Origin of the sequence: Lachnobacterium bovis DSM 14045 (assembly GCF_900107245.1) — a bacterium.
Classification (GTDB): Bacteria; Bacillota; Clostridia; order Lachnospirales; family Lachnospiraceae; genus Roseburia; species Roseburia bovis.
This window is the reverse complement of the sequence record NZ_FNPG01000007.1, coordinates 1-57,671: the sequence shown is the minus strand read 5'-3', so window position 1 is coordinate 57,671 and position 57,671 is coordinate 1. Positions and strand designations below refer to the sequence as shown.

Annotated in this window: 48 protein-coding genes, 1 tRNA gene and 1 rRNA gene (1 of these 50 running past the window's edge); 11 read left to right on the top strand and 39 right to left on the bottom strand. The window is 31.1% G+C overall.

The window, feature by feature from the left end; all coding sequences use genetic code 11:
* The 7 genes from smc to BLV79_RS03115 form a co-directional block, all read right to left on the bottom strand.
* Nucleotides 1-3,079, bottom strand: the 5' portion of a protein-coding gene (smc, locus tag BLV79_RS03145; protein ID WP_074716116.1) for a chromosome segregation protein SMC. 482 nt of this gene lie to the left of the window's left edge; only the first 3,079 of its 3,561 coding nucleotides appear in the window; it begins with the start codon at nucleotides 3,077-3,079; its stop codon lies beyond the left edge, outside the window.
* Between the two features lie 3 nt (nucleotides 3,080-3,082).
* Nucleotides 3,083-3,775, bottom strand: coding sequence for a ribonuclease III (rnc, locus tag BLV79_RS03140; RefSeq protein WP_074716115.1), 693 nt, complete (start codon nucleotides 3,773-3,775; stop codon nucleotides 3,083-3,085).
* Between the two features lie 107 nt (nucleotides 3,776-3,882).
* Nucleotides 3,883-4,122 carry an acyl carrier protein gene (acpP, locus tag BLV79_RS03135; RefSeq protein WP_074716113.1) on the bottom strand — a complete coding sequence of 80 codons (240 nt, stop codon included), beginning with the start codon at nucleotides 4,120-4,122 and terminating at the stop codon, nucleotides 3,883-3,885.
* 24 nt (nucleotides 4,123-4,146) lie between these two features.
* On the bottom strand, nucleotides 4,147-5,184 hold the full coding sequence (gene plsX, locus BLV79_RS03130) for a phosphate acyltransferase PlsX (RefSeq protein WP_074716112.1): 1,038 nt from the start codon (nucleotides 5,182-5,184) through the stop codon (nucleotides 4,147-4,149).
* Between the two features lie 128 nt (nucleotides 5,185-5,312).
* A complete protein-coding gene (gene rpmF / locus BLV79_RS03125; protein WP_022748335.1) occupies nucleotides 5,313-5,495 on the bottom strand; it encodes a 50S ribosomal protein L32 in 183 nt (60 codons plus the stop codon).
* 4 nt (nucleotides 5,496-5,499) lie between these two features.
* Nucleotides 5,500-6,024, bottom strand: coding sequence for a YceD family protein (locus BLV79_RS03120; RefSeq protein ID WP_242871419.1), 525 nt, complete (start codon nucleotides 6,022-6,024; stop codon nucleotides 5,500-5,502).
* 58 nt (nucleotides 6,025-6,082) lie between these two features.
* On the bottom strand, nucleotides 6,083-7,276 hold the full coding sequence (locus BLV79_RS03115) for an acetate kinase (protein WP_074716110.1): 1,194 nt from the start codon (nucleotides 7,274-7,276) through the stop codon (nucleotides 6,083-6,085).
* A gap of 292 nt (nucleotides 7,277-7,568) precedes the next feature.
* Here BLV79_RS03115 and BLV79_RS03110 point away from each other — a divergent pair, with 292 nt between their 5' ends.
* Nucleotides 7,569-8,939, top strand: a complete 1,371-nt coding sequence (locus BLV79_RS03110) for a tRNA(Met) cytidine acetate ligase (RefSeq protein ID WP_074716108.1) — start codon at nucleotides 7,569-7,571, stop codon at nucleotides 8,937-8,939.
* Nucleotides 8,940-9,070: 131 nt separating this feature from the next.
* On the opposite strand, the gene BLV79_RS12995 is transcribed toward BLV79_RS03110, so the two are convergent.
* The 14 genes from BLV79_RS12995 to BLV79_RS03040 all read right to left on the bottom strand — a co-directional run bounded on the left by BLV79_RS12995 (nucleotide 9,071) and on the right by BLV79_RS03040 (nucleotide 26,469).
* Nucleotides 9,071-12,538, bottom strand: a complete 3,468-nt coding sequence (locus BLV79_RS12995) for a thiol reductant ABC exporter subunit CydD/CydC (protein WP_074716106.1) — start codon at nucleotides 12,536-12,538, stop codon at nucleotides 9,071-9,073.
* A gap of 5 nt (nucleotides 12,539-12,543) precedes the next feature.
* On the bottom strand, nucleotides 12,544-13,359 hold the full coding sequence (locus BLV79_RS03100) for a hypothetical protein (RefSeq protein WP_074716105.1): 816 nt from the start codon (nucleotides 13,357-13,359) through the stop codon (nucleotides 12,544-12,546).
* Between the two features lie 196 nt (nucleotides 13,360-13,555).
* A complete protein-coding gene (locus tag BLV79_RS03095; RefSeq protein ID WP_074716103.1) occupies nucleotides 13,556-14,299 on the bottom strand; it encodes a SipW-dependent-type signal peptide-containing protein in 744 nt (247 codons plus the stop codon).
* 112 nt (nucleotides 14,300-14,411) lie between these two features.
* Nucleotides 14,412-14,921, bottom strand: coding sequence for a signal peptidase I (locus BLV79_RS03090; protein WP_074716101.1), 510 nt, complete (start codon nucleotides 14,919-14,921; stop codon nucleotides 14,412-14,414).
* Nucleotides 14,922-14,966: 45 nt separating this feature from the next.
* The gene (locus BLV79_RS03085) at nucleotides 14,967-15,626 is read right to left on the bottom strand and encodes a BsaA family SipW-dependent biofilm matrix protein (RefSeq protein ID WP_074716099.1); all 660 of its coding nucleotides are present in this window, start codon (nucleotides 15,624-15,626) and stop codon (nucleotides 14,967-14,969) included.
* Nucleotides 15,627-15,702: 76 nt separating this feature from the next.
* Complete coding sequence (locus tag BLV79_RS03080; protein ID WP_074716097.1) at nucleotides 15,703-19,422, bottom strand: VWA domain-containing protein; 3,720 nt, start codon at nucleotides 19,420-19,422, stop codon at nucleotides 15,703-15,705.
* A gap of 139 nt (nucleotides 19,423-19,561) precedes the next feature.
* Nucleotides 19,562-20,776: an AfsR/SARP family transcriptional regulator gene (locus tag BLV79_RS03075; protein WP_074716095.1), complete on the bottom strand. Its 1,215-nt coding sequence runs from the start codon at nucleotides 20,774-20,776 to the stop codon at nucleotides 19,562-19,564.
* A 329-nt stretch (nucleotides 20,777-21,105) separates the two neighbouring features.
* The gene (locus BLV79_RS12410) at nucleotides 21,106-22,200 is read right to left on the bottom strand and encodes a MucBP domain-containing protein (RefSeq protein WP_083354414.1); all 1,095 of its coding nucleotides are present in this window, start codon (nucleotides 22,198-22,200) and stop codon (nucleotides 21,106-21,108) included.
* Between the two features lies 1 nt (nucleotide 22,201).
* Entirely contained in the window at nucleotides 22,202-22,996 is a 795-nt protein-coding gene (locus tag BLV79_RS03065; protein WP_074716094.1) for a hypothetical protein, read from the bottom strand.
* Between the two features lie 14 nt (nucleotides 22,997-23,010).
* Nucleotides 23,011-23,685 (bottom strand): hypothetical protein, encoded by a 675-nt coding sequence (locus BLV79_RS03060; RefSeq protein ID WP_074716093.1) that lies wholly within the window; start codon nucleotides 23,683-23,685, stop codon nucleotides 23,011-23,013.
* Between the two features lie 170 nt (nucleotides 23,686-23,855).
* Complete coding sequence (locus tag BLV79_RS03055; protein ID WP_074716091.1) at nucleotides 23,856-24,074, bottom strand: hypothetical protein; 219 nt, start codon at nucleotides 24,072-24,074, stop codon at nucleotides 23,856-23,858.
* 67 nt (nucleotides 24,075-24,141) lie between these two features.
* A complete protein-coding gene (locus tag BLV79_RS03050) occupies nucleotides 24,142-24,645 on the bottom strand; it encodes a GreA/GreB family elongation factor (protein ID WP_074716089.1) in 504 nt (167 codons plus the stop codon).
* A gap of 13 nt (nucleotides 24,646-24,658) precedes the next feature.
* On the bottom strand, nucleotides 24,659-25,303 hold the full coding sequence (locus BLV79_RS03045) for a 4'-phosphopantetheinyl transferase family protein (RefSeq protein WP_074716087.1): 645 nt from the start codon (nucleotides 25,301-25,303) through the stop codon (nucleotides 24,659-24,661).
* The gene (locus BLV79_RS03040) at nucleotides 25,297-26,469 is read right to left on the bottom strand and encodes an FprA family A-type flavoprotein (RefSeq protein ID WP_074716233.1); all 1,173 of its coding nucleotides are present in this window, start codon (nucleotides 26,467-26,469) and stop codon (nucleotides 25,297-25,299) included. Before BLV79_RS03040 ends, BLV79_RS03045 begins: the two co-directional genes overlap by 7 nt.
* 149 nt (nucleotides 26,470-26,618) lie before the next feature.
* On the opposite strand from BLV79_RS03040, the gene BLV79_RS12850 reads away from it, so the two are divergent.
* Nucleotides 26,619-26,771, top strand: a complete 153-nt coding sequence (locus BLV79_RS12850; protein ID WP_173335398.1) for a hypothetical protein — start codon at nucleotides 26,619-26,621, stop codon at nucleotides 26,769-26,771.
* A gap of 144 nt (nucleotides 26,772-26,915) precedes the next feature.
* On the opposite strand, the gene rnr is transcribed toward BLV79_RS12850, so the two are convergent.
* Entirely contained in the window at nucleotides 26,916-29,081 is a 2,166-nt protein-coding gene (rnr, locus tag BLV79_RS03035) for a ribonuclease R (RefSeq protein WP_074716085.1), read from the bottom strand.
* Nucleotides 29,082-29,279: 198 nt separating this feature from the next.
* Complete coding sequence (gene secG, locus BLV79_RS03030; protein WP_074716083.1) at nucleotides 29,280-29,522, bottom strand: preprotein translocase subunit SecG; 243 nt, start codon at nucleotides 29,520-29,522, stop codon at nucleotides 29,280-29,282.
* Nucleotides 29,523-29,645: 123 nt separating this feature from the next.
* On the opposite strand from secG, the gene BLV79_RS03025 reads away from it, so the two are divergent.
* The 7 genes from BLV79_RS03025 to BLV79_RS02995 all read left to right on the top strand — a co-directional run bounded on the left by BLV79_RS03025 (nucleotide 29,646) and on the right by BLV79_RS02995 (nucleotide 34,791).
* A complete protein-coding gene (locus BLV79_RS03025; protein WP_074716081.1) occupies nucleotides 29,646-30,656 on the top strand; it encodes a transglutaminase-like domain-containing protein in 1,011 nt (336 codons plus the stop codon).
* Nucleotides 30,657-30,666: 10 nt separating this feature from the next.
* Nucleotides 30,667-31,725 carry a type II secretion system F family protein gene (locus BLV79_RS03020; protein WP_074716079.1) on the top strand — a complete coding sequence of 353 codons (1,059 nt, stop codon included), beginning with the start codon at nucleotides 30,667-30,669 and terminating at the stop codon, nucleotides 31,723-31,725.
* A 76-nt stretch (nucleotides 31,726-31,801) separates the two neighbouring features.
* A complete protein-coding gene (locus tag BLV79_RS03015; RefSeq protein ID WP_074716077.1) occupies nucleotides 31,802-32,122 on the top strand; it encodes a hypothetical protein in 321 nt (106 codons plus the stop codon).
* Nucleotides 32,123-32,135: 13 nt separating this feature from the next.
* The gene (locus BLV79_RS03010) at nucleotides 32,136-32,657 is read left to right on the top strand and encodes a DUF4860 domain-containing protein (protein WP_074716075.1); all 522 of its coding nucleotides are present in this window, start codon (nucleotides 32,136-32,138) and stop codon (nucleotides 32,655-32,657) included.
* Between the two features lie 24 nt (nucleotides 32,658-32,681).
* Nucleotides 32,682-33,131 (top strand): hypothetical protein, encoded by a 450-nt coding sequence (locus BLV79_RS03005; protein ID WP_074716073.1) that lies wholly within the window; start codon nucleotides 32,682-32,684, stop codon nucleotides 33,129-33,131.
* Nucleotides 33,132-33,154: 23 nt separating this feature from the next.
* On the top strand, nucleotides 33,155-33,697 hold the full coding sequence (locus BLV79_RS03000) for a hypothetical protein (RefSeq protein WP_074716071.1): 543 nt from the start codon (nucleotides 33,155-33,157) through the stop codon (nucleotides 33,695-33,697).
* A gap of 23 nt (nucleotides 33,698-33,720) precedes the next feature.
* On the top strand, nucleotides 33,721-34,791 hold the full coding sequence (locus BLV79_RS02995) for a type IV pilus twitching motility protein PilT (RefSeq protein ID WP_074716070.1): 1,071 nt from the start codon (nucleotides 33,721-33,723) through the stop codon (nucleotides 34,789-34,791).
* A 292-nt stretch (nucleotides 34,792-35,083) separates the two neighbouring features.
* On the opposite strand, the gene purB is transcribed toward BLV79_RS02995, so the two are convergent.
* From purB to gap, 7 genes are all read right to left on the bottom strand, one after another.
* A complete protein-coding gene (gene purB / locus BLV79_RS02990) occupies nucleotides 35,084-36,535 on the bottom strand; it encodes an adenylosuccinate lyase (RefSeq protein ID WP_074716068.1) in 1,452 nt (483 codons plus the stop codon).
* Nucleotides 36,536-36,619: 84 nt separating this feature from the next.
* Nucleotides 36,620-38,110: an amidophosphoribosyltransferase gene (purF, locus tag BLV79_RS02985; protein WP_074716066.1), complete on the bottom strand. Its 1,491-nt coding sequence runs from the start codon at nucleotides 38,108-38,110 to the stop codon at nucleotides 36,620-36,622.
* Nucleotides 38,111-38,142: 32 nt separating this feature from the next.
* Nucleotides 38,143-39,024 (bottom strand): phosphoribosylaminoimidazolesuccinocarboxamide synthase, encoded by an 882-nt coding sequence (locus tag BLV79_RS02980; RefSeq protein WP_173335392.1) that lies wholly within the window; start codon nucleotides 39,022-39,024, stop codon nucleotides 38,143-38,145.
* 451 nt (nucleotides 39,025-39,475) lie between these two features.
* Nucleotides 39,476-41,023 carry a 2,3-bisphosphoglycerate-independent phosphoglycerate mutase gene (gene gpmI, locus BLV79_RS02975; RefSeq protein ID WP_074716064.1) on the bottom strand — a complete coding sequence of 516 codons (1,548 nt, stop codon included), beginning with the start codon at nucleotides 41,021-41,023 and terminating at the stop codon, nucleotides 39,476-39,478.
* Between the two features lie 318 nt (nucleotides 41,024-41,341).
* Complete coding sequence (gene tpiA / locus BLV79_RS02970; protein WP_074716062.1) at nucleotides 41,342-42,091, bottom strand: triose-phosphate isomerase; 750 nt, start codon at nucleotides 42,089-42,091, stop codon at nucleotides 41,342-41,344.
* 85 nt (nucleotides 42,092-42,176) lie between these two features.
* Entirely contained in the window at nucleotides 42,177-43,397 is a 1,221-nt protein-coding gene (locus BLV79_RS02965; protein WP_074716060.1) for a phosphoglycerate kinase, read from the bottom strand.
* 115 nt (nucleotides 43,398-43,512) lie between these two features.
* Nucleotides 43,513-44,532 carry a type I glyceraldehyde-3-phosphate dehydrogenase gene (gap, locus tag BLV79_RS02960; RefSeq protein WP_074716058.1) on the bottom strand — a complete coding sequence of 340 codons (1,020 nt, stop codon included), beginning with the start codon at nucleotides 44,530-44,532 and terminating at the stop codon, nucleotides 43,513-43,515.
* A gap of 412 nt (nucleotides 44,533-44,944) precedes the next feature.
* Between gap and BLV79_RS02955 the strand changes: the two genes are divergently transcribed.
* On the top strand, nucleotides 44,945-45,745 hold the full coding sequence (locus BLV79_RS02955) for a histidinol-phosphatase HisJ family protein (RefSeq protein ID WP_074716056.1): 801 nt from the start codon (nucleotides 44,945-44,947) through the stop codon (nucleotides 45,743-45,745).
* A gap of 306 nt (nucleotides 45,746-46,051) precedes the next feature.
* On the opposite strand, the gene BLV79_RS02950 is transcribed toward BLV79_RS02955, so the two are convergent.
* Nucleotides 46,052-49,855 (bottom strand): phosphoribosylformylglycinamidine synthase, encoded by a 3,804-nt coding sequence (locus BLV79_RS02950; RefSeq protein ID WP_074716054.1) that lies wholly within the window; start codon nucleotides 49,853-49,855, stop codon nucleotides 46,052-46,054.
* Nucleotides 49,856-50,054: 199 nt separating this feature from the next.
* Between BLV79_RS02950 and BLV79_RS02945 the strand changes: the two genes are divergently transcribed.
* Nucleotides 50,055-50,942, top strand: coding sequence for a LysR family transcriptional regulator (locus tag BLV79_RS02945; protein ID WP_074716052.1), 888 nt, complete (start codon nucleotides 50,055-50,057; stop codon nucleotides 50,940-50,942).
* Nucleotides 50,943-51,326: 384 nt separating this feature from the next.
* Here BLV79_RS02945 and BLV79_RS02940 read toward each other — a convergent pair whose 3' ends face one another.
* The 8 genes from BLV79_RS02940 to BLV79_RS02905 form a co-directional block, all read right to left on the bottom strand.
* Nucleotides 51,327-51,560, bottom strand: a complete 234-nt coding sequence (locus BLV79_RS02940; protein ID WP_074716050.1) for an HPr family phosphocarrier protein — start codon at nucleotides 51,558-51,560, stop codon at nucleotides 51,327-51,329.
* Nucleotides 51,561-51,985: 425 nt separating this feature from the next.
* Nucleotides 51,986-52,843, bottom strand: coding sequence for a MetQ/NlpA family ABC transporter substrate-binding protein (locus BLV79_RS02935; RefSeq protein WP_074716048.1), 858 nt, complete (start codon nucleotides 52,841-52,843; stop codon nucleotides 51,986-51,988).
* Between the two features lie 117 nt (nucleotides 52,844-52,960).
* On the bottom strand, nucleotides 52,961-53,629 hold the full coding sequence (locus tag BLV79_RS02930; RefSeq protein WP_074716046.1) for a methionine ABC transporter permease: 669 nt from the start codon (nucleotides 53,627-53,629) through the stop codon (nucleotides 52,961-52,963).
* A 2-nt stretch (nucleotides 53,630-53,631) separates the two neighbouring features.
* Complete coding sequence (locus tag BLV79_RS02925; RefSeq protein WP_074716044.1) at nucleotides 53,632-54,660, bottom strand: methionine ABC transporter ATP-binding protein; 1,029 nt, start codon at nucleotides 54,658-54,660, stop codon at nucleotides 53,632-53,634.
* Between the two features lie 344 nt (nucleotides 54,661-55,004).
* Nucleotides 55,005-55,910: a LysR family transcriptional regulator gene (locus tag BLV79_RS02920; protein WP_074716042.1), complete on the bottom strand. Its 906-nt coding sequence runs from the start codon at nucleotides 55,908-55,910 to the stop codon at nucleotides 55,005-55,007.
* A 101-nt stretch (nucleotides 55,911-56,011) separates the two neighbouring features.
* Nucleotides 56,012-57,220 carry a rhodanese-like domain-containing protein gene (locus BLV79_RS02915; RefSeq protein ID WP_074716040.1) on the bottom strand — a complete coding sequence of 403 codons (1,209 nt, stop codon included), beginning with the start codon at nucleotides 57,218-57,220 and terminating at the stop codon, nucleotides 56,012-56,014.
* 83 nt (nucleotides 57,221-57,303) lie between these two features.
* A tRNA-Trp gene (locus tag BLV79_RS02910) sits at nucleotides 57,304-57,374 on the bottom strand.
* Nucleotides 57,375-57,439: 65 nt separating this feature from the next.
* A 23S ribosomal RNA gene (locus BLV79_RS02905) occupies nucleotides 57,440-57,671 on the bottom strand; the annotation flags it as partial.

The window sequence follows — 57,671 nt, the reverse complement described above, 5'->3', positions numbered from 1 at the left end:
CCAAATCAGAAATAATTCCAACTAATGATTCTTCAGCCTTAATCAAATCATCATGCTGAGTCTTTAAAAACTCATATCTTGTGGACACTTCTTTATACTCTTCAATCGCATTTACATTGACATCACCTAGTTTTTTAATGTCGTCCTTTGTTTCCTGAATCATTTTTCGTAACTGATCTTCATTTGAAAATTCATCACTTTCTAATTCAAGTGCAGCATGAGGTGTTAACTCGTACTCATTCCACATGTAGTTAGTCTTTCTATCGTGTTCTTCTACTAGTTTTTCTTTTTTAGAATTTAGTCTAAATATTTCCTTATCTAAAAGAGAAAGCTTAGTTGTAACCTCTTCTTGTTTCTCGAAAAATCCTTTATGAATAACAGATAATTCTTCTTTCTTTTTTAAATCTCTCTCTAAAGTTTCCTGCCATTTAGTGTATGCATCTGATGAATTTGCAATTGTTTTCTTGATTTCTTCTATTGAATTTTTCTTTTCTTCAATTTCATCTTTTGCCAAACTAGCATTTTCAACTAATAGTGCTCTTTCTTTATTATGTTTAGATATTTCTTCATCTAAACGTTCAATATTCTCGTTAATATAATTAACTTCCTGAACTATATTTGCCTCTTTTAATTTTATTTCAGCTAACTTTTCTAATGCAGTATCTTCTTTTTTTAGATCTCCATCCATTTGCACTTTCAATTCTAGCGACAATTTTTCCAATCTTGTCGTTTCATTTTGTGCATTCTCAAGTTGTTGTTCTATTTCCTTTGTTTGATTATTAATATCTATTAATTGTTGTTCTATTTCATCATTTTCTTTTTTAAGTGTCTTATAAATATCGTCACTTTTACCTTTTTGTTCTTCTACACGTTTCAAATTCAAATCAGCCGTATTCTTTTCAAGGCTTAATTCCTGCAATTGTTTTCTTAATGAATTATTTTCATCTTCATTTAGAATTCTTGCAGTATCAATATCTCCACGTCTAGCTTTTAATTTATCTTTCATTTCGATAACATCTTGTAACTCTTTTTCTAGTTCTTCGATTTCTCTTTGTCTAGATAAAAGATTAGAAGAATTCTTAAAGGCACCACCAGCTAAAGTTCCGCCTGGGCTTAAATATTCTCCATCTAATGTAACCATGTGTAACGAATATTTAAACTTTTTAGCAATTGCTAAAGCATTGTCAATATGATCAACAACTATAACTCTACCTAGTAAATAAGCACAAATCTCTGCATATTTAGGATCACATTTAACTAATTCATTAGCCATTCCTATAGCACCCTTACACTCTAATGCTTCCTCGCTCTTAGGATTTCTTCTTCCAGTAACACTAGTAACTGGTAAAAATGTGGCACGGCCATAACGATTTTTCTTTAAGAATTCTATCATTTCTTTGGCAGTATTTTCATCTTCTGTAACAATATTTTGCACATTACCGCCAAGAGCTGTTTCAATCGCAACTTCATACTTTTTATCAGCCTTAATCAAATCAGAAACGACTCCACAAATCTTAGGATTTTCACTTTTTTGTTCCATTACACGTTTAACACTGTTTCCAAATCCTTCATATCTTTCTGCAATGTTTTTTAGAGTTTCTAACTTAGAGATAACTTTATGATATTTTTCATTATTTTCCTCTATATTCTTAGAATTCTCTTTTAATTTGTTCTTCCATGTAACGACATTTTTTTCTGCCTCATTTTGTTTTTTTCTTAAAGCATCAATTCTAACATTAACTTCTTCAACTGCTTTTTCAAATTCTTTAACATTAGAATCAATATCTTCTTCTTCACTTTTTCTAGCCAAAAGTCTTTGATTAAGTTGAGCTTTCCTAATATTGACCTGTTCTATTAAGGTCTTCTGCTGTTGCTTCTTTCCTTCAAGTAAAGTCTTATCTTTTATATTTTGGATAATGTTAGCCTGACTCTCATCAAGTCGAGCTCTTTTCGACTGATTTTCTTTTTTTAACTCATTTACCTCAGTCTCAATCTTTATACGTTCTTCCGAAATCTGTTGTTTTTTATCATCAATTTCTTTTTTCTTTTTAAGATACTCACGCTTTGCATTATCCTTTTCTTCTTTATCTTTATCAATAGAATTTAATCTATTTTTATAATGCTCATCAGTATTTTCAGCCGCTTTAATCTGTTCTTTAAGGACGTTTATTTGTCCTTCAAGCCTATTCTTATTAAGAGATGAATTATTAATATTTTCCTTTGTCTCATTAATTTCAGAATCTATTTTTTCAATATCCTGTTCTAATTTTTCGTATTCATTTTTAATATTCTGATATTTTTGTGAGACTTCATTTTTTTGCTCATCCGCAATTTTGAATTTTGCATCAATATCATTTTTTTCAGTCTCTAATCTCTTATTTTCCATAAGAAATTTATTAACTTCGTATTTTTTTAGGTTTTCTTTGTATTTCAAGTAATCTTTAGCTTTTTCAGATTGCTTCTCTAGGGGTCCTACTTGTCTTTCTAATTCCGACAAAATGTCATTAACTCTGACAAGATTTTCTCGTTCTTCTTCAAGTTTTCTTTGTGCAGTCACTTTACGTTTTTTAAATTTTACGATACCTGCAGCCTCATCAAAGAGTTCCCTCTTTTCTTCTGGTCTACCGCTTAATATTTTATCAATCTGACCCTGACCGATTATTGAATACCCCTCTTTACCGATACCTGTATCATAAAATAACTCTGACACATCTTTTAATCGACATGGACTACCATTGATTAGGTATTCACTTTCACCAGAGCGATATACTCGTCTGGCAATCGTTACTTCTTCATAATCAATTGCTAACTGATGATCTGCATTATCCAATGTAATCGCAACATAAGCGTAACTTAAAGGTTTGCGATTCTCTGTTCCCGCAAAAATAACATCTTGCATAGATGCCCCTCTTAATTGTCTGGCACTTTGTTCTCCAAGTACCCAACGAACAGCATCCGCTACATTACTTTTTCCACTTCCATTTGGTCCAACAATTCCTGTTATTCCATTATGAAAATCAAATACTATTTTATTGGCAAAAGATTTAAATCCATGAACCTCTAAACTTTTTAAATACATTCTTTATCCCCTTATATTTGGTTTTAATTTTAGTAAAGTTTTATATGCTGCATCTTGCTCTGCTGCTTTTTTAGTGTGACCCGTTCCAGTTTCTATTTTCTGTCCATCCAACAATGCTTCAACAGTAAATGTCTTTGCATGATCTGGTCCCTCTTCTTTTACAACAACATATTGAAGCTCTTTATGTTCACCTTGCACAACTTCCTGCAAGATAGTCTTGCTATCATAAAAGAGCTGTTTTTGCTGGATATCATTTAAAATAAAACTATATACAAACTCTTTTGCACTAGCAAAACCACCATCTAGATATATTGCTCCAATTATTGCTTCAAGCGCATCAGATAAAATTGATTTTCTTTTTCTTCCACCTGTTTTATCTTCACCATTACCAAGATATAGGTATTCTCCTAAATTTATATCTTCTGTACACAATGCCAATGTTGGTTCACAAACCATACTTGCTCTTAATCTTGTTAATTTACCTTCTTGAACATTTGGATAATTAACGTATAAATATTCACTTGAGACTATTTCAAGAACTGCGTCTCCTAAAAATTCTAACCTTTCATTATCTGAAAACTTTTTTAATTTTTTTTCGTTAGCATATGAACTATGTGTTAATGCTTGTCTTAATAATCCTTCATTATTAAACTCATACTTAATTATTTTTTGAAATTCTTTTAATTTAGTTGACAATTTTTTCTCCTTTATGCTTAACTATAACAGACACCCACCGAAGTACCAAATTGATCAACAATCCAATACGGCGGTGGGTGATTTAATATCATTTAGCAAATTATTAATTAATCTTGATTTCTAGTAACTGCTTTGATTTTATCCACAGCATCACCTACAGTTATAATACTTTCAGCTTCCTCATTTGGAATCTCAACTCCAAATTCTTCTTCAATTCCCATAATAATTTGGAATACGTCTAAAGAATCTGCCCCAAGATCATCTACAAATGTTGTTTCTTTAGTAATTTCACTTTCATCAACGTTCAAAACATCGACAATAATTGCTTTAATTTTTTCAAATTCCATACTTTCATTTCCTTTCCTAATTAATTATTTATCTTTTGATAATTCTTCTTTAGTTGAATTATCGACTATTCTTTCTTTAATCTTTTCATTTATGCATTGTTCTTTAAAAGTAACACATTGAAAAATTGAATTAGTAATCTCTTTTGCTTTTGAACTACCATGAGTTTTTACAACCAATCCATTCAAACCAAGTAATGGTGCACCTCCATATTCAGATGCATCGAACGCTTTAAGGGTTTTCTTAAGAGCAGGTTTAACTAATAATGCGCCCAATTTACTTCTTAAAGTCGACATAAGCCCTTTCTTTACTACACGTAATAAAGTAGAACTTAATCCTTCATATAATTTCAGAATAACATTGCCTGTAAATGCTTCACACACAATAACATCCGCATAGCCATTAGGAATATCCCTTGCTTCTATACTTCCTACAAAATTAATATCTTCGCATTCTTTAAGTAATGGGAATGTTTCTTTCACAAGAGCATTACCTTTTTCTTCTTCTGCGCCAATGTTTACTATTGCAACTTTTGGATTCTTAATTCCAACAACATTCTCCATGTAAATAGAACCCATCTTCGCAAATTGTACCAAATGTGATGCTCTAGCATCAACATTAGCACCACAATCTATCAACAATGAAACGCCCTTTTCTGTAGGAATAAGTGGAGCTAAAGGTGGTCTTTCGATACCACGAATACGGCCAACAATTATCTGACCTCCAACTAACACAGCTCCCGAACTTCCTGCTGATACAAAAGCGTCTGCATTTTTTTTCTTAACCAAATTCATTCCTATAACGATTGATGATTCTTTTTTCTTACGAATCGCCATAACTGGTGGTTCGGCCATTTCAATCACTTCAGGAGCATCTACAACTTCAATCTGCTCTCTAGGATATGAATACTTTTCTAATTCTTTTTCTATAATACTTTGCTGTCCTACTAAAAGAACTTTTATGTCATCTCTTGCATTAACAGCATCAATAGCACCTTTAATCGCTTCCTGCGGAGCATTATCGCCGCCCATTGCATCAAGTGCTACAACTGTAATCTTCTGCATAACCTCTCCTCCTTACGCGTCTATTAAAAATATACTATAATTTAATTCATAAATCAAGGAAAAAGTGGGTCTATAACAGCAAAAGACCTTCTGGAAATACAAACCAGAAGGCCTAACATATGCTATAATTAGTTTGCTTTTTCTACGATGGATTTCATTGAATAATATCCACAGCTTTTACAAACTCTGTGTGGCATCATAAGTTCTCCACAATTGCTACATTTTACTAAGTTTGGAGCTTTCATTTTCCAGTTAGCTCTTCTCTTATCTCTTCTTCCTTTAGAAGATTTATTCTTTGGACAAATAGACATTTGCTTACACCTCCTTAAATTTATTAAATACGTCTTGGATTGCTGCCATTCTTGGATCAAGCTCTGTTCTTTGGCAATTGCACTCTCCTTTATTAAGATTCGTACCACAAACCTTACAAATTCCTTTGCAATCTTCTTTACATAGAACTTTCATTGGCCAGTTCACCAAAATTTCGGCGTAGACAAGCTTATCTACATCCAAATTGAATCCAATCAGGTAGTCTGTTGTTTCCATATCTTCATCAACAGCAGAACCATTATCTATGTTAAGTTCTTTGTCAATGCTACATTCAATAGCTGTTGGAACTGTCTCCAAGCATCTACTACACGGTACATCAAGAACAATCTTGATTTCTCCCTTAATTTGAAGCTTACTGTTCTCAACATTCTTAATTAAAAGAGAGACCGGATGTTTTTCTCGAATAGGAAATTCGCCTAAACGTGACTTAATAGTAGACATTTCAACATCTACTACATGTGTCTCTTCTTTGTTAATTGTTTTTAATAAATCTGAAATACTAATAATCACTGTACACTCCTATTCATACCTAAACAATTATACATATCGGATTTCGTTTTGTCAATAACTATTTTACAAGAGCAACTGTTTCTCTACAAATGGCTAATTCTTCATTAGTTGGGATAACACAAACCTTAACTTTAGAATCTTCTGTAGAAATTAATGCTTCTTCAGCCATTGTTGCAAGATTAACTTCATCATTCATTTTTACTCCAAGATAATCAAAGTAACTCATAATGCTCTTTCTTAATTTTCCTACGTTTTCTCCAATACCAGCTGTAAATGCAATTGCATCAACACCATTCATTGCCGCCACATAAGAGCCAATATATTTTGCAACTTTATATGAAAATACATCCATTGCTGCCTGGCATCTCTTATCTCCTTCAGCTGCTCCTGCTCTAATATCTCTGAAGTCTGAAGATTTACCTGAAATTCCATGAATTCCTGAATCTTTATTCAATACATTCATTACACCTTCAATTGATAAGTTTTCTTTTTTAGCAATAAATTCCATGATTGCTGGATCGATATCACCTGAACGTGTTCCCATAACAAGTCCTTCAAGTGGAGTAAGACCCATTGATGTATCAACGCTCTTTCCGTTTAATACTGCACTTACAGATGCTCCGTTACCTAAGTGTGCAACAATAATTTTAGAATTATTAATATCTAATCCTAAAAATTCAGCTGTTCTCTTAGAAACAAAACTATGACTTGTTCCATGGAATCCATATCGTCTTACCTTATACTTTTCATAATATTTATATGGTAAACCGTATAAATATGCTTTTTCTGGCATAGTCTGATGAAAGGCCGTATCAAACACACCTACCATTGGAGTATTTGGCATTAGTTCTTTACATGCATTAATTCCAATTAAGTTAGCTGGATTATGAAGTGGTGCAAGATCATTGCATTCTTCAATAGCTTTTAAAACTTCTGGTGTAAGAAGAGTTGAAGATGAGAATTTTTCTCCACCATGTACTACTCTGTGTCCTACAGCATCAATTTCACTAAGTTCTTTGATTGCACCTGTTTTATCATTAACTAGAGCATCTAATACAAATTGGATTGCCTGTTTATGTGTTGGCATATCTAATTCTGAAATTTCTTTATCTAATCCACTCTTTTGATACACAAGACGTCCGTCTATCCCAATTCTTTCGCAAAGACCTTTAGCCAAAACCTTCTCTGTTTCAGAATTAATAAGCTGATATTTTAGTGATGAACTACCACAATTAACAACTAATACGTTCATATTATTATCTCCTCTTTTGATTAATTTTTTGTAAGAAGCATTAGCCTTTCCCTACCTCTATTATACCTAATGCTTAAACACACTCTTTAATTATAAACTGATTTCAATTTGCTTACAAGACAAAAAATATAATTGCACTACGTTTTGTACAATTTTTTAGAAAAAATAATGTTTTTTTTAGACTATATTTATAAACCTTTTATAATTAACAAAAAAATGCTATTATATTATTACTTTATTTTTCGATAAAATATTATTATATTGTATTTTTTTACAGAAAGGACATATCGATATGAACGTTTTAGGAATTGTAGCAGAATATAATCCTTTTCACAATGGACATGAATACCAAATAAAAGAATTAAAAAAACAAATAGATGCTGATTATTGTATTATTGCTATGAGTGGTAATTTTTTGCAACGAGGAATTCCTTCTATATTAAGCAAACATTGCAGAGCTGAAATGGCTTTAAGAGCCGGAGCTGATTTAGTAATTGAAATTCCAAGTGTTTGGGCTTGTTCTTCCGCTGAATATTTTGCAAATGGTGGTGTAAACACTCTTCTTAACACCGGTGTTATCACACATTTAGGGTTTGGAGCTGAAACAACTAAGCTTTCCATGTTAAAAACCCTAGCAAGAATCTTCGTAGAAAACAATCCTAGCGTTCAGTCGAATCTTTTTTCGATGATTCGTTCTGGGAATAACTATGCTACTGCACGAGCAAATTCTTTAAACACTTTAATTGATTTTGTTTCTGCAAACAAAATATTAACTGATAGCATAAACTCTGGCGACATTCATTTATTAGAACTTGCTGATTCGAATATAAACGAGGTTCTAAGCGCTTCAAATAATATTTTAGGAATTGAGTACCTAAAGGTTCTATTGAAGAACAATTCCTCTGTTATCCCCATTTCACTTCCAAGGAAAGGTGGTACATATAACACACAAGAAATAACAGGACGATTTTCTTCTGCTACATCAATTAGGAATGATATTTTTAAAAATATTGATACTAATCTAGATAGTTACTCAAAAATGGAAGCAGATGAAATTCAAAAACATGCTTCAGATAATGCATCAACAATTACTTGGTTTGAGGCAGTTCCTGAAACGACCCGAAAAATTATTTTAAAAAATGAGCAAATTCTTATACATGAAGATGATATTTCAAGTATGTTAGGCTATAAATTATTCCTTGAAAAAAACAAAACATATAGCGATTATGCTGATTGTTCTGTTAATTTTTCTAATAAAATAGCAAACAACATATATGAATATGAGAATTTTACGCAATTTAGACATCTTCTAAAATCAAAAGATATAACTTATACTAGATTAAGTCGAATTTTACTTCATATATTATTAAATATAAAGCAAACAGATTATGATTTAGGGAAAGAATTAGGCTATGCTCCATACCTTAGAATTCTTGGTTTTAATAAAAACTCTAAAGATTTACTCAGCCATATTAAGCAAAATAGTAATTCACCTATGATTACAAAAGTTGCTGATGCATCTAATATTTTAGATAACAAAAAATATTCTTTTTTCGAAAAAGATTTATACATAAGTGATATTTATAATCAATTGATTTTACAAAAGAAAAATAATGCAACACAATTAAAAAATGAATTTAATCAACCACTTGTGATTGTGTAGTTCCTGTTTATAAAATGTTTTTTGTTGTCATAGTTTAGTTGCGATGTTTTTATTTATTGCATAAAAAAACATAGGGTTTAGCATATTTTTTACTAATCCTATGTTTTTTATACTAATTTATCTTATATTGTTTAAACAATCTTTATCATCTCATCAATAAAATCTAAAGTTGTATCTTTGTGTGAAACAACAACAACTGTCTTGTTTTTTGCTTCCTTGATTATTGCATTTAAAATTATTCCTTCATTCAAACTATCAATGTTACTTGTTGGCTCATCAAGAAGGAGAATTTTAGGATCATGTAAAAATGCTCGCGCAAGACCAATTCTTTGTTTTTGCCCATCTGACAATTTTGAACCTAGTTCTCCAACAATCGTATTATATCCTTTTGGCAAAGACTTTATGAATTTGTGTAATGATGCTTTTTTTGCAGCATCCACAACATCGCTATGTTCTGCTCTTGGATTTGCCAACATGATATTATTTTCAATAGTATCATTAAATATGTATGTTTCTTGAGAAACATATGACTCAATATCTCGCAAATTCGATGTATCGATATCTTTTATATCATCAATACCGAACTCAATTTTTCCTTTATCCGCATCCCAAAAATGCATCATAAGTTTAAGAATTGTTGATTTTCCACATCCACTTTTTCCGCTGATTCCGATTATCTTATTTTTTGGAACAACAAAACTTACATTATCAAGTGCTTTTTCGTTATTTTGATATTCAAACGAAACATTATCAAATATTATATCTTCACTTCCGATACGTTTATCAAATTTTATTTCCGGAACTTCAGGTTTTTCTGATAATAATCCTAGAACTCGCCTTCCACTTGCAACTACATGTGGTAAATTGTTTGTTAAATTGGATAATGCAATAACAGGTCCAAAAGAACTCATAATCGCAGCCATACCTAATACCGTATTTTCAATTGATATTGATTCATCCGTAATACTTGCATGAATCAAAACTACAAATATTAAATAAGAACTTGCCAAAATCATAAACTGCATAAACACTTTTTGTTTTTCTTCTAATCTACCCAATCTAATTTTTAAAAATGATAAATCATCGTTTCTGTCTGCAATTTCATATAATCTTTTTTCACCATTTGAGTATTGTAAAGTTTCTTTGATTCCTCTTAAAGAAATAAGAACAAAACTGTTTATATCTGCAATTTTGTTTCTGTATTCTGTTGCTGCTTTTTCTCCTTTTTTTCCAAAAACAAGTGGATAAGCAAAACCAATTGTAATATAAGACACAAATGCAATTAATCCAGCAATTGGTGAAATTTCTCCAATAAAAGCAGTCATAAATGCAATTATAAACACACCGATAATAATTGGTGATATTGTGTGTGCATAAAAGACTTCTAGCAACTCTATATCTGATGTAATTAACGAAATAAGATTTCCCTTATCCTTTGCTTCTAATTTTGCAGGGCAAAGTTTTCTTAACTGCTTAAATACTTTAGCTCGTATAATTGCTAAAACTTTAAATGCAATATAGTGATTGCAGTATTGTTCAAGATAGGCAAGCACTCCTCTTAAAACTGCAACAATCAATAAAATTTCTAACCATCCGGCATCTTTTTGCCCCTTAAGTAAGCACAAGTTATACGTTGCTTTTAGGGTAATTGAAATGGCACATAAGTATCCTAAAATCCCACAAACTGTTGCTATAAATAGCACAAGCAACAATGGTTTTATTAATTTTAATAACTCTTTTATTATAGAAATATTACTGGTTTTAACGTTCGATTTCGGTTGAGTCGCCGTTTCTACCATATCAGTGTTTTCTTCGGATACCACATTCTTTTTTGCTTTATTTTCAACAAACTTAATCTTTTTAACTTTTGTTTTTTCTACTGAATAATTCTCTAACGATTTTTGTTTGTTATAAAGCTGTGCATAAACTCCGTCTTGCTCAAGTAACTCCTCATGAAGACCGCTCTCTAAAATTCGTCCATTTTCTAACATATAAATCTTATCGCAATCAACAACATTTTCTAATCTATGCGAAATAAGGATTATTGTCTTTTTGTCAGAAAGCTTCTTAACTACCTCAATTATTTTCTCTTCACTTTCTTTATCAATGTTGCTTGTTGCTTCATCAAAAATATAAAATGGTGCATCTTTAAGAAGTGCCCTTGCAATTGCAAGTCTTTGTCTTTGTCCTCCTGAAAAATTACTTCCATCTTCCTCTATAACTGTATCTAAACCATCTTTCTGTTCAAGCGTATCAAAAAGATCAACTTGTTTAAGCATTTTATTTAATATTTCATCAGTTGCGTTTGGATTACCAAGTAACAAATTATCTCTTACATTTCCTTTAAAAAGATAACTATCACCAGTTACAACAACTATGTTTTCACATAAAGATTTTTTATTAACATCAGACATTTCTTTACCTTGGATGTTTATTCTTCCAACATAGCCACCCAACTGTCCTGAAACAATCCTTGCTAATGTACTTTTTCCACAGCCTGATTTACCAACAATTGCAATAAAATCTCCTGGATTTATGTTAAAAGAAATTCTATCTAACACATTTTGTCCATCCTTATACGTATAGCCAACATTATCCATTTTAATAAAAATTGGTTCTGTTGTAATTTTAGCATCCTTTTCCTCTTCTTCTGGCAAATCAAGAAATCCAAATATATTATCACTAGCAGTCATACCATTCATTGCAACATGGAAAAAAGATCCTAATTTTCTAAATGGTAAAAAGAATTCGACTGACAATAAAATTACTGCAAATGCTGAACCAAAACTAATTTTTCCTGCACTATACTGAATTAAAACAATAATGATTCCTAACGCTGAGCCTCCACAAGTCATTATATCCATTAATGTCAATGAGTTAAGCTGCATTGTCAAAACCTTCATTGTGGATTTTCTAAATTGTTCGGATTTTTCATTCAATTCATCTGCTTTTGCCTTATCTGCCTGATATATTTTTAAAGTTGTTAAGCCTCGCAAATTTTCCAAAAATAAATCTCCTAAATCAGTGTATGATTTCCAATATTTTCCAACTATTTTTCTTGCTATCTTAGAAACCAAAGCTATTGAAATTGGAATTAAAGGCACACAAATCAGCAATATAAAGCCATCAATTATATTTTTTGAACATATGCACAAAAAAAGTAAAAATGTTGCAGCCACACTATACACCAACTGTGATAAGTACTTGCTAAAATACACTTCAAGATTCTCTACTCCTTCAACCGCTAATTGAACTAGATTACTTGTCTCAATTTTTTCATTATACGACATCCCTAATCGTAATAATTTTTGATAAATTTTCTCTCTTAATATACTTTTCACATTAAGGCTTATCTTTGTTGTCGCGTTAATATAAAATTTTTCACAAATACAACATACAATAATAGAGATAAATGTTTTTAACGCAAAAAAGACGATTTGTGTCTCAGCCAAATCGCCTTTGATTGCCTTATCCACTAATGATGAAGCCATGAAAATCATGTAAATTCTTAATATTAAAATTGAAAATTGTAACAATATTTGATAATAAATATATTTTTTTGCATTATCTAATAAATTAACTAGTCTTTTCTTTATCATCTTATCTATTGCTCCTTACAGCTATCGTTAATATTTTTTAAAGTCAAATTTTTGTAATTAATTTTAATTTCTTTTGCATCTTTTAAAAAGCCATCATGCCATTTTTCATATTCATCCTTGTCTAAAAATGTCATATCTGAGTTATCTTTCTTTATTACGTATAAAATTTTATCGTTGTCTTTATCTTTATCTGTTGGAAATTGATCTAGCTCCTCACTCTCTGTCTCTGAATCATCTGCAAATATTTCTGAAACATAGCCTTGATTTATATATTTCTTTTGAGTAGAATCATATTTCCAAACTCCATATGGCCACAATCGATCAGCTGATCTATTGAGTGCAACTGTTACATCATCACAAATTACTCCATTATCATAAACATGAACTGATGGATAGCAACTCATTTTTTCTACAACTTCACCATTTTTAGAATCATATCCATAAATTTTGCCTTGAACGTATTCATTGTCCGCCGTTGTAAAAAGAACTATCAATTCATCTTGCCCATCTTTATCTACATCATATATTGCATACTGATTGTTCTCTATGTCACTTGATTCAGCTAGTTTAACTTCCTTGTCCCCTAGTATATGCTCATTATGTAGCCTTGTAAGAATTGTCTTGTATCCAACAAGTGCCTTATTGGTCTTTTTAGTACTTGAATTATTCTTAGTAGACTTGCTTTGTTTGTTATTCTGAGAAGTCTCTGTTTTTTTTGTAGTACTTGGTTCTGTTTTTCCTTTTGTTTCACATCCAATTAATGTAGCACAAGTTATTGTAGCAATTATAAAAATCTTTGTAAATTGTGTAACTCTTTTCATATGGCTCCTCCTATTCCTTAATATTTGAAAAAATTCTATACACTTTAATTATATCATAATCAGATTGTTATTCAATTGTTTAATTAGCAAAAAAAGATGTTCTCACACGATAAATATCGTATGAGAACATCTAGTGTGTTTTATATTAAACTTGTTATGTTTTTAATTAATAAAAATTGGATGTTGATTATTCTTCTTAATTTTCTTGTTCTGGTGTATTTTTAATTAATTCAATTGCTTCATTTCTAGCTGTTGTTTCTGAAATACCTTTCGCCTGTACAGCATATGCTTTAACATCCAAGTTATTTAATTTGACTTTATTATTAGCATCTTTTCCAGAATAGTCTTCAACATCTCCTCTTAATGTTGCTTCTTTAAATAACGTATAATTATTACCAGCTTCAGCTATACCTTTATAACGATATACTAAAACATCACTTGGTAAACCTTCTGCTGTTACAAGTTCCCAATCATTTCCAATATCCACTTGATACTGAGTTTTTTGAGTTTTTTCCTTATTTTCAGCATCTGAATCTGTAGAAGCATTCTTAACTGTTACATAAATATATGCATCAGCAGAATTCGCATCCATTATAACTGTTGGATCCTTGAAAACTTTCTCACCTGGTACTATTCCATCGTAGGTATTAGTATCAACAGTCCACTTTCCATCTCCATCATAGTCCCAACCATAGGCTTCATCCAATTTCTTTACAGGTGTAATCACTCCACCATTACCATCATCCAAAAGGTCAGGATTCTCTCCTGGTTCAGTTCCAACTTTTGATTCTAACAAATCAACATTTAAACCATTACCAATTGTAAAAACGTTGGAAACTTCATCTGTTTTCTGGCTTAAATAAGCTAATGTTCCGCCAATCCCAATTGCTCCAATTAATGTAACTGATCCTAAAACTGTTGCCATTTTTTTCTTGTTCATAATTCTACTCTCCTTTAAATTATTGTTTTTATACTCCATATATATAAATCTATCATCACTTAGTCACATAATAGTAACAAATGATAAATTTATTGCATTTTGAAAAAAATAACTACTCTTCATTATGCCAGTCGTCATTATAAACTTCTTTTTCTGATAAGGCATCAGGTAAAAAGTTTAATAACAGAACTATTACGATTAGTCCACATAAAACTGCTACTCCAATTGGTGTCTTTGAATAAATTGAAACATATCCTAAATATGGAATATTAAAAGAATATTTTCCAACTATATTTTCTTTTGTAATTGTCGCACCATCAACAGTATTGTTTGCATCACCTTTAGTTGTATATGTACCGTCTGAATTTATGTTTTCGATTCTATGAGTTACGATAGTATCTTTTGCAAGTTTAAATGTAACAATATCACCTTTTTTCAAATTGCTCTCTTTTACTTTCTTTGTGTAAACTAATGAGCCTACCTGAAGTTTTGGTTTCATACTTCCACTTAAAACTGCAAATTCATCATACCCCATTGCTCTTGGTATAAATAACAAACCTGCCACTGCTAATAATCCTAACATTAATAATGTTGCTAAAAAACTACAAATTTTCTTAATCATAATACTCTCCCTACCCTTACTTAATTATTCTAGTCTTTTACTAGTCTATTTTTTATCAACATCTGAAAATACAGACTTGATAGTTTCTACATCATACGTTTTGCTTGCATTATATCCTGATGCACTCACCGATTCCTGATATACTGTGACATCAAAATTTACATTTACATCATTTCCTACAAAAACTCCACTAAAAATATTCTCAGTAGATTCACCTGCTACAATTGGCTTATTATAATAGTAATAACCATCCGAATAAATCCAACCTATTTTTTCATCATCTGTATCTGGTTCTCCATACAAAACATCTTTATCTTTTCCAAGTAAACTTTTGTATTTATTATCACTACTAGTTGCAACATTAAAAGTTGTTCCTTCCCATGTTCCAGATAATAATCTAATCTTATTTGTATCTTCACTATCATCATAATCAGCAATATCCGGTGTAACCAAAACCCTTGCTCTTACGAAAGCTCTTATTGCACCTTTATTAACCACATGTGGTGTTTTTTTAATAGTTGTATTCTTTTGAATTTGGCCTTCAAATTCTTCCTCTATTTCAGTCTTTAACGAACCCGTTGTAAAAGAATTTTCAACAGCTTCTGTTTGAGTTTTAAAGTATGCAACAGTACTCGTAGCACCAATGATTATTGCGGCTGCAACAACGCTTGCAACAATTTTTTTCTTTTTTAAGATTTCCTTCATCAGTTATACCCCTCCATACACGAAATCTTATAGTTTCTCATGCTCAAATCAATGAGCATGAGATAACCTATATTGTTTAGTTTTCAACTTTTTCATTTGCCTTATTGATTATATCAATAAGATAAACTCTATATTCATTTTCACCATCATTATCCACTATCTCGGTCGATGATGCTGAACCGCCTAAATCAAAGGTATTCTTTACAGCATCAGTATCTGTTGGCTTTTCTGAATGATTCATACTGTTTATAAATTTAGCGGTTGCACTATAACTACGACACAAATCTTCATAATTTCCATCCAATGGCTTATTATTATCTTTAAAACTAATCTCAACTGTTTTATTGTTCTCATTAGTTTTTGCAAAGCTTCCAGTCGATTTAACATCGTCTAGTTTATAGCCCATCGTTGATAATTCAGAAACCACATAATATCCCTTTGTAAGATTTTTAATCGATGTACTGATAATATATCCTTCACCATCTTCTGTTTCTTTTAGAGTATAGTTTTCTTTATCAGTAAATCTAACTGTTTTATATAGTTCAACAGTTTTATCATTCAAACGTGATTCATCATCGTCACTTAATGGTGTATACAATATCTTAAATGTAAAAGTTGCATCTCCATATTTCTTTGCTTTTTCATAATCTGCCTTTGATATAACTTTTGATATTTCTAAAGAAGCAGGTACTACATTTACACTATATGTTCCTGAAGCATCCACTGTCTGCCCTGGAGCAAGGAAATTCACATAATTTCCTAGTCTTGACGAATAAATATCTAGAAGTTTATTTCTTCTTTCTTCTCCAGAATATGGTTTATAAACCGTTGTTAACTTATACGTCTCTACATGTTTCCCTTCTTTATCAAGTCTATGATCTTCACATGTATTTGTTCCATTTGTTTCAAGCGTATACTCAATAACTCCATCTGCATCATCTGCTGAACCATAATTATACAATTCTGTTATTGTGCTTGTTGTATTTGATTCATTGATCTGACTTGTTAATTTAGCTAAAACATCATTATCCACTGCGAAATCAGACAACTTACTTTCTCCTTGATCTGTCAGGCTCCTAACTGTTTTCCATACATTCTTAAGTTTTGTTCCTAACAAATAAGTTTCATCTTTATCTGCAAATTTTCCTGCCTTCAATGGAACATCTACTGTTGGCATATCTAATTGTTTAATACTATTTCCAACAATTACGCATGAACTAGATCCATTAGTTGGAATACTATATCCTCCTAAGTATGAATCTTTTGCTTTTAATTTAAAACTAACATTCCATTTTGTCTTACCATCAGCATCCAAATCTTCTAATTCCTGATTAGACCATCTGATTCCTTTTACAACACCACCTGTTCCAACAACAATTCCTTTAATATTACCTGATACAATCTCGTCTCCAACTTTATAAAGTGTATTATCTGATTTAACAAGTTCAAACCTATCATCTATGTAATCTACAATTTCTCCCTTTTGCTTTTCTATACTAATTAAAGCAGTTGTAAATGCCTCTGATAGATTTTCTATACCATTTACGTTGATAACTTTCCCTTCTGAAGAAATACTTCTTACAATACCACCTACTTCACTAACCGCATCAATTCCCCATATAGTAACACCGTTCGTTTTCATTCTGTTCGCTACAGTTACAGTACTATTGTAGTCTTGTGCAGCACCATCAGAGAAAAATATTAAGTGATTATCTTTATCATTTAAAATATCCTGACCTGAATTAAATTGATTCTCTGCTTCTGTTAATCCATATGAAGGATATGTTGCTCCCGAACCAACTCGCGTAATGTCATCCACTTTGTTCTTTATACTCTCTCTATTAGCTGAAACATTTACAATGTTCTGAAGTGCTTTTGCCTTTGTATCAAATAGCACAATACCTAAGTTGGATTCTCCATCTATATTATCCACTAACTCTTTTGTTGCTTGTTTCATAGTCTCCATTCCTGTAGTGTATAATTCTGTTGGGCAATCATCTTCTTTTACTTTTCTGCGATCAAGTTTTACATTTGTAATAACTCCAAATAAACCACGTGTAATATTGAAATAATACCTATACCACGCACCACCTTCATAACGCAACAAAGTAGTATTCTCCTTTACCCTACCATAGCATTTTGAGTCATTTTTAACATAACTTATTCCTAATAAAGACTCCAGTGTTTTTTTATCTGTTTTACTTAAAGCTGAGTCTAAAGTATCCGGACAACAATTTCCAATGCCGTTAAGTTTTTCTGATGAATAAGTTCTAGATTTATCTAGTGTATCGAGTTTTTCAAACACCTCTTTCCTAGTTCCACTAAGTGCCATTACGTTTCTATATAGCATTGAGTTAGAAGTATCTAAAACTAATACTATGTTAGAATTTCTTTTTTCACTATGCTCTATTGGTTTTGCTGCAACTCCAATATTTATTTGATAAGTTCTATCTTTTTCTGAAAGCAATTTAGCTGTCTTAACTGCTGATATATCCTCTGTATTCTCAGCTGGTCTAAATTTCATTCTTAAAGTACCCTTACCTGCACCTCTTTCCAAGTAAAATACCTGCATTCTATGGGCATTTCCATCTGCATAGCCTGTAGTTGAACTTTGTTCCTGTTGCACATTCTGATTTGAGTTTTCATTAACTTTTATAATCGCTGCCGTTCCACCATCTTTATTATAATACTCAACTACACCTGTTATTACGTTAAGCTTAGCTGTAACAGCATCATGAATGCCACCAACATCCACTACTTTTGTTCCATCAATATATGCACACAAATCATCATCTGCTGAAAATTCAAAAATATATTTATCATCTGAAGTATTATTTTTTTCAGACTCAGGAACAACAAAATTAAAATCTGTCATAACACCAAAGTGGAATTTTTCACCAGTTTTGTTTTCAAATGGGAAAAAACTTCCTGCTTCCGTAGGTGTACCACCTGCTGCAATTTCTCCAGTTTCTGGATCAAATATTGCTTCATTTTTATCACTGTCATAAGAATATTCACCGTCACTAGACTTTATATACAGCTTTGTTGTATCTATATTATAATATCCTGTAACATAAGGATCTTCATCTGTATAATAATATGTCTTATCACTGTTATAATTTGTTGTACTGAATAATGGTAATGTATGTACACCTGGCGATTCAACTAATGCTCCATTCACAAGATTATCCGCAAATATGCCTTGATAAGCTGTTCCATTTATACACTTATTAAATCCAGTTTCATCAAGTACTGTAGCACCACCGCCTATAAACTGTAATGCTTTCTTATCCCCTCGTGTATAATAATTATATTCATTTATTGTTTGATACTCTGTTCCAGTACCATTTGTTTCTTCATTAACCGATCCATTATCAGCCTCACCTCTTGTAGGTTGTTCAGAATCACTACTTTTTGGTGCAGGTTGTTCTGTATCTGTACCTTCTTCTTGAGCTGATTTATTTTCATTTAAGCTCTGATCAGATGTATTATTATTATCTGCTTTCTTCTCAGTTACACTTTCATTCTTTTCTGTTTCGTTTTCGGCTTTTTGAGTCGACTCCTCTTTTTCAGTAGCTTCCTCTCTTAAAGCACTTGGTTGAGCTGTTTTATCAGGTTTCGTTTTATATTTAAACAAACTAACTCTAACCGGACTCTTGTAAGCTGTCTCTACTTGCTGATTTGATGGATCTGAGTTAGATGATGATTCAGCACCAGCACTACCAATATTTCCCATCATCATCAAACCAGCTAATATCACCGCTAATGATTTTTTGCATACTGTTCTTGGTTTCATGTAACTCCTCCTTATACTCACCCTATGAATAATTTACCACCCTCATAGTAAATGCGATTCATTTATTAATATAAACATAATAACAACATACAGTCACACGCTAGTCACACGACTATATTTTATGCCATTTTTTTACTATCTAGCCTTCAAAGAGATTATCTGCTCTTGTTGCTAATTCAACTGGCTCTAAATCAATTTGTACGGAAACTGATTTATTTTTATCGTTTTTTTCTAGCAAGTTTTCTATTATTCTATTTGAAACCATTATTCCATTTTCAGTACTACACGATGGAAGTAAAACTATATATTGTGACGCAGAATACTTTGAAATAACATCACCAATTCTTAATGAATCTATAAGAATCTTTTCTAATGCCACCATCGCTTTTTTTACTTGATATTCTGTCATTTCATTTTTTGTTTTATAACAACTATCTAATGTAATTAAAAGGACTTGTCCCTCATCATCATCTCTTGCATTCATTCTTGCATTTAATCTATATATTTCCTTAAAAACCTGATAGCCACAAACAAAAGCCCCTTCAATATCTTCATCAATTTCGTTTATGTCATCATATACTTCATCCATCTCATTCACAATATCATTCTTGTTGTATGATAGTATTTTTTCGTAAACAGCATCTAATTTTTCCGTTTTATCAATCTTAAGCTCAGACAAAAGCAATTTTTTTGCTTTATCATAAGCTTCATATGCTAAAGAAATTTTATTTTGTTCTATTAAAGATTCTAATAGGTAACAATAGATTTCTTCTTCTACATTATCTATTTTTATTACTTTATTACATAATTTCTCTAATTCTGTCATATTGTTGTTCTTGGAAAGTATTTCAGCTAGTTCTTTTGCTGTAGATAAGTATAACGAATGATAGTAAGTATTTAATGTCAATATCCAATACATTTCTAAAAATGCTGGCATAAAATCGCCCTTGTAAATTTCTAGTCCTTCTTGATACATTAGAATTGCTTTGTCTTTATCTTGATCTTTTGCATTCACTACAATTTGTTTAAATCTTTCGATGTCTAACTCAACCTCGACTTGTGGATTCCATTTATAAGTTCCACAACTATTTAAGATAACATCCTCTATTTCAAATTCTTTTCTAAAGAAATTCCTTAAACGGTATATCAAATTCTTGAGTGCACCCGCCGGGTTCGTAACATCAGTCCCTTCCCAAATAGCCGTGCACAAACGCTCACTATTGAGTTCTTCGTTTCTATATATCAACAAATACAATAAAACTTTAGTCATCATAGCTGACCTAATCTCTTTCATTTCAATCACTTTATCTTTATACAGTAATTGAAACCTTCCTAAAGTGTTAACTTTTAACATAATATCATTCCTCTTTCGTAGAAAATTTATTATTTTTATATATATTTGTTTATTATTTATGCTTTTTTTTGTTTGTTTTTTTATATTTTATCACTTTTTTATTCTAAACGCCACAAAAATTTAATATATTTTTAGAAAAATTTTATATTCTCTTTATAACTACAAATTATAGAATTTTTGTTATATTACTTACTTTTATAATCATTTCTAGCAATAATATTTCATGAATTGTATAAAAGCCAAAAAAAAGATGCCACCAATAAGTTTCCTTACGATGGCACCTAAAAATATATAATTGGGGGTTTCATTTTTCTTTTTTTTGCATTTTCTTAATTCTTTTTGTTTTTACTAACAGCAATTACTGCTCCAATACCAAATGCTGATGTTAAAAGAATAATTCCTACTATAATCAATACCAAATTATTCATAAAGAAATTTGATGATTTTTTTTCATGATTATTGTTATTATCATCAATTCCTGCTGATTTTGGTGTTTTATTATCATCAATTTCTGCGTTTTCTCCACCGTTAGCATTTTCTGGATTATCTACATTTGCATCTGGATTTGCTCCTGCTGGAGTTGGATTATCTGCGATGTTCGCTCCGGCTCCGGCTCCCGCTCCTGCTCCGGCGGCTCCGGCTCCCGCTCCTGCTCCGGCGGCTCCGGCTGCTGCTAAACCACCTGTTGTGGCAACAGTTGCAGCTGGAATAGTAACCGGTGTCGCTGGTGTAGTAATTACATTTCCAGGTACATAAGTTGTTCCTGTATAAGCATAATAGAATGTAATCAAGTTATCTTGACCTTTTTCAAGCTTATGTGTAACTGGCTGATTAGTTGTTGCATACTGATTAATTACTATAGGTGATACTGTTATTTCATCTCCAGCACTACCGTAAACAATTACCGGTGCTGCAATAGCTTCATTTGATTGTGCATCTAAATATCTAATAGTATATGGTACTGGATTTACAATTTTACCATAATCCAATACAAATTCTTTATTCTGGCTTATATCAGTTTTTCCAGCAAAGTCATCATCTGATAGTCCCCATCGTTTCATATCATTTAACAATGCATATGAACTATTTGTCTTTAATGCCCCTGCAAAAAAATTATATAAACCTGTTGTATCTGATATAACATAACCAAACCCATCGTAAATTGCTTTTGGAATACTTGTTCCTTTTTCAACTGTAAGTCTAATAAATTTTTCTTTTATTTCAACTTTCGAAACAGAATTCGAGCCAACTTTACTGCTTTGTTTTAAGTTAGAACTAGATAAATTAAAACTTCCTACATCGCCCGCTCTAAATGTTATTGTCTGTTTTAATCCTGCTGCATCAATCTCTACCGGTCTAACAACTGTAAAAATTAAAACAAACGCGAGAAAAAAGCCAAATAATCTATTCATCTTTTTTTTCATATCACTCATCACCCTTTCTGTTCTTTTTTATTATTGCAAAACCTGCTAAAGCAATCCCAGCAATCATAGCTAAAACTAAACTTGCAATTGCTACATCATTTGTTTTTACTTTTCTTGTAAAACTTGAAAGAGTGTTTTTTGCGGTACTTAAAGGTGATGTAGATGTTGAAACTGTATCAGGGCCATAAACTATTTCATGATTAACATCATAGGCCCTAAAATTAAATTTTAATTGTGCAGTTGCGTTTGAATAGTCTACAACTGTTGTACTATCATTTCCCTCCCCTTCTATGGTAAGAGTTAAGTAAATGTTTGTTGACTCATTTTTTGCAAGTTGTGCCACATATGTATAATCTTTTAAGTCACTAATTTCTGCCAATCCTTCTGAACTACCATTTGAATTTGCATTTTCATATCCACCAGCTACAGCGTTTAGAAGTGATTTTGCACTGTCTTTGTTTTTCCCAACTGAAATATCATATACATAAGCACCACCCGATGATTTATTAGCTTCTTCGAGCTTATCTATGGTCTCTTCGGCTAAGTAAAAGTCCATCAGATTGTCGCTCTTATTCTCTAGCTCAATCACTTGTGTCCTTGTATCTCCAGGCGCAATTCCCTCAAATTCATCGCCTAGTAAAGTTACTGAATTACCTATTTTTTTTATATTCCCTTCATACACAAATTGCTTATTTGCATTAAAGACTACTTTAGGAAGATTTGCGGCAAAGACTGTTGAATTTCCAAATATTGACACAACCACAGCCGTCGCTAATGCTAATATTTTTTTATTCATACCCCTACTCCTTTTTATTCTTCTGCTATTTTTTCAATATTACCTTTGCCATCTAAAGTAGGAAATACTCCCCATTCAGCTGGCATACCTTTTTCAACATTCTGTGCTTGCACTGAATAAGCTGCAATCTTGAATTGAAGTTTGCCGTCAATGTAATCATTGTTTATTCTCGAATCATATGATATTGCATCTAAAAAATCAGATGATTTTTCGCCAGGTTCAATTTTCTTTGTATAGTATAAAACCATTTCAATTCCATCGTTTTTTGCAACAATCCAATCTCCAACTTTGTATTGTTCATCATATGAATCAACTTTTTTTATTAATTTTCCATCTATCTTAAATCCAACATAATCATCTTCTAATTCTTTTTCATCTAATGTATCATTATTCCATGTAGAAGAAATCACAACCTTTGAATACATGCTATACGCATTTTCACCTCGACTTGTATTTTTCAAATCCAGTTTGCATTCCTTATCAGAACCAATTACTATTTCTCCATTAGATTCTCTCAAAGTAGAAAGTCCCGTACCTTCAATCTCTACATTAACTGATCCCTCTGTAATATCTACAACAGCTGCGCCTATATTTTCTGTTGTTGAATAACTAGCCGCTAATGAACCACCAATTGCAGCAACAGCAAGTAAGCCAACTGCTCCAGCCAACTTTACATACTTTTTTTTCATATAAGCCCCTCCAAACCATTTTATTATACTCCTTAGATAAAACTATTATATTTATTGGTAGTCACACGCAAGTCACATGTAAGAATTTTTTTAATAAAAAAAACCTTAAAATAAACAAAATCACTTTTTAATCATATAATTTGCTTACTTCTAAGGTTTTATTAGTTTTATTACATTTTCTTTACTATAATGTCAATAAATCTTTCCATATCGGCATCATTTTTATTAACACCACTAGTATTGACATTCTTTACAACCTTTTTATTTGATAAGTTTCTTAAAGAAACTTCTTCTGGTAAAAAAGGTCTCATCTCAACTTTTTTTGAGTAAATATCTTTTTGTTTTTTTGAAGCCCAATTAGGTTCATCTAAATTCATTTTTCTTGGCATTTTATCTCACATCCTTGTATATAAATGATTCCTTTCAAGAAAAATGAAAAAGAAATTTATGCTCGTACTAGAATTTTCTTATTGAATCTTCTTCATCACTTGAAGAATTATCAATTTTTTTTACTATTACATAATATGAAAAACTATCATTAACTTTAACCTGGCATCTATCTCCAACTTTATGGCCATAAATAGCTGCTCCTAAAGGTGACTCTTTACTTATTAAATTCTTTAATGAATTGCCTCTGACAGTTGTAACAATCTTATATGTTTCTGTGACATCATCATCTTCAAAATAAACATCAACCGTGTTATTCATTCCAACTTCATCTTCTTTCGACTCGTCCGAAATCACAACAGCTGTCTTTATCATTTTTTCAAGATAACGAATTCGGCTTTCGTTTTCATTTTTGAATTTTTTAGCCGCCTTATACTCAAAGTTCTCACTTAAATCTCCTTGCGCACGAGCTTCTTTAACATCCTCTAGTGCTGACTTTCGCACCACAAGCTTTCTGTATTCTATTTCTTCTTTCATCTTTCTAATGTCACTTTCGGTTAGTTCATCATGCATCTTTATATGCCTCCTATAATTTTAGTTCTTTTTTATTAATTTTTTCTAAAATATTTACATTTTCAAAACAACATATACTTAAAAAAGTTCTGTAATCGATTCTATCTGTAAAAAAACAATCCATTTCACTTGTATCAATTTTAGATAACTCAGATGTAATTCCCTTACCTGTCGTCTTTACATAGCTTTCTTTTTTAGTCCAGATTTCGGTAAAATATGCTGCTTTATCATCTATTGTATCTTTCAAATCAAATATAATTTTCTCTTTATCTGATAAAATTTTATTTGCTAGATTCTCAAGCTGTTGATAGCGCTTAATCCACCTTTCTCTGATTGTTTCAACGTCTATTCCAACTTCTCTATCTGAAACCACAACTGCCACGTAGTTTTTTGTATGGCTTATATTATAATAAAGATTACAATCTTTTAAATATGGTTTTCCATTCTCTTTGTATTCTATTTTTATATCTTTTATAGAAATATTTTCTTTTTCTAGCGCATAACTAACAAGAAGTCCCGCAGATAAACTACGGCACTTCTCATCTATATTTGATAACTTCTGTATTTTTTTTATTCTATCACTATGAAGCTTATCTTGTTCTAATTTCTCTGAAAAAGAATCTTTTTCTATACACCTTGCATAATATACTTTTAACATGACACTTCCTTCACTAATTCTTCAACAGCTTTTTTACTGCTATCATCTAACGTACTCTTGATTGTAACAATTGTATCGTAATATGTGATATTTTTTTGTTTTTCAAGAATTGATTGCATTTTCTTAGCTGCTGATGGAGCCCAGGTTCCATTTTGAACCAATCCAATCTTTCTATTTTGGAAATTCTTAGCAACTAAATGATGTAAATAATCTTCCATTGGCATAAAAACTCCTCCATCATACGAAGATGCTGCAAGAATAATTCTATCATATTTAAAAGCTAATGCAACTCCTTGAGCTATATCTTCTCTTGTCACATCAAAAAGCTCTACGTTTTTGACTCCACTCTTTTCTAACATTAATTTCATTTCATATGCCACATTATAAGTTGAACCATGAATTGATGCTACAGCCACTAAAACTCCTGTTTCTTCTGGTTCATAACTACTCCATGTATTATATTTTGAAATATAATGTTCTAGGTTTTCTTTTAAAACAGGACCGTGAAGCGGACAAATTGTTTTTATGTCTAACGCAGCTGCTTTCTTTAACAAAGTCTGAACTTGAACGCCATATTTGCCAACAATATTAATAAAATATCTTCTTGCCTCATCATCCCATGTCACTTTTTCATCAGGATAACCAAAGCGTCCAAATGCATCAGCTGAAAACAAGACCTTTTCTGTACTTTCATATGCAACCATTACTTCCGGCCAATGTACCATTGGCGCCATAACAAAATGTAGAACGTGTTCGCCTAGCTCAAGAGTATCACCCTCTTTTACAACAATCGTTCTATCTGTCAAATCTATATCATGAAATTGTGAAATCATCTGAAAAGTTTTTGCATTTCCAACTAATTTCATATTAGGATATTTATATGCAATATTTCTTATATTTGCTGAATGATCAGGTTCTACGTGCAAAATAACCAAAAAATCTGGCTCTTTACCATCTAATGTTTTGTCTAAATTCATAAGCCAAGGATAAGTTGCTCTTTTATCTACTGTATCCATAATTGCAATTTTATCATCCATTATTGCATACGAATTATACGATATTCCCTCTTTGACCTTATACTGACTTTCAAATATTTCAAGTTCTTCGTCATAAACACCAAGGTGCTTGATTGTATCGGTAACTTTATAATCATTTAAACTTAACATTTCCAAACCTCCTAATATGTATTCTTTATTTGTATTTTTCGGCATTTTATTGCCTTTTTCTATAACTATTATTATATTTTATTAATATTTGCATTGCAAGAGATTTCACTTATGCTATAATGTATTTATACAGTTAGGAGGACACTTATATGGAAGAAAAACTTTATAAATCTTTAGGACGCTCTGGCGCAGCAAGTATTGCAATTGGCGTGATCGTTTTGGTATGTGGTTTAGTATGCGGAATTATAAGTATCGTTAATGGTGGAAAAATCCTAAAGAAGCGTTCTAACATTATGTTTTAATAATTTATGAAAAACAAAAAGGCTGAATTTTGAGGGGTCACCTCATTTAACAGCCTTTTTTTATTTCATTTTATAATTTTTTTAATTATTTAATTTTATTTTGGATAAACTTTTGATTCAATCTTTGATTTTCTTTTCAAACAATTATTCAACCATTTCAAAATCAAGAGCACGCATACTTACATCTGCTTTTTTTACTTTGATTTTTACTTTTTGACCTAATTTGTATGTTTTTCCTGTTGATTCTCCATAGAATTCATATTTATCTTCATCATAAATGTAAAAATCATCAACTAAATCAGCAATTCTAACTAATCCTTCAACAGTATTTGCTAGTTCAACAAATATTCCCCATTGAGTAACACCTGAAATAACGCCATCAAATTCTTGATTAATCTTATCTTTCATATACTCAACCTTTTTAAGTTTAACTGTTTCTCTCTCAGATTCAGCTGCTCTTCTTTCTAAATCGCTAGACGATTTGGCAATTTGAGGAAGAATATCTTGATAATGTTTTTTTCTGGTGTCATTTAGCTTTCCACGCAAACTTTCTTTTATTATTCTATGAATCTGCAAATCCGGATATCTTCGAATTGGCGAAGTAAAGTGACAATAATATGTAGTCGCTAATCCAAAATGTCCTGTACATTCTGTAGTATATCTAGCCTGCTGCATCGAACGTAATGTCAATCTGCTAATAAGTGCTTCCTCGTCAGATCCTTGAATATTATTCAATAATTTTTGTATTTCTTTTGGATGAATTTGATCCTTTTTCAAATGAATCGTATAGCCAAAATTATTGATAAAAGTCGCTAACTTATCTATTTTCTCAGGATCCGGTGTCTCATGCGTTCTATATAAGAATGGTGTTTCCTGCCAAAAATATGCAGTTGCTACAGTTTCATTAGCTATTAACATAAAATCTTCTATTAGCTTAGTTGCAACATTTCTATCATATGGCTTAATTTCAACTGGTTTACCTAACTCATCAAGAATAACCTTTGTTTCTGGAAAATCAAAATCAATTGAGCCTCTTTTCATTCTTCTTTTTCTTAATATTCCAGCTAATTTAGCCATTTCTTCAAACATTGGCACAAAATCTTTATATTCTTCTATTAACTCTTCATCTTTGTCTTCTAAGATTTTTTTAACCTGAGTATAGCTCATTCGTCTGTCTACTTTTATAACAGTTTCTGCTATTTTATAATCAATTACTTTACCTTTTTCATCAATAGTCATAATGCAACTTAACGCCAATCGATTTTCGCCTTGATTCAATGAGCAAATTCCGTTAGAAAGTGCTCTTGGTAGCATAGGAATTACTCTATCAACTAGATATACAGATGTTCCTCTTTTGATAGCTTCTCTATCTAATGCACTACCCTCTTGAACATAGTTTGTAACATCCGCAATATGAACCCCTAATTTGTAGTTATCTCCTTCTTTAGTCAACGAAACCGCGTCATCTAAATCCTTAGCATCTTCGCCATCGATTGTAACCATCATCCAATCTCTAATATCCATTCTTCCAGCCATATCAGCACTAGATACTTCTTTCCCAACTCTTTCCGCTTGATTTGTTACGCGAACTGGAAACTCTTCTGGCAAATCATTAGTTCTAATAATTGACAAAATGTCTGTACCAACATCGTCTTTTCCACCAAGGACTTCTACTACTTTTCCTTCAGAATGTTTGTTACCTTGCGCATATTTAGTAATTTCTACTACTATTTTATCTCCGGATTTTGCATTCTTTGATTTTCCTTTTGGAATAAAAATATCAGAATTAAATTTTACACTATCTGGTACGGCAAAACCAAAATTTTGACTCTGCTCATATGTACAAACTATCTGTTTATTGCCACGTTGAATAATTTTTTCTATTTTTCCTTCTTTTCTTTTGCCTTTTGGGGTTTGAGTTACGACAACTTCAACCCTATCGTTGTGGATTGCACCATTAATGCAATTGCTTGGGATAAAAATATCATCCATTGTGTCATCATCTAACTCAACAAAACCAAAGCCTCTTGGATTTCCGACAAATGTACCCTCTAGGCGATTTTCTACTGCTTTGGAATATTTACCTCTTTTGGAAATTACAATTTTTCCTTCATCTATTAATTCCTCTAAAATCTTATCTAATTGTGGTCTATCTTCCTTTGAAACTCCTAATATTATCATCAATTCCTTGATTTTCATTGGAACATAAACATCTTCACACATAAAATCATAAACTAATTTTTTTCTAATTTCATATAAATCTATTTTCTTTTTTTTACTCACTATTTCACCTCTAAATTCGTACTTCATCTGTAAGTTATTTAAGTGGGCTATATCTTTATCATAACATACAATCTTTCAAAATAGCTATATCTTTATACTTTTATAATAAAAACTGGATTTTTGACACTAAAAAAGAACCTCACCTACATGCTGAAGTTCTTCTTCGTTAAGACAAAGCGCTTTGTCCTAAAATATAGACTTGTCTTAAATTACAATCCCCATCTTCTACCAAATACCTAAATCTAAAACCACTGAGATGATTAACATCAAAGCGACGCCAATTTTTGTAAATAATACTAGACGGCCTTCAGCAGAACGAGCTTTATTCTTCTGCCAGAATGTATCTGCTGCACCTGCAATAGTACCAAGACCAGCTGATTTTCCCTCTTGCATAAGAACAACAATTGTCATAATAAGACTTAATGCAATTAATGCAACTGCTAGAGCAATCTCTATATTAGTCTTCATCGAGTGTCCCTCCTATTTTGCTACTTAAAACTCATTACAGTATATCATACCATTTCATATTTTTCAACTGATGTCGATATAGATTATACAAGGCGACAATTTTTTATTTTCTAGGAGAATGCAATGAAAAAAAAAATAAATAAGTTTTTTAATATAATTATTATTTTGTGTTTAGTAGCGATCTCTTCAGGATGTAATGATGATAAATCCGAACCTCACTACTACAATCCACCATCGGATTCAAATAATAGTTCGCCTTCTACCACAAATAGAGGCTATGAAACTAATAACAATACTAATACTTCACAGGTAAAACCTGATAATACACCTTTGCGTGATAGCACTCCTCAGGTTCGTATCCCTGCTGAAGGTAGTGAGAAAGCGACTTCAAATGTTTGTAGCATAGATTTTAGTAATCGAAATGAAGGATATGTACTTGCAAATTATTTTGGCAATAATCCAAAGGTAAAAATACAAATTATTGGTCCTGATTCAATAACATACAATTATGATTTACCCAAACATGTTACTTGTTATCCTCTAAGTGCTGGTAACGGCAACTATAAAATCAGTATTTATGAGAATATTGGTGGAACAAAATATTCTCTTGCTCTTTCAAAAAATATATCCGTAACTCTCAACAATGATTTGCTACCTTTTTTGTATCCTAATCAATTTGTTGACTTTAACAGTTCTTCAATATGTATTTCAGTTGGGCAACAACTTGCTAGCAATGCAAAAAATGATCTTAATGTTGTTGAAAAAGCTTATAATTATGTAATTACAAATTTTAAATATGACTATGATAAAGCACGAAATTTAAAAGCAGGTTATCTTCCTAACATAGATACAACTATGCAAACAAAAACAGGTATTTGTTTTGACTATGCATCAGTTATTGCTTCAATGCTACGTAGTCAAAGAATTCCTACTCGTCTTGAAATAGGCTATGCTGGCACAGAATATCATGCCTGGATAAGTGTATATATTAAGGATATTGGTTGGATTAACGGAATAATTCAATTTACTGGAGATACATGGACCATGATGGATCCAACTTTTGCATCAACAAGTAAAAACCCAATAAAATTTGTTCCTACTAAGGATAAATACAAAATTAGTTTTATGTACTAGGAGGGATATAATGACATTTGCTGAAAATCAACACCAAAAGAATAGATTTCACAACAAACAAAAAACTCTTTCTCAAATTGAAATTTCTACATTTTGTAAGCAAATGGGAATGATTATTCGTGCTGGCCTACCTGCACATGTTGGCATTTCTATTTTAGTGGAAGAGACAAAGGATAAACGTACAAAAGAATTCTGGCATAATTTATACACAACTATGGAAGAAGGCACTCCTCTTACAGATGCATTAAAAGAGACCAATCTTTTCCCTGAATATATGTTATCAATGCTCGAAATTAGTGAGGAAACAGGAAAACTAGAAGACACTCTCTTTTCCTTGTCTACATATTATGAACGCGAATCTAATATTCGCCAGGCAATACGAGATGCATTGTTTTATCCAATCGTAATGATATTTCTAATGCTTGGTGTGATTATGGTTTTAATTGTAAAAATTTTACCGATTTTTACAAAAATATATGATGAACTTGGCACTAACGTAACAGGACTAGCTAATGCTTTACTTAAAATAAGTGTTTTCTTAAATCATTATTTATATGCAATAATTATCCTTCTTGTGTTTTTTTTAGGATTAATTATATTCTTTTTTAAAACAGATCTTGGGAAAACTTTTTTCCTGGGTAGTAAAATAACTGCATTAATATCGCGAAGCCGCTTTGCCAATTGTATGTATTTAACTTTTTATAGCGGACTAGATATTGATCATGGAATTGAACTTGCCCAAAAAGTAATAAATGATCCATTAATGACTAATAATATCTCTGCTTGTAAGCATCATATTGAAAATGGAGAAACATTTGCTAAAGCTCTTGTTCTTTCCAATATTTTTTCAAATATGTATTCAACATGGCTTAATATTGGTTTTACAACAGGATCAATAGAAGATATTATGAATGATATATCCGTCGAATACGAAAATGAAGCTCTAGAAAAAGTAAACCGTTTTATTGGAGTTATAGAACCTTCACTTGTAATTATTATGACAATACTAATAGCATTGATTTTATTTACATTTATTACTCCGCTTCTTGGAATTATGTCAAGTTTATAGGTTGCGTGTATTCCTAATGGTATATAGTAAAAAACATCATTTCATTATGGTTATAAATTGCCACAAGGAGGCAAATATGTTTAATTATGATAAATTTAATTGGAAAAATTTAATTCTACCTCTTAGTATTTTTGTTCTATTTAGCGCACTGTTTTTAGATTTTTCCTATTTTTCGGACAATTTAAACAATCGTAGTCTTGCTCAGGAGCAAGTCTTTTTAGAAGAAGCCCTAGAAAAAAACATTACAACTTGTTATTGTATCGAAGGCTTTTACCCACCTAGTCTAGATTATATTATAAAAGAATATGGCTTTTCGTATAATGCAAATAAGTTTTATATAGATTATACATTTATTGCTGATAATCTCAGACCTCACATAATCGTTCTACAAAAATAAGGAGTGTGAGAAGATGTTTAAAATTTTTTTATTTGACAGAAGAAAAACAAGAGTTGCTTCATTTTTTTTGATTATTTTATTTTTATTTTTTTCATTAGCAAATTCATTTGTAATTATATCAGGGGCAAAAATATATTATAATAATTCAAAAAAAATAAATGAACTTTTTAATATACGCTCTTGTTCTGCTTATTTAACCCAAAAAATAGATGAATATGATTATGAAAATGGAATTAAAATTTCACAATTGTATGATTCTTCTGGCACTACAACCACTGCCCTTGCCTTATGTTCAAGAGATACATCACCTTCATACATAACTTACATTTACGTATATAACGGTTATTTACGAGAATTAGTTATTACTGAAAATTCTATTTTTTCTCTTGACGCTGGACAAAAAATTGCAATTGCGAAGGATTTCAAGATCTCTTTACCTTATGCAAAACTTCTTACCATTGAATATACCGCATCAACTAACCATCATGAGGTATTAGATTTTTTTCTACATTCAGCAAAAATAGTTTATATATAAATAGTTTCATCAAAGGAGATTATTATGAAAAAAATAACAAATCACCAATCTAGTTTATTTTTAATTGAATTAATGATTAATCTTTTATTGTTTTTAACTATTTTGGGATTATGTATGCAATTTTTCATTAAATCTACAAAACTTACTGAATCCTCTAAAGAGCTTCATGATTCAACAATTATTTGCAGTAGAATTGCAAATATTTTTGAACATGGGAATAATGATTTTGAGTCTTTATTGGTAGCTTTTCCATACTCAACGGATTTACATGATCACTTAATTATTTATTTTGATAATAATTTCCAAAATGCACCTGAAAAGAAAAGCAAATATTACTGTTTAGTAAAAATAACAAATAATCGTAAACACTATTCTAAAATACTTATATCTTGCTATAACAGGAAAAATAAAACAAGAATTTATTCACTTAAATCAAATCGATATTTACAAAAACACGTAATTGATTACAACTAAAGCTCTAGCTTAGGGAGAAAAATATGAATAATTTTACAATACGCAAACCAAAAAGCACAAGAAAATTTTCAAACTACGGAATAAGTTCAATTGTAACCATTCTTACAATTATGTGTGTGCTATCGTTTACAATTCTAACTTATATTACATCAAAATATGACTATCAATTATCGTATAAGATTACGAAAAAAAATTCCGACTATTACAAGGCTCGTTGTTTAGCAAATGAAGAATTAGAAAAAATAGATGATGTTTTATTCAAATGCTATTCTAACTGTAACTCAGAGTCGGAATATTATACAAATGCTTTTAATGAATTGCAAAAGTTTTCTGGACAGTTTTATACAAATTTAAAAAATAAACTAACTATTCAAAGTTCAGCTGGAACAAGTTTTTATTTTGAATTTTCAACAAAAATTTCTAAATCCCGAAAACTTGAAACAATTATTTATATAAAATACCCATTTAACTCAAATGATGTTTTCTTTCAAATTAAAGGATGGAACGAGAAAGTAGAAATCAATGAACCAATTGACGATACTCTTAATGTGTATACTGGTGATTAATAAGGGAAAGGGGCAACACAATTATGAATGTTATCGATGTTTTAAAAAATGCGACCAAACAAGGAGCTTCTGATATTTTTATAATAACAGGACGTCCTTTAACATACCGCATAAATGAAAACATGATTCTTTTAGATGATAAAAAATTAATACCTGATCAAACGAAGGAATTAGTATCACAAATCTATGAATTAACTACAGATAATGATATTACTCATTTACTTGAACATGGTGACGATGATTTTTCGTTTGCCATTCCAGGAGTTTCTCGTTTTAGAGTTTGTACTTTTAAACAACGTGGCTCTCTCTCCGCAGTAATCAGGGTAATAACTTTTGATTTGCCTAATCCTTCAGATATTGGTATTCCTGAAACAGTGATGAATCTCGCCAACCTAAAAAATGGCCTAGTTCTTGTTACAGGTCTTGCCGGTAGCGGAAAATCCACAACCCTAGCATGTATAATTGATAAAATAAATAAAGAACAGGAAAAACATATAATTACACTAGAAGATCCTATAGAGTATCTTCATCGCCATGAAAAAAGTATTGTCACTCAAAGGGAAATAAACACTGATTCTCAAAGCTATTTAACCGCACTTAGAGCATCTCTTCGACAAAGTCCTGATGTCATTTTACTTGGTGAAATGCGAGATTATGAAACCATGAATGTTGCCGTAACTGCTGCCGAAACTGGTCATTTAATTTTTTCAACATTACATACAATTGGTGCATCTCACACAATTGATAGAATTACAGATGCCTTTCCTGCAACACAACAACATCAAATTGCAATACAACTTTCAAGTGTTTTAAAAGCTGTTGTTTCCCAGAAACTAATACCTTCAATAGATGGTAAAATCATACCAGCTTTTGAGATTATGTTTGTAAACCCTGCAATTCGCACACTTATTCGAGAAGAAAAAAATCACCAGCTTGAAGGAATAATTTACACAGCTTCATCTCAAAATATGGTAACTATGGACTCAAGCATCTATAAATTGTATGTTGATGGAATAATTTCAAAACATACCGCTGTTGCATACGCAAATCATCCTGACAGAATGATTAAAAAAATAAACGGAACTACAATTTAAATGTTTTATAAAACATGTAACAATGTTGGAAGTTATTTAAATCATAATATAAATAGAATACATTACAATTGAAATATATTATAAGATAAATTACAAAGTTGCATTTTATTTGCATCAAAAAATAAATAAAAAAATAAGGATGCCTTCTATGTACCGACCTCCAATCGTTAAATTTTTTGGTCTAACTTTTTGGGATCGGTACATCTTCGTAGAAAAGCATCCTTTTTTTATTTGCAAAGCATTGAAGTGCAAAAATAATATTATTCTATATATAATATTTTAAATATTTAAATTAAACGTTTATCTCTGCTTTAACTCCAACTTCATCTTTATGTGCATCAATGATTGGTTTGATTACATCTCTTAAATAAACTTCAACCTGACGTGGTGCACGACCAACATATAATTCTGGTCTTAATTTTTTCATGATTTCTGATTTTGTTAATCCAAATGAAGAATCTGCAGCGATTAGGTCAATTAGATCGTTATCTTTTCCTTCTTCTTTAACATGTCTACCAGCTTCCATAGATAATTGTCTTATTTTTTCATGTAATTCTTGTCTATTTCCACCCTGTTTTACAGCATCCATCATAATATTTTCTGTAGCCATAAATGGAATTTCTGCCATAAAGTGTTTTTCAATAACTTTTGGATATACAACAAGACCATCTACTACATTTAAGCATAAGTCTAAAATTCCATCAATTGCTAAGAAGCCTTCTGGAATAGATAATCTCTTGTTAGCTGAATCATCTAATGTTCTTTCAAACCACTGTGTAGCTGAAGTAATTGCTGGATTTAACGCATCAACCATAACGTATCTTGACAATGACGCAATTCTCTCACTTCTCATTGGATTTCTCTTATATGCCATTGCAGATGAACCGATTTGATTCTTTTCGAATGGTTCTTCAACTTCTTTTAAGTGCTGTAATAATCTAATATCATTTGACATTTTATGAGCACTTGCAGCAATACCTGCTAAAACGTTTGCTACACGAGTATCAACTTTTCTTGAATAAGTCTGTCCTGATACTGGATAACATTCTTTGAATCCCATTTTTTTTGCAATCATAGGATCAATCTTATCAATTGTTTCGTTGTCTCCATTAAATAACTCTAAGAAACTAGCCTGTGTTCCAGTTGTTCCTTTAGATCCAAGTAGTTTTAATGAATCTAAAACATACTCTAAATCTTCTAAATCCATTACAAATTCATTCATCCATAAAGTAGCTCTTTTTCCAACTGTTGTTGGCTGTGCAGGCTGAAAATGTGTAAACGCAAGTGTTGGTAAATCTTTATTTTTCTTAGCGAAATCAGCTAATTCTTTAATAACACTAATAAGTTTCTTATGAACTAATTTTAAAGCTTCAGACATAATAATAATATCTGTATTATCACCAACAAAACAGCTTGTTGCTCCTAGATGAATAATACCTGCTGCTTTTGGACACTGCTGTCCATAAGCATATACGTGGCTCATAACGTCATGACGAACTAATTTTTCTCTTTCAACTGCAACGTCATAATTAATATCATCAACGTGCGCTTTTAATTCATCAATTTGTTCCTGTGTAATTACAGGCTTACCATTCTCACTTAAACCTAATTCCATTTCAGTTTCAGCTAAAGCAATCCATAATTTTCTCCAAGTTGTAAATTTCATATCCTGTGAAAAAATATACTGCATTTCTTTGCTGGCATATCTCTCTGATAATGGGCTTGAATATCTATCTGTACTCATATTTTTCTCCTTAATAAAAAACTTACTATTTAACAATCATATATTAATTTGCTAATTTTATATTGTTTGCTAATTTCATATTCATTATTTATTAGCATTCTTTTTTTCTATATCATCTTCTTTGTCAAAATACTCTCCTCGAATATCATCTTTTGGAGGTTCTAAAGGATATTTACCTGTAAAACATCCCTGACAAATGTTTAATCCTAATGCAAGCTGTGGCAATCTATCCAACTCTAAATATCCTAGTGAATCAGCTCCGATAATCTTTCTAATATCTTCAATTGAACGATTATATGCTATAAGCTGTTCCCTAGCTGGAATATCTGTTCCAAAATAGCATGGCCATAAAAATGGAGGCGAACTAATTCTAACATGAACTTCTGTTGCGCCAGCCATTCTGAGCATTTTAACAATTCTATCTGATGTTGTACCTCTAACAATAGAATCATCAATCATGATTACTCTTTTCCCGGATACTGCTTCTCGTAAAACATTCAATTTAACTTGAACTGATGACTCTCTACTACTTTGCTTAGGTTTGATAAAAGTTCTCCCAACGTATGTATTTTTTACAAAAGCAGGTTCATAAGGTATTCCTGACTCCATAGAATAACCTAATGCAGCAGCATTTCCTGATTCAGGTACACCCGTTACAATGTCTGCCTTAACTGGTGAATCTTTTGCCAAAAACTTACCTGCTTTTAATCTACTCTCATATACGCTTATACCATCTATTTTACTATCGCATCTCGCAAAATAAATGTACTCAAAAATACAACGTGCTTCACAACTTGTTGGTAAACACATAGTTTTATCTGATTGGATACCTTCAGCTGTAATTGTAACTACCTCACCTGGTAAAACATCTCTAACAAATGTTGCTCCAATCGTATCTAAAGCACATGTTTCAGATGTAATAATATATGCGTTATCACGCTTTCCAATACATAATGGTTTAAAACCAAATGGGTCTCTTGCACCTATTAATTTTCTAGGACTTGCAACTACCAAAGAGTAGGCACCTTTTAACTTTTTACATGCTTCTCTAACTGCTTCTTGAACAGTTTTTGTTTTTAATCTCTCTCGAGCAATATGATAAGCAATAACTTCCGAATCTATTGTTGTTTGGAAAATTGCACCTGTTTGTGCTAAACCTTCTCTTAACTCATTCGCATTAATCAAGTTACCATTATGCGCTAAAGCTAATGTTCCTTTAACATAATTTAAAACTAAAGGTTGCGCATTCTCTATAGTTGATGAACCAGCTGTTGAATATCTAACATGTCCTACTCCTAAATCACCTTTTAATGATTCAAGTATTTCACTGTTAAAAACCTCATTAACTAATCCCATTCCTTTATGAGAAGTCACTTTAGCTCTGCCTTTTTTAGTATCACTTACCGCAATGCCGGCACTTTCTTGTCCTCTGTGCTGTAATGCAAATAAACCATAATATATAGATGACGCAACATCATTTCCTTCAAAATCATACATACCAAATACACCACATTCTTCGTGTAAATCATCCCAAGGTGTATCTGTTTCATTAAAATTCATAATATTATTATTCATTGATTTCTCCATCAATCCTTAAATTAATTAAACTATCTAGAAAATTTTTCACCTGTTAATAATTCAAATGCTTCTTTATATTTTTCAATTGTCTTATTAACAACTTCTTCTGGTAATAAATTATCATTATCTTTGTTCTGTTTTAACCAATCTCTTACAAACTGTTTATCAAATGATGGCTGTGACTGTCCTGGTTTATAGCCTTCTAATGGCCAGAATCTTGAGCTATCTGGAGTTAGCATCTCATCTCCTAATACTACTTCACCATTTTCATTTAAACCAAATTCAAATTTTGTATCTGCGATAATGATTCCTTTACTTAGTGCATATTCTGCACATTTTTTGTAAAGAGCAATAGTTTTTTCTTTAAGTTGTGTTGCGTAATATTCGCCTTTTCCTGGATAAATTTTTTCTAATACTTCAATGCTCTTTTCAAATGAAATATTTTCATCATGATCACCTAATTCAGCTTTTGTACTAGGTGTATAGATTGGCTCAGCTAATTTATCAGATTCGATTAAACCTTCTGGTAATTTTATACCACAAACTGTTTGATTTTCCTGATAACTTGCCCAACCTGAACCTGTAATATATCCTCTTACGATACATTCAATTGGTAACATTTCAAGTTTTTTACACATCATACTATTACCATCAAATCTTTCCTGTTGGAAATATTCTGGCATATCTTTAACATCAACTGAAAGCATGTGATTCTGAACTACATCCTTTGTATAATCAAACCAAAATTTAGACATCTGTGTTAAGATAGCCCCTTTGTCTGTGATTTTATTTTTTAAAATATTATCAAATGCGGAAATTCTGTCAGTAGCTACAATAATTAAACTATCTCCATTATCATATACCTCTCTAACTTTTCCTTCTTTAAATGGTTTAAATTCCTGAATGCTCATTTTCGTCCTCCATCTCATGCTAAAAGTTTGTGTAATATATATCATATTATTAAAACCAATAACATTATTCTTACATTTTTTTGATTTATATTTTTTTATTTTCTTTTTATGTGCAATCATCAGCACGCCTAAATTATAATACACTCACTTTTATAAAGTCAATGAAAGTACAGCATTTTTAAAGCATTATCCAATGTAGAAAAAACTTACTATTATATAAGAAATTTTGTCAATTTTACCTCTTTTATAAGACTATCTTATAAATTTTTTTTCCTTTCCTTATCTGTGATTTTTATTTTTAGCAATATTCACAAAAATAGAGCACTATACACTAGCAAAATGCTACGATAGTGCTCATTAAATTACCTAATGTTTCAAAAAAGACTAGGCATTTTATATATTATCTAACTTAAAATTCATTATTTTTACTAATCAAATTAATTAGATACTATTATTTACGAACTAATAAAGAAACACCTGTCATTTCTTTTGGCTGTTCCATTTCCATGATATCAAGTAATGTTGGAGCGATATCGCAAAGACGTCCGTTTTCTTTAAGATCCCAATTATCTTCTCCGCCAACAAGAATAAATGGAACTGGATTTGTTGTATGAGCTGTATGTGGTTTGCCTGTTTCATAATCAACCATCTTTTCAGCATTACCGTGATCAGCACAAATAAACATTACACCGCCAACTTCTTTAACAGCTTCTACAGTTTTTCCTACTAATTCATCAATTTTTTCTACAGCTTTAACTGCAGCAGGAATTACACCTGTATGTCCAACCATATCTGGGTTAGCAAAGTTGATAATGATTACATCATATTCATCAGATTTAACAGCTTCTACTAAATCTACTCCTACTTCTGGTGCACTCATTTCTGGTTTTAAATCATATGTTGCAACATCTTTAGGTGAATTAACTAAGATACGTTTTTCTTCAATATTTGGTTCTTCTACACCACCATTGAAGAAGAATGTAACGTGTGCATATTTCTCAGTTTCAGCTAATCTTAACTGTTTTTTACCATTCTTTGCAAGGTATTCACCAAATGTATTAGCAATTTCTTCTTTAGGGAAAGCAACAAACTTATTACCGATTGACTCATCATAATCTTTGAAGCAAACGAAGTGTACTCCTAAGAATCCACCTTTTCTTTCAAATCCTGTAAATTTGTCATCGCAGAAAGCTCTTGTCATTTCTCTAGCTCTATCAGGTCTAAAGTTGAAGAAAATTACTGAATCTTCTGGTTTAACAACTGATAATGGTTTACCATTTTCAACGATAACCGTTGGTACAACAAATTCATCTGTTACATCTTTAGCATAAGAATCAGCCATAGCCTGAACAGCATCCTCAGCGACTACACCTTCACCTGCAACTAATGAATCATAAGCAAGTTGTACACGATCCCAGTTATTATCACGATCCATTGCATAATAACGTCCTGCTAATGAAGCGATTTTACCTACACCGATTTCATCCATTTTTTTCTGTAATGTTTCTACATAACTCTTTCCAGATGCTGGTGGTGTGTCTCTACCATCTAAAAATGCATGAACATATACTTTAGATAATCCAAATTCTTTAGCCATCTGTAGTAAGCCATATAAATGATCGATGTGGCTATGAACACCACCATCAGAAAGTAATCCCCAAAGGTGTAAATCTGAATCATTTTTCTTACAATTTTCCATTGCCTCTGCAATAACCTTATTATCAAAGAATGATCTGTCTTCAATTGCTTTTGAAATTCTTGTAAGATCCTGGTAAATTACTCGTCCAGCACCGATATTCATATGTCCAACTTCTGAGTTACCCATCTGACCATCTGGAAGTCCTACAGCTAAACCTGAAGCATATCCTTTTTGGAATGGACACTCTTTCATTAATTTATCCATTACAGGAGTATTAGCCATTGCAATAGCATTTCCTTCTGTCTTATCACTTAAACCATATCCATCAAGTACCATTAAAACTACTGGTTTTTTACTCATATATATTTTCCTCTCTTTACATCTATACTATGTTTGTGAAAAAAAACAATATCACACTATTAATATAATACATTATTTTAAAATGTTTTCAAGTGAATATTTTAACAAACATAATTAATTTAATATGAATTTTTTATAAAATCCTCACATACAGAAAACTATTTATGTAAATATATAGTTTTATTTTTAAATAAATAACTACATAATTCTTTCATTCTCATAAAAAAGCGGATTTCATCGTCAATAAAAACAAAATGAAACCCGCTCGCATGGTCATTTATGCGTAAAGCACAATTGTTGCCATTTTAATTTATTTAATTATTTGTAGTTAACTACTTTACCAAAATCTGGTTTTAAAGAAGCTCCACCTACAAGACCACCGTCAATGTCAGGTTTTGCAAAGATTTCAGCTGCATTTCCTGCATTAACAGATCCGCCGTACTGAATACGTACTGCTTCAGCTGTAGCTTCATCGTACATTTCTTTAATGCACTCACGAATAGCTCCACAAACTTCCTGTGCTTGATCAGAAGTAGCTGTTTTACCTGTTCCGATAGCCCAAATTGGTTCGTAAGCGATTACGATATTTTTAACTTGATCAGCTGTTACACCTTCTAAATCAGATTTAATCTGTAAACGGATCCAATCTAATGTAACACCAGATTCTCTCTGCTCTAATGATTCACCACAGCAAAGAATTGGAGTTAATCCAGCTTCTAAAGCTTTTTTAACTTTTTTGTTTAATAATACATCATCTTCTTTGAAGTAATCTCTTCTTTCAGAGTGACCAATGATAACATACTTAACACCAGCATCAACTAACATCTGAGCTGAGATTTCTCCTGTATAAGCACCACTTTCTTCGAAGTACATGTTTTCAGCACCAACTTCTACGTTAGTTCCTTTAACAGCTTCTACTACTGGTACAATGTCAATTGCAGGTACGCAGTATACTACATCAACATCATCAGATGCTACTAATGGTTTTAATTCTTCTACTAATTTAACAGCCTGGCTTGGAGTCATGTTCATTTTCCAGTTTCCGGCTACGATTTTTCTTCTTGACATAATTAATATCTCCTTCTAAAGGTCTTTGTATTCTTAGCTAAAGAATACTATATATAAAATTTTTTATAAAAATAATCTAAAAAAATTATTTTTCGTCAGCTGCAACAACACCTGGAAGTGCTTTACCTTCTAAGAACTCTAATGAAGCTCCACCACCTGTAGAGATGTGGCTCATCTTTGGTCCGAATCCCATCTGGTTAACAGCTGCTGCTGAATCACCACCACCGATGATTGTTGTAGCATCAGCATCTGCTAATACTTCAGCAACTTTTAAAGTACCTTTTGAAAGTGTTGGGTTTTCAAATACACCCATTGGTCCATTCCATACAACAGTCTTAGCTGCTTTAACTTCGTTAGCATATAATTCAGCTGTTTTTGGTCCGATATCACCAGCTAATTGATCGCTTGGCATATCTTCATTAGCATGTACTTCACTTGCAACTTCAGCATCAATTGGGTTAGGGAATGATTTTACTGTTACAGAATCAACTGGAAGTAAGATTTTCTTTCCAAGTTTTTCAGCTTTAGCAAGCATTTCTTTACAGTAATCAAGTTTAGAATCATCGCAAAGAGATGTTCCGATTTCGAATCCCTGTGCTTTAAGGAATGTGTAAGCCATACCACCACCGATGATAAGAGTATCACATTTCTCAAGAAGGTTGTTGATTACGTTTAATTTATCAGCAACTTTAGCTCCACCAAGGATAGCTACAAATGGACGTACTGGATTTTCAACAGCTTTTCCAAGGAAATCGATTTCTTTCTGCATTAAGTATCCAACTACAGCTGGTTTACCTTCTGCTTTTAAGCATTCAGCTACACCTACATTTGAGCAGTGAGCTCTATGAGCTGTACCGAAAGCATCGTTTACAAATACATCAGCAAGAGAAGCTAAGTCTTTTGATAATGCTTCACCGTTTTTTGTTTCTTCTGCTCTATAACGAGTATTCTGAAGAAGTACAACTTCTCCATCTTTCATAGCTTCTACAGCAGCTCTAGCATTAGCGCCTACTACTTCATCATCAGCAGCGAATTTTACTTCCTGTCCTAATAATTCAGATAAACGTACAGCTACAGGAGCTAAAGATAATTCTGGTTTTGGTTCTCCCTTTGGTTTACCAAGGTGAGAGCAAAGAATTACTTTTCCACCATCAGCAATTAATTTTTTGATTGTTGGTAATGCTGCAACAAGTCTATTTTCGTCTGTAATTTTACCATCTTTAAGTGGTACGTTAAAATCACATCTGCAAAGGACTCTTTGTCCACTTACATTAATATCATCAACAGATTTTTTATTTAATCCCATGTCTATTCCTCCATCGAATATTAACAATATTTTTTACTATTAAAAAAGGTCCAGCCCAATAGAGCTGGACCCCCATTAAGGTCTATTTTTTTACTAATAATTCTTATATATTAAATTATTTGTTTAAGAATTTAGCAAAGTATTTGATTGTTCTGCACATGTTAGATGTGAATGAGTTTTCATTATCATACCATGAAACAACCTGTACTTCTGTATTTCCATCTTCTGTTGGTACACACATTGTCTGTGTAGCATCGAATAATGAACCGAATGTCATACCTACGATATCTTTAGATACGATTTGATCTTCATTGTATCCGAATGATTCGTTTGTAGAAGCTTTCATTTTAGCGTTGATTTCGTCAACTGTTACGTTTCCTTTAACAACTGCTGTTAAGATTGTTGTAGAACCTGTTGGAACTGGTACACGCTGAGCAGATCCGATTAATTTTCCGTTTAATTCTGGAACTACAAGACCGATTGCTTTAGCAGCACCTGTTGAGTTAGGTACGATGTTTTCAGCACCTGCACGGCTACGACGGAAGTTACCTTTTCTCTGTGGTCCGTCAAGGATCATCTGATCACCTGTGTAAGCATGGATAGTTACCATGATACCAGACTGAATTGGTGCTAAATCGTTTAATGCTTTAGCCATTGGAGCTAAGCAGTTTGTTGTACATGAAGCAGCTGAGATGATATTGTCATCTGCTGTTAATGTCTCGTGGTTTGTGTTGTAAACGATTGTTGGAAGATCGTTACCAGCTGGAGCTGAAATAACTACTTTCTTAGCACCTGCATCGATGTGAGCCTGTGCTTTAGCTTTTGATGTGTAGAAACCTGTACACTCAAGAACTACGTCGATATCAAGATCTCCCCAAGGAAGGTTGTGAGCATCTGCTTCTTTGTAAATTTCGATTTCCTGTCCATCAACTGTGATTGAATGATCAGAATTTGTTACTGTTTCAGCTTTTGCATAACGTCCCTGTGAAGAATCATATTTTAATAAATATGCAAGCATTTCTGGGCTTGTTAAATCGTTGATTGCAACGATTTCGAATCCCTCTGCCTGGAACATTTGTCTGAATGCAAGACGACCAATACGGCCAAATCCATTAATTGCTACTCTTACTGCCATGATTTAATTCCTCCTAGAATTATAAATAAAATTATTGGGAAAAAGTGTTCCCACGCTTTTTATATTTTACATAATAATTTAAAAAATTTCAAGTGCTTTCTTTTGTCTTTGTTAATTTTTTCACTAGAAGTTTTTATCAGGATACATTTTAAGGCAATTTTCACAAAAATATTTTTTATTTTTATTAATTATCCTTTATGATAAAAGCAAAATATTACTTTTTTATAAATTATTTTTTACTTTTTCAGTTATTTTTTAGTAAATAATTCTTTCTTTTTCTTTATATATAATTTAAAATAGCTATAAGTAGTTCACTTATTTTGTTTGAATTTTCTATACTATTAATTGAATTATTTCAAAAACAAAAGTTTTAACTTAAAAATTCTAAAATTTATTTTCAGGAGGACAAAAAATGTTATGGGATGCTCATTTACACTCTTCTTTTTCGGGTGATAGTGATACTCCAATGGAGCAAATTATTAAAAAGGCAATATCTTTAAATCTTAATGGTATATATTTTACCGAACATCTTGATTATGACTATCCAGATGAACCCTCTCTATTTTTATTAGATGCAGATTCTTATCTAAAAAAATTTAGTACATTCAAGGATAAATATAAAGATCAAATAGAATTGGGATTTGGTATTGAAGTAGGTTTACAGCCTGAAATAGCTAATAAAAACAATGCATTAATCAATTCATACCCTTTTGACTTTGTAATAGGATCTAGCCATGTTGTACACGGTTTTGATCCATATTATCCAGATTTTTTTAAAGATAAGTCTGAAGATGAAGCATATTACGAGTATTTTGAATCGATACTCGAAAATTTAAATTCATTCAACAATTTTGATGTTTATGGACATATTGACTACGTTGTTCGATATGGTCCAAACACTAATAAGTTTTATTCATATTTGAAGTTTTCAGATATAATTGATGAAATACTCAAAAAAATAATCAATATGGGAAAAGGCATAGAACTCAATACAGGCGGATTTAAATATGGTTTAGGACATCCAAATCCTTGCGAAGACATTATAAAGCGTTATAAAGAACTTGGTGGAGAAATAATTACTCTTGGTTCTGACGCTCATAAATGTGAACATGTTGCATATGATTTTGATAAAGCAATTCAAATTTTAAAAGATTCAGGATTTGATTTTTTTACGATATTTAAAGAAAGAAAACCTATTTTTAAAAAGATATGATTATCATATTGATTAATTGTTATCAATTATTCAACTATTTTACAGCAAATCAACACTTGTACAGTGATTGAACAATAAAATAGGGGCTATACACCTATATCGATGTATAGCCCTTTTCTATATTACAACTCATTATCGTGTCAAGTAAATTTATTAATAAGCTTTTATTTGCGTTTTACATATCAGCTTCTATATTTTAATGAGTTGCCTAATAAAACAATTTTTCATAACTAAATTTAAACAATATTTGTATAAATCTAAATAATATTTTTCAAAACCATCATACTATTTAAAGTAATTTACATACTATTTAAAATATTTAACTCCTGATTCAAAAATCTTAAGGTCTTGCTCACCATAAATGTTAACTGCAACACTCTCTCCACGTCTTTCTGAATGAGCCATCTTACCTAAGATTCTACCATCTGGGCTTGTAATACCTTCAATAGCAAGGTAAGAACCATTAACATTCCACTCTTCGTCCATAGAAGCATTTCCATCACAATCTACGTATTGTGTTGCAATTTGTCCATTCTCCTGTAGCTTTTCTAACCACTCTTTAGATGCTACAAATCTTCCTTCACCATGTGATGCCGGATTTGTATAAACCCCACCTAATTTAGCACCTGCAAGCCATGGTGATTTATTTGATACAACCTTTGTATAAACCATTTTACTTATATGACGGTTGATAGTATTATAAGTTAATGTTGGCGCATCAGATTTTTGTTGTGAAATTTCACCATTTGGAACCAATCCAAGTTTAATCAACGCCTGGAATCCGTTACAAATACCTAATGCTAAACCATCTCTATTAGTAATTAAATCATTTACTGCTTCTGTCATTTTAGCATTTCTAAAAGCTGTTGCAAAGAACTTTGCTGATCCTTCTGGTTCATCACCAGCTGAAAATCCACCTGGGAACATAATAATCTGTGATTGATTAATTGCTTTTACAAATTCGTCAACAGATTCTCTAATATCATCAGCTGTTAAGTTTTTGAACACCTTGACAATTGTATCTGCGCCTGCATTTTCGAAAGCTCTTGCACTATCATATTCACAGTTAGTACCTGGGAAAACTGGAATAAATACTTTAGGTCTTGCTACTTTGTTTTTACAAACATAAATATTTTTTGCATCATATAATTTTTCTTCAACTTTTGAAGTATCATCTGTTGCTTTTGTTGCAAAAACTTTTTCAAGTGGAGCTTTCCATCCATTTAAGGCTTCTTCAATTGGTAAAATCATATTTCCATATACAAATGCCTGTAATTCATTTACATGACCAACAACTTTAACAAATTGCTCTAAGTTAGCTTCTTTTGCAAACTTAAGAACTTCTTCCAAGTATTTATCATCAATTTCACATACTATATTACCAAATCCAGGAGCAAATAATTCTTTTTCTGTAACATCATTTGAAATTGTTACACCAAGTTTATTACCGAATCCCATTTTTGATACAGCCGCTACTAATCCTTTTCCATCTAGCGCATATGATGATTCAATTAAATTCTTTTCAACTAATGAACGAATAAAATCATATAATTTTTTAACTTGTTCATAATTTGGTAAACTGTATTTATCTTTTTCAATAGTAAATAATACTAATTTATCGTCTTCTTTTTTTATTTCAGGTGTCACAACATCTTTTTCACGTGCAACGTCTACTGCAAAAGAAACTAATGTTGGTGGTACATCAATATCATTGAATGTTCCAGACATTGAATCTTTTCCACCTATTGATGGTAAACCAAAACCAATTTGTGCATCATATGCTCCAAGTAATGCCGCAAGTGGCTGACTCCATCTTTTTGCATCGCTAGACATTCTTCTAAAGTACTCTTGGAATGTGAATCTTACTTTCTTATAATCTCCACCTACTGCGACAATTCTTGACAATGATTCTAATACAGCATAAATTGCTCCATGGTAAGGACTCCATGATGATAAATATGGATCAAAACCATAAGACATCATAGTAACAGTATCACATTTTCCTTTTAATACAGGCAATTTAGCAACCATACTCTGTGTTTCTGTTAACTGATATCTTCCACCATATGGCATCAAAACGCTTCCTGCTCCAATAGAACCATCAAACATTTCTACTAACCCTTTTTGAGAACATACATTGATGTCTGATAATTCTTCCATCCAGGCTTTCTTTATATCACCTTCTTCAAGAGCTTTGCAAATACTATTTGAATTAATTTTTTCTAAGTAATTTTCGTTTTCATCTGGCATTTCTACTTCTACATCTGTTTCTTGATGTGCGCCATTTGTATCCAAAAATGCTCTAGAAATGTTAACGATTTCTTTTCCTCTCCACTCAAGAATTAATCGTTTTTCTTCTGTAACAACAGCTACAGTTGTTGCTTCTAAATTTTCTTCTTTTGCATACTGTAAGAACTTATCCACATCTTCTTTTGCAACAACAACAGCCATTCTCTCTTGTGATTCAGAAATAGCAATTTCTGTTCCATCTAAACCTGCATATTTCTTTGGAACCTTATCCAAACAAATTCTTAATCCGTCTGCTAATTCTCCGATGGCAACTGAAACTCCACCTGCTCCAAAGTCATTACATTTTTTAATAATATGGCTAACTTCTTCACGACGGAATAATCTTTGTAATTTTCTTTCTGTTGGAGCATTACCTTTTTGAACTTCAGCTCCACAAACCGATGTAGATTTTGTAGTATGTGCTTTAGATGAACCTGTAGCTCCACCGATACCATCGCGTCCTGTTCGACCACCTAATAAAACGATAATATCACCTGGATCAGAATTCAATCTCTGAACAGCTCTTCTAGGTGCTGCTCCCATTACTGCACCAATTTCCATTCTTTTAGCAACGTAATCTGGATGATAAACTTCTTTTACATAGCCTGTTGCCAAACCAATCTGGTTACCATATGAACTATATCCATGAGCCGCTTCTCTAACTATTTTCTTCTGTGGTAATTTTCCAGCTAATGTTTCTGAAACAGGTTTTGTTGGATCTGCTGCTCCTGTTACACGCATGGCCTGATATACATAAGTACGTCCAGATAATGGATCTCTAATAGCTCCTCCTAAACATGTTGCTGCGCCACCAAATGGTTCGATTTCTGTTGGATGATTATGAGTTTCATTTTTAAAGTTTACTAACCATTCTTCAATTTTTCCATCTACTTCAACCGGAACAACAATTGAACATGCATTGATTTCGTCACTCTCTTCTTGATCATCTAATTTTCCTTCTTTTTTTAGACGTTTCATTGCTAATAACGCAATATCCATCAAGCAAACGAACTTGTCATCTCTTCCTTTATATAATTCCTTATGAGAATCTAAATAATCTTTATAGCTTTCTTCAATTCTTTCTTTATAAAAGCCGTCATCAAATTTAATATTTTTTAACTCTGTTGAAAATGTTGTATGTCTACAATGATCAGACCAATATGTATCTAACACTCTAATTTCTGTCATTGATGGATTTCTTTTTTCTTCATTTGCAAAATAATTCTGAATATGTAAGAAATCTTTAAAAGTCATTGCAAGATTTAATGACTTATATAATTCATTTAATTTTTCTTCATCCATATCAACGAAGCCGTCAAATACTAATACATCTTCTGGCTCTTTAAAATCTTGTCTTAATGTTTCAGGCTTTTCTAAAGATGTTTCTCTAGAATCTACTGGGTTAATACAATGTTTCTTAATTGCCTCAAATTCATCGTTTGAAATATTACCTGCGATGACGTAAGTTGTTGCAGAACGTATAATAGGTTCTTCGTTTTCATTTAACAATTTAACACATTGTTCAGCTGAATCTGCTCTCTGATCAAATTGTCCTGGTAAAAATTCAACAGAAAAAACTCTTTCTCCTGCCAAATCAATTTTTTCCTCATAAACCATATCTACTGGTGCTTCTGAAAAAACTGTGTATAATGCTTTTTTATATGTTTCTTCAGATATATTCTCAATATCATATCTTATTAATACTCTAACAGATTCGATTGAATTAATTCCTAAATAATGTTTAATTTCATGTTTTAGCTCTTTTGCCTTTACCGCAAAATCAGCTTTTTTTTCTACATAAACACGACGTACATCGCTCATAAACTTACCTCCGATAAATCTTTTTGCTACATAAAGTATAACACCTAATTTAGAATTAGCATAATTAATATATTTAATTTTACCTATAAGTTTTACTAATTTTAATTATTTTCATCATATAAATTTTTAATTGACATACTTATAAGTAGTCCTTATAATATATATAAGCCTTATATTAAAAATTAGAAAAGAGGATACAATGGATATTAATTATGAATTATACAAAGTTTTTTATTATGTTGCTTCTTCGTTAAGCTTTTCTGAAGCAAGTAAAAAATTATTTATTTCTCAGTCAGCTGTAAGTCAGTCTATCAAAACTCTTGAACGCAAACTTGAACAACCACTTTTTATAAGAAGCACAAAGAAAGTTCAATTAACACCAGCAGGAAAAGTATTATTAAAACATGTTGAACCAGCTATGAATTTAATTGCTCGTGGTGAAGGCCAATTACTCGATGCAAGCAACCTTGGATTAGGACAACTTCATATTGGTGCTAGTGATACAATTTGTCGATATTTTCTAGTTCCATTTTTTAAAGAATTCCACAAAAAATTTCCAAATGTTCCTATCAAAGTAACTAACGGAACTTCTATAAATTGTGTGGATTTATTATCACAGGGAAAAGTGGATTTGATTGTAACTAATTTTCCAAATTCACACCTAAATCCATCATATTTGCAAAAAACTGTTGCAAATTTTAATGACGTTTTTGTTGCTAATCCTGATTACTTTAATTTAACTCAAAAAGAAATATCTTTCGAAGAATTAAAACACTACCCTCTTATGATGCTCGAAAGAAAAAGTACAACAAGTGAATTTTTACATAAACAATTTTTACAACATCAACTAGAGCTTTTACCTGAAATCGAATTAAGCAGTAATGATTTGTTAATAGATATGGCAAAAATCGGACTGGGAATTGCATTTGTTCCAGATTATTGTGTAAAAGATTCTAGCGAATTATTTATTTTAAATACAAAAGAAAAAATGCCAACACGACAAATGGTTGCATCAGTTAATACTTCGCTTCCTTTATCACCTTCAACAAAGGCATTTTTAGACTTATTACCAACAGTCGAAAACTAAAATTTAACATTATGTTTTCATAATAAAAATATTTTCACATTAAAATTTTAAATAAAAAAGAAAATTGGGCTAAAATTATTATCTTCCAAACAAGTACATAACTTATTCTTTAGTTATAAGATTAAACATACTTATAGATAATAATCTTCGCCCATTTTTCTTTATTGTTTTATTTTTATATTGTTGTTACTTTATATTGTTGTTACAGTTTTAATTTTATAATTATATTTTTTCTATTCTAGTTTTTTGTTTTTTATCTTATTATTTATTGTTTTTCAACTTTTATAATTATTGTCTATTCATATAGAATTAATTTGCATTAAATATGTTCGTACTAATTTTTAAAAACTTTATTCACATCTAATTCTCAGTAACGTTAATATTCTATGCAATAGATAATTCACTTAATACATTTTCAAAGTTTTCATCTTCTCCATGATAACCAATTGTAAGATCTTTATTTACTCCAAGCGCTAAAACACCCAGAATTGACTTTGCATCTATAACGATTCTATTATAAATAACATCAATATCAAAGTCACATTTTCCAGCTGCTTTAACAAAAGCTTTTACTTCGTCAGTATCAGTAAAACGAATTTTTTTCTTATTTTCATACATAAAATACTACCAACTTTCTTAAAAATTTCTGAATATTAACATCAAATATTGTCGCTATAAAAAATTGCAACATAAAAATTATGCCATCATATTATTGTTTTGTCAAAGGATTTATGAGTATATTAAGTATTTTTTATAAAAATTTTATTTAGAATTAATAAGTTAATACAAAAATAATCTATTCGTTTTTCTATATTAATATATTATTTTTAATTGATTTACAAACAAAAAACCCGCATGTTTTAGATATTATTTTCAACATTAATACATACTAATCAAATATATATTCATCTGTTAAAACATCTATCTAAACATACGAGCTATATTTTTTATTGATTTTTTATTAGAATTATTTAATCAATACTTTTATTCATTTTTTTATAGAATATTACAAACATTTCCATCCGTATAATCAAATTATATAATTAATCTACTGAAACAACAGATCCCTTATATTTTTTCTTAATGAAATTCTTTACTTTTTCAGATTTCAAAGCCTTAACAAGCGCTTTAATCTTTGCACTATTCTTGTCACCTTTTCTCACAGCGATAACATTTGAATAAACTTTAGTTGCATCTGAAGTGCTCTTTTCTAGACTTAAAGCATCCTTTATTTTCAATCCTCCATCAATGGCATAATTACCATTAATTACACCTATATCAGCATCATCTAAAGCTCTTGGTAATTGTTCAGCAGCTAACTCTTTAATCTTTAGATTTTTAGGATTTTCAACTATATCTAATACTGTTGATTTAAAACCTTTTTTCTTATCAAGTTTAATTAATCCTTCTTCTTGAAGAAGTAATAAGGCTCTAGCTTCATTTGTAGCATCATTTGGTACTATTACAACTGCGTTGTCTTTAACATCTTTCAATGATTTTATTTTTTTCGAATAAATACCTAATGGTTCAAAATGAATTCTTGCAGCTTCTTTTAAATCAGTTTTATTTTCTTTATTATAATTTTCTAAATATGCTGTATGTTGAAAATAATTTGCATCAATTTCACCATCATTTAATGCCTTATTAGGAATCACATAATCATTATACTCTACGATTTCAAGCTTATAACCTTCTTTTTCTAATTCTCCCTTAACCTGTTCAAGAATTTCAGCGTGTGGAGAAGGTGAAGCACCTATCTTAATTGTTTTATCATCTGATTTAGAACCGCATCCTCCTAAAACTCCAACAGTCATTGTAAATAAAACTCCTGCTGTAATGATTTTTCTTGTGAATTTTTTTGCAATATTCTTTACAATATCCTTTTTCAATGAATTTTTCATACTTATCTCTCCTTTATATTCTTCTAGAATTACTTGTAAATTTTAGTAGTATAATCCTACCTCTTTTTCTTTAGCTTTTAATTATTCTTTTTATCAATCTTCGAAATAATCTATAAGTTATTTCTTCCTTTTATCAGTTTTTCTCACAATAAACATACCTACTTCTTGAAAAACCTGTACAATAATCACAAGCACTGCAACTGTAATTAGCATGACATCTGTTTGATATCTAGTATAACCATAATTTAAGGCTGTGGCACCTAAACCTCCACCCCCTACAAAACCAGCAAGTGCAGAATACCCCAAAATAGTTGTGATTGCGATTGTGCTACCAGTTAAAAGAGATGGTTTGGCCTCTGGTAACAACACTTTTTTTACAATTTGAAAATTAGATGCTCCCATAGACTGTGCAGCTTCTATAACACCATTATCAACTTCTAGTAACGAAGATTCTATCATTCTTGCTACAAATGGAGCTGCACCTATTACCAAAGGTACAATTGTTGCGTTAGTTCCAACTGATGTTCCCACAATTAAACGAGTAACTGGAATCAATGCCACTAACAAAATCAAAAATGGGATTGATCTAATAACATTGATTACTGCGCCAAATAAACCATACACTACTTTATTTGGTCTAATTCCTTCTTTTGATGTTACATATAATAAAACTCCTAAAGGTATTCCTAAAATATATGCTGCAAAAGTACCAACTATTGTCATATATAATGTCTCTGCAACACCATCTAACAACAATTTCATTAAAATATCGAAACTAATACTCATCCTTATATATCCTCCTCATAGTTTATATGAATTTCATCTAAGTAATTTTTAACTTTAGCTAGAACCTTTTCATCTTTTGGCATTTCAATAAGCATTTGTCCAAATGCTTTACCACTAATGTTTTCCGTGCTTGCTCCCAAAATATTAATTTTTGCATTGCATTTTAAAACTAAATTTGCAATTACCGGTTCATATGATGATTGACCATCAAAAGAAAGTCTTATCACTTTTTTCTTATTTTCTACTGCAAAATTACTCAAATCAGGATATAACAATTTCTTAGTATATTGCGATTTCGGAGCTAAAAATATGTCTTTAACCTTTCCCTCTTCTACAATTCTACCTTTATCGATAACAGCTACATAATCACATATTTTTTCTACTATCCCCATCTCATGTGTGATAATTACAACCGTAACACCCAATTTTGCATTTATGTCTTTTAATAAATCCAAAATCGAATTAGTAGTCGTAGGATCAAGGGCACTTGTTGCCTCGTCACACAATAAAACTTCTGGCTCAGTAGCTAATGCTCGAGCTATTGCTATACGTTGTTTTTGTCCTCCTGAAAGTTGAGAAGGAAAATTATCTTTTCTGTCTACTAAATCCACAATTTCAAGATATTTCATAGCTTTAGCTCTTGCTTGTTTTCTAGAAAAACCTGCTAACTCTAATGGAAAACAAATATTATCTAATGCTGTCCTTTGTTCAAGCAAATTAAAATGTTGAAAAATCATTCCCATTTTTTGTCTTTTAATTCGCAATTCCTTATCAGAAATGTCTAACAAGTTCTCTCCATTTAAAAGGACTTTACCACTAGTTGGTTTTTCTAATAGATTAATACAACGAACAAATGTTGATTTGCCAGCACCTGATAAACCTATTATTCCACATATTGATCCTTTTTTAATTTTAAAATTAATATCTGTTAATGCATTAACTTGACCTTTTGAAGTTTGATACATTTTACATACATCATCAAATTCAATTAATACATCATCTAGTCTTAAACTTTCTTGATTTTTATTCATTTTGTACTCCTTGCTAATTTATATGTCATTCGAATCTATTTAAATAAAACATTTAACTCTATCCTATTACGTTTTATTCTAATAAATTCTGACACAATCTTATTCATGACAACAGTATTATCAAAAAAGGGATATGTCGGCCACATATCCCTTTAGGATAAATATTAATACCGTTTACTCTTAAAAATATATCAAAACTTCATAACTCAACTCCAAGTATATTATATCAATAATTCTAAAGATAACATAATATACAGTTTTGATACTCTGATATAACTTAAGTTTATAACAACGATAAACAATATTTATTAATAGTTATAAAAAATTTTTATTACCATATAATTTTACAAAACTTTGTTCTGATATTGTTTTAATTCCTGAACATATCTTTCTCCTAAAGGACTAAGTTTTGCTCCTTTATGCATTATATATCCAATATGCATCTTTTCACTTTCCTTTAAAGGAATAGCAACATAATCATTTCCATTTAAATTTTCACTTATTATTCCGGAACACAACGTAAAACCCAATAATCCTCTCATTAGATTAAGCATAGTAGCTCTGTCGTCACCTCGAATAATCTGCTTATATTGAAAAGTGCTCTTCATTTCTTCCGCAAAATAGAACGAATTATTCGTTCCTTGTTCAAATGCCAAACATGGATAATTCTCTAAATCTTTCATAGAAATAATTTTCTTATCAGCTAACGGATGCCCTCTCCACAAATACACAAATGTATCGCACACAAATAGTTCCTTAAAAATCAGACTATTTTCACTAAAAATTTTTCTCATTATTTTTTCATTAAATTCACTTAAATACAAAACACCTATTTCACTCTTCATATTTTTTACATTTTCAATTACAATATTAGTTTTTGTCTCATGAATTGCGAACTCATACTCGTCCATTCCAAATGTTTTAACCATTTCAACAAATGCCTCAACTGCAAAACTATAATGTTGAGTAGATACACTAAATTTCTTTTTTACAGAAGATGAATTGTATCTTTCTCTTAAAAGATCATATTGTTGGATAACTTGTTTAGCATATCCGATAAATTCTTCTCCTTCTGGTGTAATAACAATTCCTCTATTTGATCTAAGAAAAATAGTTATTCCAGTTTCTTCTTCTAATTCTTTAACTACAGATGACAAATTAGGCTGAGAAACAAATAATCTTTTAGATGCTTCATTCATTGAGCCCGCATCTGCAATTACAATCACTTGATTCAATTGTTGTAAAGTCATAATTCCTCCTATTTTCTATCCTCTAATTATATATCTATAATGAATTTTTAATGTATATATAATACATATTTAATTTAAATATTTCTGTTATCCAATAAACATTATTCATCATATGATTCCAAAAAACTGTGCTTTATTCCATCCTTTTTATAAGCAACAATAGTACTCAAATTAACGTTTTCCACACTTTTGAAAATATTTCCTTCAACATAAGGATTTACCTTCTTTATTTCTTTAATCAAATTCTTTATCTCTTTTCTCTTTGAAGCAGATTCATTTTTTCTGCTATTTAATAATACAGAGGTTTCTTCTGTAAACTTACAAGCACACTGTAAAAAATATAGATTATTATAGTCTCTCCAATTAATAATGTCCTTCTCTCGAATTAAGTATAATGGTCTTATCAATTCTAATCCATCAAAATTTGTACTATGTAATTTAGGCATCATTGTTTGAATTTGGGCGCCATATAACATTCCCATCAAAATAGTTTCTATAACATCATCATAATGATGACCAAGGGCAATCTTATTACACCCCAACTTTTGAGCATAGCTATATAAATAACCTCTTCTCATTCTTGCGCATAAATAACATGGTGATTTTTCTATATCAAATACAGCATCAAAAATAGGTGTATCAAAAATTTTTATAGGAATACCTAGCAATTCAGCATTTTTCTCAATAATTAACCTATTAGCTTTATTATATCCAGGATCCATTACTACAAATTCTAATTCAAAATAGAATCTATCATGTTTTTTTAATTCTTGAAATAATTTTGCCATCAACATTGAATCTTTTCCACCAGAAATACATACCATAACTTTATCATTTGGTTTTAATAGTTCATATGTTTTTATAGCTTTAGCAAATTTTGAAAAAATATTCTTATGAAATTTTTTTCTAATTGATAATTCAACAGAGTCTTTTACTCCTTTATCCGCATTATTCAACTCCTGCTCCATTTCAAATAATACCCACGAAACATAACCATCTTTTATAACTTTAACATCAAATTTCAATTCAAAAAGAAATTTTGCAATTTCAATAGCATCTTTGTTATTATTAGAATATATAATTATTTTTTTTTCTCTATCGAGCTTCAATTTATTACAATCTAAACTATTATGCTGTGCTTCTTCATTTTCCATATCTTTATACAAAAGATCTGCTCTATAATTTATTGCATTAGGTATATGACCATACTTAAACTGATCCTCATCACGTATATCTAATAAAATATAATTTTCTCTGTTTTTAAATATATTCTTATAAAAATCATCTATTTCTAAAAATATTTCTTGCATAATTTTTCTATTCTTCTCCTATTTTTTTAACTATTATAATATATCAAAAAAGAACGCTCTGATTATCCAAAGCGTTCTAACAACAGGGGTGGAAGGAATCGAACCCTCCTCTGGAGTTTTGGAGACTCTTATTCTACCGATGAACTACACCCCTACATCTTTTTTTATTTTTCATATATCTTCAAAACTTCATACAAGCTTTTCTCTTTGAAAACCTTTTTGGTCAAGCCTTCGTCCTATTAGTAACAGTCAGCTACATACATTACTGTACTTCCACCTCTGCCCTATTTACCTGTTAGTCTCTCAGGGGTCTTATCTCCTTTTGGAGGGGATATCTCATCTTGAGGGGGGCTTCACGCTTAGATGCCTTCAGCGTTTATCCCTTCCGAACTTGGCTACTCTGCTATGCCGTTGGTCGACAACAGATACACCAGTGGTTCGTCCATCCCGG

Excerpts from the sequence above, each read along its gene's own strand:
- acpP (WP_074716113.1), bottom strand. The coding sequence starts at position 4,122 with ATGGAATTTGAAAAAATTAAAGCAATTATTGTCGATGTTTTGAACGTT.
- plsX (WP_074716112.1), bottom strand. The coding sequence starts at position 5,184 with ATGCAGAAGATTACAGTTGTAGCACTTGATGCAATGGGCGGCGATAAT.
- rpmF (WP_022748335.1), bottom strand. The coding sequence starts at position 5,495 with ATGTCTATTTGTCCAAAGAATAAATCTTCTAAAGGAAGAAGAGATAAG.
- BLV79_RS03115 (WP_074716110.1), bottom strand. The coding sequence starts at position 7,276 with ATGAACGTATTAGTTGTTAATTGTGGTAGTTCATCACTAAAATATCAG.
- BLV79_RS03110 (WP_074716108.1), top strand. The coding sequence starts at position 7,569 with ATGAACGTTTTAGGAATTGTAGCAGAATATAATCCTTTTCACAATGGA.
- BLV79_RS12995 (WP_074716106.1), bottom strand. The coding sequence starts at position 12,538 with ATGATAAAGAAAAGACTAGTTAATTTATTAGATAATGCAAAAAAATAT.
- BLV79_RS03100 (WP_074716105.1), bottom strand. The coding sequence starts at position 13,359 with ATGAAAAGAGTTACACAATTTACAAAGATTTTTATAATTGCTACAATA.
- BLV79_RS03095 (WP_074716103.1), bottom strand. The coding sequence starts at position 14,299 with ATGAACAAGAAAAAAATGGCAACAGTTTTAGGATCAGTTACATTAATT.
- BLV79_RS03090 (WP_074716101.1), bottom strand. The coding sequence starts at position 14,921 with ATGATTAAGAAAATTTGTAGTTTTTTAGCAACATTATTAATGTTAGGA.
- BLV79_RS03085 (WP_074716099.1), bottom strand. The coding sequence starts at position 15,626 with ATGAAGGAAATCTTAAAAAAGAAAAAAATTGTTGCAAGCGTTGTTGCA.
- BLV79_RS03080 (WP_074716097.1), bottom strand. The coding sequence starts at position 19,422 with ATGAAACCAAGAACAGTATGCAAAAAATCATTAGCGGTGATATTAGCT.
- BLV79_RS03075 (WP_074716095.1), bottom strand. The coding sequence starts at position 20,776 with ATGTTAAAAGTTAACACTTTAGGAAGGTTTCAATTACTGTATAAAGAT.
- BLV79_RS12410 (WP_083354414.1), bottom strand. The coding sequence starts at position 22,200 with ATGAAAAAAAAGATGAATAGATTATTTGGCTTTTTTCTCGCGTTTGTT.
- BLV79_RS03065 (WP_074716094.1), bottom strand. The coding sequence starts at position 22,996 with ATGAATAAAAAAATATTAGCATTAGCGACGGCTGTGGTTGTGTCAATA.
- BLV79_RS03060 (WP_074716093.1), bottom strand. The coding sequence starts at position 23,685 with ATGAAAAAAAAGTATGTAAAGTTGGCTGGAGCAGTTGGCTTACTTGCT.
- BLV79_RS03055 (WP_074716091.1), bottom strand. The coding sequence starts at position 24,074 with ATGCCAAGAAAAATGAATTTAGATGAACCTAATTGGGCTTCAAAAAAA.
- BLV79_RS03050 (WP_074716089.1), bottom strand. The coding sequence starts at position 24,645 with ATGCATGATGAACTAACCGAAAGTGACATTAGAAAGATGAAAGAAGAA.
- BLV79_RS03045 (WP_074716087.1), bottom strand. The coding sequence starts at position 25,303 with ATGTTAAAAGTATATTATGCAAGGTGTATAGAAAAAGATTCTTTTTCA.
- BLV79_RS03040 (WP_074716233.1), bottom strand. The coding sequence starts at position 26,469 with ATGTTAAGTTTAAATGATTATAAAGTTACCGATACAATCAAGCACCTT.
- BLV79_RS12850 (WP_173335398.1), top strand. The coding sequence starts at position 26,619 with ATGGAAGAAAAACTTTATAAATCTTTAGGACGCTCTGGCGCAGCAAGT.
- rnr (WP_074716085.1), bottom strand. The coding sequence starts at position 29,081 with ATGAAGTACGAATTTAGAGGTGAAATAGTGAGTAAAAAAAAGAAAATA.
- secG (WP_074716083.1), bottom strand. The coding sequence starts at position 29,522 with ATGAAGACTAATATAGAGATTGCTCTAGCAGTTGCATTAATTGCATTA.
- BLV79_RS03025 (WP_074716081.1), top strand. The coding sequence starts at position 29,646 with ATGAAAAAAAAAATAAATAAGTTTTTTAATATAATTATTATTTTGTGT.
- BLV79_RS03020 (WP_074716079.1), top strand. The coding sequence starts at position 30,667 with ATGACATTTGCTGAAAATCAACACCAAAAGAATAGATTTCACAACAAA.
- BLV79_RS03015 (WP_074716077.1), top strand. The coding sequence starts at position 31,802 with ATGTTTAATTATGATAAATTTAATTGGAAAAATTTAATTCTACCTCTT.
- BLV79_RS03010 (WP_074716075.1), top strand. The coding sequence starts at position 32,136 with ATGTTTAAAATTTTTTTATTTGACAGAAGAAAAACAAGAGTTGCTTCA.
- BLV79_RS03005 (WP_074716073.1), top strand. The coding sequence starts at position 32,682 with ATGAAAAAAATAACAAATCACCAATCTAGTTTATTTTTAATTGAATTA.
- BLV79_RS03000 (WP_074716071.1), top strand. The coding sequence starts at position 33,155 with ATGAATAATTTTACAATACGCAAACCAAAAAGCACAAGAAAATTTTCA.
- BLV79_RS02995 (WP_074716070.1), top strand. The coding sequence starts at position 33,721 with ATGAATGTTATCGATGTTTTAAAAAATGCGACCAAACAAGGAGCTTCT.
- purB (WP_074716068.1), bottom strand. The coding sequence starts at position 36,535 with ATGAGTACAGATAGATATTCAAGCCCATTATCAGAGAGATATGCCAGC.
- purF (WP_074716066.1), bottom strand. The coding sequence starts at position 38,110 with ATGAATAATAATATTATGAATTTTAATGAAACAGATACACCTTGGGAT.
- BLV79_RS02980 (WP_173335392.1), bottom strand. The coding sequence starts at position 39,024 with ATGAGCATTCAGGAATTTAAACCATTTAAAGAAGGAAAAGTTAGAGAG.
- gpmI (WP_074716064.1), bottom strand. The coding sequence starts at position 41,023 with ATGAGTAAAAAACCAGTAGTTTTAATGGTACTTGATGGATATGGTTTA.
- tpiA (WP_074716062.1), bottom strand. The coding sequence starts at position 42,091 with ATGTCAAGAAGAAAAATCGTAGCCGGAAACTGGAAAATGAACATGACT.
- BLV79_RS02965 (WP_074716060.1), bottom strand. The coding sequence starts at position 43,397 with ATGGGATTAAATAAAAAATCTGTTGATGATATTAATGTAAGTGGACAA.
- gap (WP_074716058.1), bottom strand. The coding sequence starts at position 44,532 with ATGGCAGTAAGAGTAGCAATTAATGGATTTGGCCGTATTGGTCGTCTT.
- BLV79_RS02955 (WP_074716056.1), top strand. The coding sequence starts at position 44,945 with ATGTTATGGGATGCTCATTTACACTCTTCTTTTTCGGGTGATAGTGAT.
- BLV79_RS02950 (WP_074716054.1), bottom strand. The coding sequence starts at position 49,855 with ATGAGCGATGTACGTCGTGTTTATGTAGAAAAAAAAGCTGATTTTGCG.
- BLV79_RS02945 (WP_074716052.1), top strand. The coding sequence starts at position 50,055 with ATGGATATTAATTATGAATTATACAAAGTTTTTTATTATGTTGCTTCT.
- BLV79_RS02940 (WP_074716050.1), bottom strand. The coding sequence starts at position 51,560 with ATGTATGAAAATAAGAAAAAAATTCGTTTTACTGATACTGACGAAGTA.
- BLV79_RS02935 (WP_074716048.1), bottom strand. The coding sequence starts at position 52,843 with ATGAAAAATTCATTGAAAAAGGATATTGTAAAGAATATTGCAAAAAAA.
- BLV79_RS02930 (WP_074716046.1), bottom strand. The coding sequence starts at position 53,629 with ATGAGTATTAGTTTCGATATTTTAATGAAATTGTTGTTAGATGGTGTT.
- BLV79_RS02925 (WP_074716044.1), bottom strand. The coding sequence starts at position 54,660 with ATGAATAAAAATCAAGAAAGTTTAAGACTAGATGATGTATTAATTGAA.
- BLV79_RS02920 (WP_074716042.1), bottom strand. The coding sequence starts at position 55,910 with ATGACTTTACAACAATTGAATCAAGTGATTGTAATTGCAGATGCGGGC.
- BLV79_RS02915 (WP_074716040.1), bottom strand. The coding sequence starts at position 57,220 with ATGCAAGAAATATTTTTAGAAATAGATGATTTTTATAAGAATATATTT.